Raw genomic sequence first — 57,671 nt, forward strand, 5'->3', positions numbered from 1 at the left:
AATGTTGAAAAATCAAATATTATACCATCTGTATTTGAGGATATCTTAAAAGTTAGTGTTATTGACAGGTATGGTCAAAATACTATTGCTAATGGTTTTATTAAAGGATTTGGTATTAAAAATGGTGCTATTGCAACATCTGTAAGTTGTGATTGTAATAATATTGTTGCTGTTGGTACAAATAGTGATTATATGGCTGATGCTGTAAATAAGCTTCATGAAAATAAGGGTGGATTTGTAGCTGTGTCAAATAAGGAAACTGTTGACTTCCCTCTTGCTATTGCAGGTCTTATGAGTATGGATCCAGCATCTAAAGTTGCTAAGAAATCAGAACATATTCATGATTTCATAAAATCTATGGGATGTAAACTTCAAAATGTTTTCACAACACTTTCAAATATTACAAATGTTGACTTTGCAGAGTATAAGATGACAAACATGGGATTGTTTGATGTTAAAGCAGGAAAACTTATTGATATTGTAAAATAAAAATCCTGCTTAAAATAAGTTATTGTGGAGGTTAGATTCTTTTTTATAATCTCTACATTGTATAATTTTTTTTAATCTTCATTCTTTTTTTTGATCTAATATATTTTTAACACTGTTTTCTATTAATTTTAAAGCATCTTGATGTAGATGGTTTCCACACTTTTTAATAAAATTACTACTTGATTGTATTTCATTATAAAAACTATTAATATTTTCATAATTCATAAAGTTAACTCGTGAATAATCAACCAGAAAATCAAGTATTTTATATGTTGCACGTGATAGAACAGGAAGATCATTACCACTATAAACAACACCCAATATTTTACAAACAATATTTGAAACATGAGTTTTTGAATATGAATCTGAAATATCAGCACCATCAACACTTACCACATCCACATCAAAAACAAAAGATGCACCACATAAAGTAGCAGAATTATTCATATAATCTGTATCATCAAGCATTCCAAGAAGTGCTCTTGTCATTGTATAAATATTTCCCATAAACTGAATTCTAACAAAGCCATTATCATAGATATTTAAAAGTGTTCTATTTTCAAAAAGTCTCATATGAACAAGTCCATCACTATCAAATGAAATGCCAAATGGCTTACTATTATATGACATATCACTATTTTTTGTTGTAACTATAACTTCATATAAAACATCACAATCAACATTAAAACTACCAATTTCTATAGACAAAAAAATCCTCCAGCCACTAATTTTTTAGATAATAATAATTAAAAATTTAAATTTTCTATATAAAATATGAAAATATTATGATAATTATTATATTTATCTAATTATCATATAATATATTATATAAATCAAAGTAGAAAATAATAGAATATTATTTTAACTTACTTTTTTTAAAAGATGATGTAAAACTAAAATACATCATAAAAAAGAATTTCATAGCAATGGAGTAACTTCTTAAATATTAGAAGATTTGCTATAAAAAAGGCGTCTTTCATTGAACTTACGCTGAGAAAATAAGTTCAAATTTTTATATGGAAATTTATGGGAATTTATCATGAGCATTGTTATTATTAATAATTTTGGACAATATAATCACAGAATATCAAGAACATTAACATATCTAGGTATTGAAAACAAACTTATATCAAATACAACATCAATCGATGAAATAAAAGATCTAAATCCAGAAGGAATCATCCTTGGAGGAGGACCATCTATTGAAAATATAGGTAATTGTAAGGAAATAATCCAACAAATGGATGTACCAATACTTGGTATCTGTCTTGGTCATCAGATTATTGCAGAAGTATTTAATGGAGAAACAAAATCAGCAGAAATTGAAAGTTATGCTCAAATAGAAATTAACATCATAGAAGAATCAGAACTATTCAAGGATATGGGAGATTCAGTTAAAGTATGGGCATCACACAAAGATGAAGTTGTAAAACTTCCAGAAAACTTCAAAATACTTGCTAACTCTGATAAATGTAGTATTGAAGCTATGAAACACAATGAAAAACCAATATATGGTATTCAATTCCACCCAGAAGTACAACATACACCACGTGGTGGAGAAATATTTGAAAACTTCTATAGAATATGTAAAGAATATAAAAACTAGAAAAGGGGTTTGTGTTAATTTATGTTAATAAATGAAGAAGAATTTATAAAAAATGCAGTAGAAAAAATAAAAGAAGAAGTAAAAGATGAAAAAGTAATAATTGCACTTTCAGGTGGAGTAGACAGTTCAGTTGCATCAGTACTTGCAGCAGAAGCAATAGGAGATCAACTTGAAGCAGTATTTGTAGATCATGGACTTCTAAGAAAAGATGAAGCACAACAAGTAGAAGACACCTTCAAAGACAGAATTAAAAACTTCAAAGTAATAGAAGCACAAGATGAATTCATAGAAGCACTCGCTGGTGTACGCGACCCTGAAAAGAAACGTGAAATCATAGGACATAAATTTATCGAAGTATTTGAACGTGAAGCTAAAAAATCAGGAGCAACATTCCTACTTCAAGGAACAATAGCACCAGACTGGATTGAAAGTGAAGGAAACATCAAATCACACCACAACCTAACACTACCAGATGGACTAGAACTTAAAATAATAGAACCACTACGTGAAATCTACAAAGATGAAGTACGTGCAATAGGAAGTGCACTAGGACTACCTGATGAAATAGTACACAGACAACCATTCCCAGGACCAGGACTAGCAGTACGTGTACTAGGAGATGTAACACACGAAAAACTAGAAATCTGCCGTGAAGCAAATGCAATACTAAACAAATACGTAGAAGAAGAAGGACTCGACAAAGACCTCTGGCAATACTTTGTAGTACTAACAGACAGCAAAGTAACAGGAGTAAAAGGAGACCAAAGAGACTTCGGATATCTAGTTGTAATACGTATGGTACAATCATTTGATGCAATGACAGCAAACGTACCAGACATACCATGGCCATTCCTACACAAAGTATCACAAGAAATCACAGCAAAAGTACCAGAAATCACACACGTATCACTCTCACTCAGTAACAAACCACCAAGCACAATCGAATTTGAATAGACACAATACTATTCAAAACCATATTTTATTTTTTTTAGAAAGAAAATACTCTCCACCAATAAGAAATTTACTAATTTTATAAAAATAATTAAAAAAAGAAAATAAATGAAGATTATACATAGTATAATACACTATTCTTATCACCATCTCCACCCCATTCAAGAGTGTTGAAATCTTCATCAATTTTAAGGTCAACCAGTGTTTTATTTAAGTCTGGATGTTTTTCAAGGAAGTTTATTGCATCAGTCTTCTTCTGATTTGATTGTTTTACAAGTTCATCAACCTGAATACTTGAAGAATTTTTCTGACTATTTAAATTAGACAGACTCATTTCACCTTTTTTATATTTTTGATATGCATGCATATATGGGATATATGCCTCTTCATATCTTTTTTCAACTGTTAATCTATCAATTTGAATTTCAAGATATTGTCGGTATGTTTCATTTCGTGTACTATTTTTAAATTCTTCAAGTACTTTTATTTCATCAGTTGTATTTTTTATCTCCTCTTCTGTTGATGTAATATCATCTTCTACTTTAATTGTTCCTTTATCCCATTTTTTAACATGAGCAATGTCTGATATATTTTCAATAGTACTTGCAAGTTGTATTGTCTGGTTAAATTGTTTACGATCCTGTTCATCAAGATAACTACTTGTAGCATAAATTATACCTGCAGCAAGTATTACAACTATTACTACTCCTATTGCTAGTTTCTTTTTGTTCATAGTGTTATTTCTATTTAAATATGTTAATAAATTAGTAACTAAGCTAAATAATTAAAAAATAATAAAAAAAAAGAAGTGGTAATTAAGGTATTAGTTGTATACTATGGTTTTTATCTCCTGTTCCGCCCCATTCTTGGGTATTGAAGTCTTCATCAACTTTTAGATCAACTAGTGTTTTATTTAAGTCTGGATGTTTTTCAAGGAAAGTTATTGCTTCAGTTTTCTTCTGATCTGTTTGTTTGCTTACTTCATCTTGTTGTGTTTTTGATGAATTTTGACAATGTCTATATACAGATAGGCTTATTTCATTGTTTCTATATCTTTTATATGCTTTTGTATCTTCTAAACTTAGTTCATGAAATCTTTTCTCAGATGTTAATCTATCTATTTGAATTTGAAGATATTGCCTGTATGTTTCATTTCGTGTTTTATTTTTAAATTCTTCCATTACATTAATTTCATTTGTCATATTTTTCAGATGATCTTCAGTTGTTGTAATATCATCATCTATTTTAATTATTCCTTTATCACACATTCTAACATAGTTGATGTCTGATATGTTTTCCATTGTACTTGCAAGTTGTATTGTCTGGTTGAATTGTTTTCTATCCTGTTCATCCAGGTAATTATTTGTTGCATATATTATACCAGCTGCAAGTATTACAACTATTACTACTGTTATTGCTAGTTTCTTTTTGTTCATGTTGTTATTTTTATTTGAGTATGTTAATAAATTATTAATTAGAAATGTATTAATTAAGTGATATATTATGTATAGATTGGTTTCAAGATTGATTTTATATAAAGATGAAGATAGTATTTTATTTAATTTAGCTAAGATTTTCAGAAAGTATGATTTAAGTAAGAAGGATTTTGATATTCGTTATGAAACTATTAGCCAGATTAATAGTGAAGTTGGACGTATTGTTGAACTTGCATCAAAGTATGGTTTTAGTGGGGATTTATGGCATGATTATCTTATTTATCTTCTTTTAAGTTCAGAGAACAGTCTTTGTGTTATGTTTGAAAGATGTGAATCTGGTGAGAATTTAACTATTGATGAGTTTATGAGAAATGATCTTGAAGTTATTGTTGAGCTTATGAATTATGATTTTTCAGCAATTGAAGATGAACTTGGTATTAATAGTTTTAGTATGATTCGTAACTTTACACAGAGTAGTAGTTTTGATTATTCAAATCATAATGCAAGTGGTCTTATCTGTGATGTTTGCAGTAAGGTTAAAGCTGGTTGTAGTGTTGATGAGTTATATAGTGTTATTCGTAATTTCTATCATAAGTATGGTGTTGGTATTTATGGTTTAAATAAGGCATTTAAGTTGTCACATAGTAATGGTGATGATTTTAGTATTGTTCCTATTACATCCTTTGATGATAGTATTTCTCTTGATGATCTTCTTGGATATGAATACCAAAAAGGTGCTTTAGTTGATAATACTGAGGCTTTTATTCGTGGTTGTAAGGCTAATAATGTTCTTTTATATGGTGATGCTGGTACTGGTAAATCTACTAGTATTAAGGCTATTTTAAATAAGTATTATGATGATGGTCTTAGGATTATTGAAGTTTATAAGCATGAAACTAAGTATCTTTCAAGGATTATTTCAGAGATTAAGGATCGTAATTATTTCTTTATTCTTTACATGGATGATTTATCATTTGAGGAATCTGAGAGTGATTATAAGTATCTTAAGGCTTTAATTGAAGGTGGTCTTGAAATTACTCCTGATAATATTCTTATTTATGCTACATCTAATAGGCGTCATCTAGTCAGAGAAACTTGGAATGAACGTAGTGATACATCTGCTGAGACTGATTTGTATCATTCAGATACTGTACGGGAGAAGCTTTCTCTTGTTGATAGGTTTGGTATTACTATTGGTTATTATAAGCCTACATTTAATGAGTATGTTGATATTGTAATTAGTTTAGCTCGCAGATATCCTGAAATTACTTTAACTGATGAGGAGTTAGAAAGTGAGGCTAAGATTTGGATTAGAACTCATGGTCATCCTTCTGGTCGTACTGCTGAGCAGCTAGTTTATTACTTGCTTGGTAAGTGTTAGTTGAATTATTTTTCAATTAAAAAGTGTTATTAAATTTATTTGAATTTTTATTTCAAATATTTTTTAGTAACTTTTTTGTGATTTTTGTTGAATTTAGCTAATTTTTAGAGAAATCCATATGATATTATCCTAATAATTAGTTAAATTTATTTTATTTTTTTTTAAATTATTTTTTATTTTTTGGTGATTTTTGGCTTAGTTTTGCAAAACCTTTATATACTCAGGGGTACATATTAATAATTGTGGGAAGTTTAGGCAAACCTAAATTTAACACAACCATACAATATTAATTTATTGTAGATATTTAGGACACTTAAAAAATTATATCCTATGTAATAGAAAAAAATATTTTTTTTATTATCCAACTTTTAGGTAAACCTAAATATTTATATACTACTAAAGTATAATATATAATTGTAAGAAGATTTAGGTAAAACTAAATTTTTCTTAAAATGAGTTAAAACAAGACTATAAAAAAACCCAAAAAAAGTTAAAAAATTGGAAATTTAACTATTACAATCCGCACATAAAAGAAATAGTTAAAGCATATTTAAAAAAATCACCTATTATTAAATAAATTTTTTTTAACTAACAACAAAAAAAAGCCTATTATAAAATTAACTCATCACTCCTAGTTAAAATAAAAAAAACATAGTATAAACTATAAAAACACAAAAAAGAAAATAAAACCTTATAAAACTCCTAGCATCCAGAGTTTTAAAAAATTCCCAAAAATATTTTCTTTCTTGTAATACATACTTTTTTTAATAATTTTTTTTAAAAATCACTTATTTTAAAAACATATTTTAAATAATTACTACACAAAATTATTTTTTTTAAATAAAAAAAAGAAAATATAAGAAAATTAATCCTTATTTTATTAAATTATTTACTTATTCTAATTTACTAAGCTCAATATTGCGATCTAATCCAGCATTAAGAGCATCAAAAAGTGACATACCACCATCAAGTGCCTCAATTATAGCCTCTGTAACTCCACCTTTTGTTGCAGTATTTTTAATAAATTCATCTCTACCTTCAGATGGTACTAAATCATTAGCTTTTTTTGCCACATCCATAAATAATGGGAAGTTTTCAGAAAATTTCTTAATATCATCAATATTTTCATCATAATCTACTTTTGCAAATACAGCAGGAAGACAGCCTGCAATAATCATATAATTAAGATCATCTTCACATTCTACATTAAATGTATCAAAGCCAAGTAAATCAAACATACAATCTGCTATATCACATGAATTATATACACCAGCAATTGCAGATGAATCTCTTATTGTATCAGGACCTGTTGGAATTACACGAACAACATTACTTGATCCTGTTTGTTTTTTAATGTCACTAGTTTTAACTCCTGCCATAAATGATATAACAGTTGTACTATCATCTAAGTTAAATTCTCCAAGTTTTTTAAACATCTGTGGTGGAACTGAAACAATTATAATATCTGATGTATCTACAATCTTTGAATTATCAGCAATATTATCAACAAGCTCATTATCATAAAGATCACTAAATGTAAATATAGAACCATTATATGAAAGTTTTAAATTATCAGTTGGAAATCCAATATCTCTTAACTTTAATGCTAAAGCCTGACCAATATGTCCTGCTCCAATAATACCAATATTATATTTAAAAAAGTCCTCACTAATCATAATAGATATTCTATAGTTGATAATATAAAAATTCTATAACTAAAACATACAAATATAATATAACCTAAAAAAGAAAAAAAGGAAAAGTTGAATGAATAAAAATTAAAAAGAGGAGGAATAAAATCTTATGGCAATGATGAAATCAAAATATGCATATCTTAAAGAAATAACAAAACAACTCTACAACATGAAAACAGCAGAAGTATCAACAGAACTTGAAGGAACAACACCACCATCAGTATTTATTGGAAGCTACAACTACCCCAAGGTATATGCAGGACCTCTTCTTACATCAGAGACTAACTCTGAAATTATGGATCAGCCAGAATCATGGATAAATAATCATTCAACACAAAAACAGATAATAGACTATCGTCTTAACCTTGTACGTGGAAAACAAACAATAGGAATCTATGACCTGGAAAATAACTACATTGAAAAACTACAAGAAGTATCAATGGCATCAAGATCAATACTAAGTGAGGCAGAATTTAATAAAAAACCACAAGGAATGATGATAGGACGTGAAGAATCACCACATGGACCAAGTGGAACACTAAAGAAATTTGATATTGAAAATGTAAAATGGGATCATCAACTAGAAAAAACATACTATGATACAGATCTTAAAGCAGCAGATGCAGTAGATATACTACATAAAAAAGACATACCATTTTCACAGATACAAAAAGCATTTTCTGTAGGATCAATGGGTGAAGCTAAAAATAGAAAACTTGTACCAACCAGGTGGTCAATAACAGCAGTAGATACTACAATTGCAAATAAACTACTTGAGGATGTAAAATACTATCCTACAATTGACACCTATCATGTCTATGAATATGAAAGTCTTGGAAACTACTATGCAATAGTTGAAATACCAACACCATGGCAGTTTGAGGCAATGGAAGCATTTATCAACTATAAAGGTCAAAAGTCAATGATCTTCACAGACTATGAAAATAACAAGGGAAAGAAGGGATATTCAAGACTTGGTGGAGGATACTATGCTGCTAAAATGGCAGTAACAGAACAACTCTACAATGATAAAAAACAGGCAGGAGTATTTGTTTTCAGAGAAGCTGATGAAACATACATACCACTTGGTGTATTTAATATGCGTGAAAATATACGATATGCATTACGTCAAAAACCACATGAATTTGAAACATTAACAAAGGCACTAGAATATGTAGATAGTCGTCTTAAACTTACAGTTGATGAATTCAGAGCAGCTGGTGATCTTCTTGATGATACAGTAAAACAAAGACAAACAACACTAGATCAATTCTTCTAGGAAAAATATTTGGAGGCTATTAAATTGTTAGAATTAAATTATAAGAAAATATCAGAAAATGCAAAAGATGCAATGGCAAATGCTGTAGGTGTTGATCATGACTACTACAATGATGCAACAGAAGTAATAGGCAAATACTATCCTGGTGATATACACATACTCAACAGTGCAAATAGCTGTATTATAACAACAGTTGAAGCAGTAGAAGATCCAATTTTAACTGTTGATATGGGTGGATGGAATGGTCTTGAAAGATCTGCTAAAGTTTTAAATAAAAAAGTTGAAAAAATAACAACAACTAATGGTATAATAAATATCAAAGATCTTGAAGATTATTTTAAAGAAAATACTATAAATACACTTTATATTACAGCACTTGCAGCATATATGAAAGCACAACCAATAAAAGAAATTAAACACTTATGTGATGTATATGATGTATTGTTAATTGTTGATATTTCAGGAGTTGTAGGTGACATAGAACTATGTAGTTGTAATGATGCAGACATTCTCATATCATCAACAGGAAAACCAAAAATAGTAAACATAGAAAATGGTGGATTTATAGTGAATATGAAACCAGATACAATAAAACTAAATAATCACATGCTAAAAACACTAAAAGCTGACAACATAACATGTGCAGGAATAAATGCTGAATTTAGTAAAGCAGGTGCTATACTTGAGGAAACTCGTAAATATAACAACTACCTAAAAGAACAATTAAATGAAAAACTAGAGTGTTCTGGTGAATTTAGTATTATAGAACCTGACGCTGTATATGGTATTAATACAATAATAAGTATGCCAAGTAAATCAATTGCAAAAAAAGTAGCATATAATATTAGACAACAAATAACAGTTGATAGAAATAAAGGTATAATAACACCAGGACCTAACTATAATCGTCTAAAAAAGCCATGTGTATGTATTGAAATAAAAAATCTTGATGTAGATTCAATAACAAATAAAAAACTAGATCAATTAGTAGATATTATAATAGATTCAATAAAAAAAGAGAAAGAGAATTAGTATTTAATTGCAAGCATTGCAATTTTTTCATTAAGCATGTCAACAATATTATCACAACTTTTAAGTTGATATGCATCAACTATTTTTTCTATGTCATATTCTTCAAGAAGCTCGTCACAACGTGGTGTGAGTAACTCTTCCATCATATCAACTTGTTCAGGTGTTGTGTTGATATAGACTACTGTGATATTTCCCTTATTTTTTATTCCAAGAAGTTTTAATGCTTCCTTGATTTGTTTTTGTGCAGATAATCTTACACAGATTTCAAGACCAGGATCATTTGCAAAGTTTTCATTATCATCAAATGCTCTGAAAGCATGACTTATTGCCTGACTTAGATGAGCCTTTCCACATATATAATCACTATCAAGTAATTGTATTATAGATCCATCATTTATATCTGTTATTTTATCTGTTTTTGTGATAAAATCTGGAATATTATCAATTATATTATCTTTATATGAGTGTATTTCTATACTGTAATCTTTTATAATCTCTTTTTGTAAATCTTGCATACTAATTTCTCTCTCTTTTTGTAATATTATCTTCTTTTTTTATCTGTTATTATCTTATTTGCACCTTTAAGATATGCATCTACACTTGCCATTATAATATCAGGCTGTGTACTACGTGATGTAATTATCTTATCATCACATTTAAGTTTTACAACTACATCAATTAATGCATCTGTACCACCTGTTATTGCATCTACATGATATTCTTCAAGTGAAATATCTGCAACATCAACTAGGCATTTACGTATTGCTTCAAGTGCTGCATCTACAGGACCTACACCTACTCCTGCTTCTATTTTTTCTTTATTGTTAATACTTAGTTTTACTGATGCTGTTGGTGTTAGTTTATTTCCTGATACTGATGTATATTCCTGTAGTTTTAATGAATTTTCAATATCAATTGCTAGTATATCATCTACTGTTGCCTGCAGGTCTACATCTGTTACTGTTTTTCCCATATCAGAGAGTGCTTTGATTCTTTTAAATATTTCATTAAGTTGTGCATCTGTAACTTCTGTATTTGTTTCCTTAATTTTTTCATGTATTACATGTTTTCCCACATGTTTTCCTAGTATGAAACGACGACGATGCCCTACCTTTTCAGGCTTCATTGGCTCATAAGTTTCTGATTTCTTAAGTACACCATCTGCATGTATTCCAGATTCATGTGCAAATGCATTTTTTCCAACAATTGCCTTATTTGACTGAAGAACCACACCTGATATGTTTTCAACAAGCTGTGATATTTCATAGAATAATTCTGTTTTAATGTTTGTCTTCTTGTGATATAATGTATCTATTGCCATTATAAGCTCTTCAGATGATGTGTTACCTGCTCTTTCACCTAGTCCATTTATTGTTACATGTGCCTGGTTTGCTCCTGCATTTAATGCTGCAAGTGTATTTGCAACTGCAAGTCCAAAGTCATTATGGCAGTGAACACTCATTGGAACATTGAGCTTTGCAAGCTCGCCATAAAATTCATATGAACGTTCTGGTGTAAGTATTCCAACTGTATCACATGGACAGATACGATCAGCACCAGCATCTATTGTTTTAATAAATAATGACTTGAGATCATCAATTGATGTTCTTGTTGAATCCTCGGCTGATAATTCAACTATAAGTCCATGATCTTTTGCATATTCAACAGCATCTACTGCCATCTTTTCAACTTCAGGGCGTGACTTTTGAAGTTTGAAGTCAATGTGAAGATCAGATGATGGAATTACAAGATTTACACTATCAACGCCACAGTCTATTGCTGTGTCAATGTCAACTTTTAGTGGTCTTGCAAAACTACAAATTTCTGCATTTAAGTTGTTTTCTGTTATTAATTTTATACTTTGCTGTTCATCTTTAGATGTAATTGCAGATCCTGCCTCAACTACATCAACTCCTAACTCGTCAAGTTTTAATGCAATTTTAAGTTTTTCATTTGATGTTATAAGTACACCAGGAGTCTGTTCTCCATCTCTTAGTGTTGTATCAAATATTTTTATATTATCATGCATAGAGTTTCACCTCTCTTAAGTTATTTATTTTATAACTATGTTAATATAATTTTACTTTTTCATTAAAACTGTAATAATACGTGTAAGACTTTTATGCATTCTTATTGAATGTTGTTCTAATATTTTAAGTGGTGTATTTTCAACAACCTCATAAAGGTCAATGTAGTGTGGTGATGCCATACAGATATATCCATCATCTTTAATGTATTGTGCTATTGAATTTAAAGCCTCTGTATAGAGTTGTTTTGTATCATCTCCACCAAGAGTTGTTGATATTCCATATGGTGGATCCATTGCAACAGCATCTACTGTTTCATCAAGGTCAAGTTTACGTACATCTTCCCAGTAGATTTTAAAGTCTTCAAATCCTTCATGTGCAATGTTAAGTTTACTTCCCTCATACATACATTTTTCAATGTCAGATCCTATTAATTTAACACCAAGATCTCCTGCCTCAATTAGTATACCACCAGTTCCACAAAATGGGTCAAGTACTGTATCTCCCTTATGGGTACGGGCAAGGTTTACCATACAAAGTGCAAGTTTTGGACTCATTGACCCTGGATGGAAGTATGGTCTTTTATGTGGCTTATTATCAAAGAAGTGTTTTTTATCTTGTTCAATAATTTGACGTGTAATTATTACTTCATTGTATCCTACAACTTTTGATTCTTTAAATTCATTAACTTCAAGTTTTGGATTTGTATATACCAATTTTATTGTACAATCAGCATTTGTTAAATCAACAGGCATCTGTGATTGTTGTTTAATATATCCTCCAATGTATCGTTCAATTGAATCTTTATCAACATCACCATTTCCCATTCTTTTAACACGTACCTTAAATGATGAGTTAACATATTCACTCCAGTCTACATCTTTAACTGCATTATTTAACTCCTCAGGTGTTGTTCTTTTAATTGTTTGGAGTATTTCATGAGTATATCCGAGGTGTGATCCAAGCTCAATTATATCATCCTCAGATGCAGGTGTTGTAAATGTTATAACACCAGGATATTCTGATGTAATTTCATATTCAATATCTAGAGTTTCAAGTCTTGCAAGTAACTCAGCTTTTGGTAATGTTTCATTTTCCTGTGATAATATTACTGTGATTTCCATATGTTTTTAAGTCTCCTTATACCTATTTTGGGTAGTAATTTAAATATTACTCCACTTTTTATTAATTCTTTAATAAGAATGCTTTGATCATCCATATCTCCATATTTTGAAATTATCTTATCTGCTTGACATTCTTTAAGTTGTCTGAACATGAAATTAACATCATCTTCTGATAGATCTTCAAGAATTTTCTGTACATTTATCTGTGTTTTAAATTCATTATCATAACGTTCATGGTACTGCTTTTCATACCTTAAAAGATAGTTATTGTCATGTTCTTTAAGCATTAAATCAGAGTTTTCAGCAGCAATTTGTGCTGAATTAAATCCTGCAATTAATCCTCCACCTGTTGTAGGTTTAACTTGACTTGCTGAATCTCCAAGAAGAATAGTATTATTTTTAACAATACACTTTTGTGGATTAAATCTTGGTATTATACCATGTGATTTATCAACTACCACATCTGTACTTTTTAGTGCTGAATTAAGAATCATCTCAGCTTGAGTATATGACCCATTTGTAAATAGTCCTACTCTTTTTTCCCTGTAGCTTACAGGAATACTCCATATAAATCCTGGAAGAATGTTCATATTAACATTTATGTCAAGAAAACTAGTATCCTCATTTAGTGTACTTACAATGTATTGCATTGCAAGAAATGATTCATCCTCAACTTCTGGATTCATCTTCTTTGCTGTTTGACTATTAGGACCACATGATACAGCAATAATATCAGATGAATATGTATCATCTTTTGTTTTTATTGTTGTATTTTCAATATCAACATCATACACTCGTGTTGAATAGAAAACATCAACTCCTGCATCTTCTGCACGATTTGCCAGGTATTTATCATAGTATATTCTATCTATTACATATGCTGCTGTGTCCTGTTTTGATACTGTTATTGATGTCATATCAGGTGATGTGAGATTTGCTCCTTGAATTTCATTATCTATAAATTCTCTTGGCAAGTTTTTTGTCTTATCTATGTTTGTTGAAACAAGACCTGCACATTGTAGTGGATGACCAATTCTATTTTTCATATCATATAATGCTACATCATAGCCCATCTTTGCCATTTTATATGCATATGTTGATCCTACTGGTCCTGCACCAACAACTATTATATCATAATCTTTCATGTTTTTCATTCCAACTTAAAATCCATAATTAAAAAATAATTTAAATTAGTCTGTACTTAATCCTGCTATAAAATCTTCACATTTTTCAAGAATATGTTTAAAAATTAGAAAAAGTTTTAATATAGCATTTATTTATGTTTTTTATTATAAAAAAAAATTTTCCCTTTTTTTTATATTAGTAAAATAAACAATTATCTTATCTCTTATTTTATATAAAAAGAAGATTAAAAAGGGGAAAGTAGAAAAAATTTCCCATCCATTACAATTTTCTACTTTTTATTATATTTTTTAAACATCTGTGAATGTTTTTCAAGTATTACTTCTTTTTCCTGTTTTGATTGTTTATTTTTTACTTTACGATCATTAAATCGTTTCTTTAATGAATTACTGTCGTCCTGGTAGTTGTTATCCTGGTAGTTGTAGTTTGGCTCATCATAGTATTGTTGTTGTCTTCTTGGTTTTGATTTAGGTCTAGGTTTTTGATATGATGAAGGTTTCTGGTAGTAGTCCTGTTGTTGTGGTGGATTGTAGTGTTGTTGATAGTTATCATATTGTGGTTGTCTATTGTCATATCTGGGCTGTTCATAGTTACCAAAATATTCAACATCTGAGTATTGTGAATTATCTACTGGAGGTTGGTTTCTATAGTTGTTATGATTGTTATCATAGTATCTGTCATTGTTTTCATATCTTGGATTATATCCATGATTTGGAGTTAAATATCCTCCCATATATGAATCATGTAGTTGCTGTTGTTGTGAAATTAACTCTTCAACTTCCCTTGGATTTGGTGTATCATCAAGTATTATCTGTGAATTGTCATGTCCACCATAAACTATTACATCACCAACATTAAGAAATCTTTCAAGTATATTTTGGGAAATTTCTATATCTTGTATTTTTGCATATGGCATTGAAAGTTTTTCACGTCTGAAAAGTCCACGATTTATTATGATGTGTGATTTTGTAAGTATATATTCTGTATTGTTACGATCAAGCACGTCAAGTCCTAGTTTTATTATAACAATTAGCATTGCAACTCCATCTGCAAGTTCGGCAATTGTTGTAAGTTGTGGTATTTCAAGGTTAAATGTTGTCATTAATACAAGCTGTATATGTGCTGCTAGTGCAATTAGTGGTACAAATAGAAATGCTAGTATAAATACTACAATTATCTTAGTTATAAAGTTATCAGGATATGTTAGTAAGTTTGGCTTTGTTTTAAATATTACATTTGCCTCATGAGGATCTTCTATTCTGTGTCCTTGATTGTTATTTTCAACTCTTTGTGATGGTTTAGGCATCATTTTGAAACATTTCCCTCCCTTTCTATTTTTTATTCATTATATGTATATTATATTAGTTTAATTAGATTATATATTTTAGTAAAATAAAATATAATTTAAATCAATAAAAAATTGAGGATGTGCTAATTTTAATGATATACAAAGAAGATATAAACATAGAAGATAGTCATATTCACTTTAGTTGTGATGTAAAAGTTGACATTAAGCCATACATTAAAAATTTGAGAAAAATAATAGAAGATGAAATAAAAGTAAATCCAGAATTTATAGGATATACACCATCAGATGTAATAGGTGATGCAAGAATTTTAAAACTAATGCAAAAAGCTAGTACTATTGCAGATACAGGACCTATGGCTGCTGTTGCAGGAAGTATAAGTCAGATGTGTATGGAGTATGTTAATTCAAGTTTTGATTCTAACTATGTAATTGTTGAAAATGGTGGAGATATATCACTTAAAACAAATAAGAAAACAATAGTAAGTGTTGATGCAGGAAGTAGTAATGTATATACAGATAGCTTGGCATTTAAAGTTAAAGAAAAAAGGAGTGGATATGGCATTTGCACATCAGCAGCACATGGATCATCTGAAAGTTTTGGAAATACAGATGCAACAATAGTATTTTCAAAACAATGCAGCATCTCAGATACACTGGCAACACAGATAGCAAACCATGGCATAGGTAGTAGTGGACGTGAAATACTTGAAAATGCACTAGTATGTGCTGATGAATATAATGAATTCTATGATGGTGTTGTTATAATAAAAGATGAATACATCACAAAAGTGGGACATATTCCAAAGTTTGTCATGATAGATGATGAATCTCCTAAAAATACATATGAAATCATATAATAATTCATCAAAAAAAGATAGATAATATTTAAAAATATAAAAAAATAGTAGTATATGAAAAAAAAGGAGAGTAGAATAATTATTTCATTTCTATAAGTTGTCAAGACATACATCACGAAGTACAACTGCATCAGCATTGTTTGGATAAAATACAAGTACTTTATTGAAGCATTCTATTGCATCATTAAATCTGTCAAGTTCCATGTATGCAACACCCTTATTATTAAGAATTATAGGATTGTTCTCATCAACTTTAAGAGCATTATCATAGCATTCAATAGCCTCCTCATAACGACGAAGATCAAGAAGAGTATTAGCCTTACTTGCCCATATATTTGAATCATCCCTATCATCAAGACATAACTCAAGTGATTTATCATATGATTTTAATGCTTCCTCACCCCGATCAAGCATGTTAAGAATTGTTGCACGTTCATTCCACACATCAGCATCAGATGCATCAAGCTGGATAATATAATCAAAGTATTTCAGGGATGTTTCAAGATCATTTAACATCTCATATATTATACCACGCCAATATAATATGGTTGTATTTTCACCATTAAGTTTTAGTGCTTGTGTATTAAACTTTAATGCCTTTTCAGGTTCACCCTTATTAAGATATGCTATTGCAATATTATTGTAGATATATTCATTGTCAGGGTCAAGCTTTATTGCACGCATGTAATGTTTTATTGCATCACCAAACTGTCCAAGACGTGAAAGATTATCACCTATACGATTTAGGAGGTTAACATCATCTGCATCGTATTCAAGTGCTGCCTTATAGCATATTGATGATTGTTGATATTTTCCCATATCAAAGAGTACATCTGCCTTTTTTATAATCATATTTTTCTGATTTATTGCAGAGCCTTCCCATTGACTTACATGTAGTTTGTGAAAGTCAAATACCTGGAATTTATCATCATCTGCTGTGTTATTAGGATACTGCTTTTTAAGGTCTCGTTCTAATTCACGACTATTTTTATATCCAAGCTTTTCTATTATCTTTGAATCCTTCTTTATCTCGGCAAATGTCTTTATTTCTACATGATTTACCTCGGCTTCAAATAGCTTTTCTCGCTCCTTTGAGAGAATATTCCAGTAACAATAGAGTCGATCACCTGGATATAGTGGATGTTTCCACAAGCGTCTAAGAGTTGTATTTCTCTTTCCACTTATAAGATCAATATCTTTGTTAGATAATAATAAAATTGGCATTTTAAATTGTTCCCATTATTTTGTATTTATTTTAATATAAAAAAAATTCATTTTTATTTTATTTTCTGATTTCCAAATTGTCCAGATTTAAGATGAAGTGATGGAATATGATTTGTATCAATACTCATTAGAATATCATGTAACTCCTCAGGATTAGGCTCATCAACAGAAAGCAAGCTTACATCGTATGTTGCCCTGTTTCTAAATTGCTGCAGTGTATACTGGTTACATCTAATCTGGCTTACTATTGTTTCAACATCTTCTGGTGTTAGAAGTCCTGGAACATATGTTGTTCTACATTCAAGGAAAACATCATGACTTAGTATTATATCTATTGATTTTTCAATCCTCTCTTTTACATCATTAGGGTAGATGTCTGTGATTTTATAGTACTTATCAAGTGGTGCTTTAATATCCATTGCAACATAGTCAATATCATCAATTACATCAATTAATTTATCAGGATGAAGACCATTTGTGTCAAGTTTAATGAGTAAGTCTGCATCTTTTGCCTGGGCTATAAATTGTTTTATTACATCAAGATGTAGTAGTGGCTCACCACCACTTAATACTATCGCATCAATAAAGTCAATATTTTCATCTACTTCATCTTTAATTAATTCAACTTCCATCTTATTTAATGTGTCATATTTTATAAGTTGTGGATTGTGACAAAACTTACATCTAATATCACATCCAGGCGTAAATAGTACAAGTGCCATCTTTTTTGGATAATCAAGGGATGAATAAACAGGTTCTATATTCATAAAATCACAAATAAGTATATTTTTACATATTTTATATTATTAAAGGTATTTTTTTAATATAAATGAATTTTTTAATCTAAGTTATTATTTATATTTTAATATATTTAAATAAAATTCTAACAAATAATTATATACTTCAAATAAATACCAACCACCTAGTTTTTAATTATACAAGATAATATAGTATTAACATAGATAAAGTATTTTAAAATTATAAAATAAACAATAAAATATCAAACAAACAATAAAATTTTTAGAATATTATATAAATTTAACTAAATATTAATAAAAATCTTGGAGGTAAAAACTTATGGCAAAAAATGAAGCAAGAATATATGATGGAGCAAAAATCATTGGAGATGTAACACTAAAAGATGATGTATCCATATGGTATAATGCTGTAATTCGTGCAGATCATGAACCTGTAGAAATTGATGAAAATTCTAATGTACAAGATAACTGTACAATACATGTAACAGAAGGATATCCTGTAAAAATTGGAAAAAATGTATCAATAGGACATGGAGCAATAATTCATGGATGTACAATAGATGACGATGTACTAATAGGAATGGGAGCAATCATACTCAACGGTGCACACATACCTAAAAATTGTCTTGTAGGTGCAGGAGCACTAGTTACAGAAAATAAGACATTTCCTGAAAACTCACTTATTATAGGCTCTCCTGCAAAAGCTGTACGTCAACTAAAAGATGAAGAAATAGAAGGTATTAAAGAAAATGCAATGGAATACTACAAACTTGCATTTGAAGATGAATAAAATAAAAAAAATTAGAAGAAAAGTATAAAATAGAATTTTAGTGATTATAATGGTAAAAACAAGAGCAGTAATAGATGAATACGACACATACGTACCTGGACGATCAAAAAAGGAAATTACAGATAAATATGGAATAGATGCAGATGATATTCTTAAACTTGGATCAAATGAAAATCCATGGGGAGCATCAAAAAAGGCACAAAAAGCAGTTGCAGAGTGTGCAATTGAGATGAACAGATATCCTGAATCAAACCATGAATATCTAAAAGAAAAAATAGCACAATATGCAGGAGTACGCCAGAACCAGGTAATTGTAACAGGTGATGGTGCTGATGAACTTCTTGATATTATAGCAAAAACATTAATATCAGAAGGTGATGAATTTATTGTTCACCCTCCAACATACACCTACTATGAATATACATTTAAATTATACAATGCAAAACCTGTATATGCACGCTGGGATGTAGAAACAAACACACTTGATGTAGACTCAGTTCTCGATGCAATTACAGATAAAACCAAGGTAATCTTCCTATGTACACCTAACAACCCTACAGGTGGACTTATAAGCCATGATGATATTGTACGTATAGTTGAGGCAACAGATGCTCTTGTAGTAGTAGATGAAGCATACTGGGAATTTGCAGAAGTTAACAATGTAGACTTACTTGATAAGTATGATAATGTACTTCTTCTTAGAACATTTTCAAAAGTAATGGGTCTTGCAGGTCTTCGTGTAGGATATGGTCTTGCAAGTCCTGAACTTCTCGAGAAAATTTCAAGAATAAAACCAGTTTTCAGTGTTACAGTACCATCACAAAAGGCTGTTCTTGCAACACTTGATGATAAAGAATATATTGAAGAATCAACAAGAAAATCAATTGAAGAACGTGAATACTTATATGAAAGTGTAAAAGCTATTGATGGACTTGACATCTATGCATCTAAGTCCAACTACCTTCTTGTAGATCTTCATGATAGTGGATATACTGCAGCTGAAATTACAGAAGCTCTCATGAAACGTGGAGTTATTGTACGTGACTGTACTAGTTTCCGTGATCTTGATGAATACTATATGAGAATTAGTATAGAAACACATCCTAAAAATGAGAGATTTATTGAAATTCTAAAAGAAGTAATTGATGAAAGAAGAAATTAAATAGGATTTTCTTTTAATCCTTATATTCTCCCCCATATTATATTTTTTTTTATTATGAAAAAAAAGGCTATTTTATTTTTATTATGTAATTATTTTTATTTTAAGATGATAGTAGTATTTCTAGTGTCTTTTTGGGTCATGATATACTAATGCTGCAACAACACTTGCTTTATCTACTACTGTGTGGGTTTGTGTGATACATTGATAGTCTATCATTTCAAGATTTCTTTTCTCAAGCATATATTCTGCCATAAATCTTGCCTCTTTTTTAAGTTCCTCAACTGGTCTGTTAATTCCCTTAGTTTCAACTACACATCCCATCTCAGATGTTGTTGCATATGCTATTACAGCAGTTATTTCATCTCCTGGATTGTCTGAGTATTGATGTGATAGTACACAGTTTGTCATTTCACCTGGTTGTAGATCTGGCATGTCAACTACTTCAACATCAGCTGGTAGCATGCTTGATACTGGTATTAGATTTACATTTCCAATATCAGCTTCTAGTAATGCATTGTCAAATGCATTTAGTTTTGTTGGTCCTTCTGATGCTCCTTTTGTTAGTGATATTTTCATTATTTCCTCATCCCCTTAAATTCTATTGTTTTATTTTTTTATATTCTATCATCTTTATTTTATAGTATTTTATTTTTATAATTTTTTTTATTGGGAAAGTCATATATTTATGAATAAAAATAAATAATATTTTAGTAACAAATGGTTATAAAAATAGAAAAAAGTATATGAATAATTCAAAAACTAATATAATATATATAATAAAAAAATCATGAAAAAATAGAAAAACCATCCACACCCCACTAAAAAATATATAATATATACAAATTTCATTCTAATACCCACAAAAAATATAGTATAAAAAAAATGGATAGGAGAACATAAAATACATGACAGATGAAAAACTATCATTTACACAAAAACTCAGAAAAGAAAATGAAATAATAACAGACATACAAGAACTTGACATACAAAAATCACAACAAATAAACACAACAACACAAGATGACATAGATGATGATGCAGAAAAACTACCAATCATACTAATACCAAACACAATACTACTTCCACACACAGATATGACACTAAACCTTGACAAAGCACATGCAGATAAAATACTATCAGTTGTAAATGACGACAAACAAGGAATAATACTCTCACCAAAAAGACTACCAAATGCAGATGCACAAGAAGTAGAATTCTACGACATAGGAGTAATACTAGAAATAAAAGATCTAAGCCAGATGCCAGAAGAATACCTAGTAGAGCTCAAAGTAAAAGATAAAGTAGAAGTAACAAAAATAACAGAACAACACGGAGTATTCTATGGAACATACCAAACAGTAGCAGAAGAAGACAACATAACACCAGAGGAAGCAGAAACAATCAATGAAAGCATCAATGCAACAGTACAAGTAATATCAGGACTCATACCAAATTCTGGTGAATATGCAAATAAAATAATAGAAAAACAAGACACACAAACCAAAGTTGCAGAAGTATTCCCATACCTTAAAACAACACTAGCAAAAAAACAAGAACTACTCGAGATGGAATCAACAAAACTACGAGCACTAAAAGTAACACAACTACTCGTTGAACAAAAAGATGCAATGCTACTACAAGTAGAAATAGCAAAAAAACTCAATGAAAACATGACAGAAGCTCATAAACAAAATCTTCTACGAGAACAAATGAAGATGATACAAGAAGAGCTAAACATGACACAAGACGAAGAAAGTGAAACAAAAACATACCGTGAACGTATCATGGAAGCAAAGCTCCCAGAAAAAGTAGAAAAAGCAGCACTAAAAGAGGTAGTGAAACTTGAAAGACAAGGACAAAACAACTCAGAAGAAAACATAATACGAAACTACCTTGACACAATACTAGAACTACCATGGCACAAAGAAGAAAAAACAGAAATAGACCTAATCAAGGCAAGAGAACAACTAGATAAAGATCATTATGGTCTTGATAAAATAAAAGATCGTATCATTGAACATCTAGCAGTACTTAAACTTAAAGGTGAAAAACAGGGAAGTATACTACTGTTTGTAGGACCTCCTGGAACTGGAAAAACAAGTCTTGGACGTAGTATTGCAGATGCACTTAACAGACCATACATACGTGCAAGTCTTGGTGGAATAAAAGATGAATCAGAAATACGTGGACATCGCAGAACATACCTTGGTGCAATGCCAGGACGTATAATACGTGGAATGCAAAATGCTGGAAAATCAAATCCAGTATTTGTACTTGATGAAGTAGATAAGATGACAGAATCAATAAATGGAAATCCAACAAGTGCACTTCTTGAAGTACTAGATCCTGAACAAAATGATTCATTCTCAGATCACTACCTAGAGGTAGGATACGACCTATCTGATGTATTCTTTGTTGCAACAGCAAATTCACTTGATGGAATACCAGGACCACTACGTGACAGACTTGAAATAATAAATCTTGACAGCTATACTGCAAATGAAAAACGTCATATTGCAGAAGAACACCTTATTGATGATGTACTTGATGAACATGGACTAACACGTGATGATATTACAATTACAACAGATGCTGTTGATATGATTATTGAAAAATATACACGTGAAGCAGGAGTACGTGGACTTAAACGTGAAATTGCAACAATAGCACGTAAAATTGCACAGAAAATCATAGAAGATGATGGTGATGAAAGTAAAAAGCCATACATTGTAGATAAAGATGACCTTCATGACTTATTAGGACATGAAAAAGCACACTATGACAAAGTTGATGATGAAAATCCAGCTGGTGTTGTAACAGGACTTGCATGGACACCAGTAGGTGGAGATGTACTTTTCATTGAATCTATAATGACACCAGGGGAAGGAAAATTAAAACTTACAGGACAACTTGGAGATGTAATGAAGGAATCTGCACAAATTGCACAAAGCCTTGTTAAATCAAGACTTGCAGATGTACTTAAAGATTCAAGTATTGATGAAAAAGACATACACATCCATGTTCCTGAAGGTGCAATTAAAAAAGATGGACCATCAGCTGGAGTAACACTACTAACTGCAATAACATCACTTATCACTGGAATTAGTGTAGATTCAAAAATTGCAATGACAGGTGAAATATCACTACAAGGAAAAGTACTCCCTGTTGGTGGAATAAAAGAAAAAGTAATAGCAGCTCATCGTGCTGGAATTAAAAAAGTACTACTACCATGTGAAAATGAAAAAGACCTAGAAGATGTTCCAGATGAAATTAAAGATGAACTTACATTTAAATTCATGCATAACATTGATGAGGTACTTCTTGAAGCATTAAATATTAAAATTCCAGAAAATAAAAAACTTGACATTAACCAAGATGCACTTGATGCTATGAAAATATAAACACCACTCCCCTTTTTTTCTATTTTTTTTTAATCCCATTTTTTTATAAATAATTGTAAATTTCTTCCTTTTCATGTTAATTTAATAAACTAAAAAATTTATACATATTATTATATTAGAATATCAAAAAGTGATGTGTAATAAATATGAATGATGAGCAAATAGAGTTTTGGTTAAATTTATCTGAGGAAATTTCATACAATGTTGAAGATGCAATAAACATGGCATCAAAGGATCCTGATGTTGCATCAATTACAAAGATAGGAGCAGATGGAACACCAACACATAAAATCGATGAATATGCAGAAAATGCGGCGATAAAGACAATAGAAGCGACAGGAAAATCATTAATACTAATAAGTGAGGAAATTGGAACAGTAAAGATAGGAGAAGATACTCCTGAAGTTGTTCTTATAATGGATCCACTAGATGGTACAACAAATGCTCTTAAACACATTCCATGTTATGGTATTTCAATTGCAATAGCAGAAAATAGCAGAGCATCAATTGATGATATTACAATGGGAGATATACAGATAGGATATGTTAAAAACTTTGCAAATGAAGATACCTACATTGCAATAAAAGGACGTGGAGCTAAAAAGAACAATGAAGAAATGAAACTATCAGGTATTTCAAAGCTTTCTGAGGCAACAGTATGTAACTATGTATATCGTGAAGATGCAAATGAAGTTGCAAAGATAATTTCATGCTCAAGACGTATGCGTCTTATGGGAGCTATAGCTGTTGAAATATGTTATGTTGCAGATGGAACATATGATGTATTTCTTGATACAAAATCAGTAAGACTTCTTGATATTGCAGCAGCACAACTAATACTAAAAGAAAATGGTGGAATTGTATCTGACACCGACACTAATGAACTTGCAAGTAGTCTTAAATTAATGGGTAAAACATCAGTAGTTGCAACTACAAATCAAAATATTCACAATGAAGTAATTGAACTAATTAACAACTAAAAAAATATAATAATAAAAAATCTTAATTTAAGGAGGGTTAATAGTAGTATGCAAATAGGAATTGTATCACGTACAGATCGTGAAGATGCAATTGAACTTGACTGTAGTATTATTAAATACTTAATAGAAAATGGTATAAACTTGGAAATTGATTCGTCACTTATTGAAAAACTTCCAGAATATAAACAATATGAAGTACCAATTGAGGAAATGAGTAGTGATATTGTTTTATGTGTTGGTGGAGATGGAACAGTACTTAATGCACAACATATTCTTTCACCAAAAAAGATTCCAATTCTAAGTATTAACAAGGGTACTGTTGGATTTCTAACAGAGGTAGATCCAGAAGATATATTTGAATGTCTTGAAAAACTTCTAAATTATGACTTCTTTATTGAAGAACGATTACAACTTGATGTCTTCTATGATGATAAGTGGAGTACTGTACTTAATGAACTTGTTATCATGACAAGTCAACCTGCAAAGATGCTTGATCTTCGCATACTTGTAGATGATGAAATTGTAGATGATGTACGAGCTGATGGTCTTATCATATCAACACCTAGTGGATCTACAGCATATGCAATGTCTGCTGGTGGTCCTATTGTTGATCCACGTGTTGATGCTGCAATTATCATACCAATATGTCCATTTAAACTTAATACAAGACCAAAAATTGTACCAGCTGATAGTCTTATAACAGTCAAATTCCTTAAAAAAGGAAAAGAAGGAGTTGGAGTACTTGATGGTGTATCAACTAGTAGATTTGAATTTCTTGAAGAAATTAAAGTTAAAAAATCAGAAACACCAGCATACTTTGTTAGATTCAAACAAAGCTTCTATAACAGCGTAAATAGTAAATTAAGCACGATATAATTAAGGGGAGAAGTATTTTTACAACTTCTTTTATTCTTTTTTTAATATTGAAAAATTATTTTCTATGAGGTATTAATGTAAAATGTCTAAAAATATCTTAATTAGTGATGCAAATCATGGGGGACTTGTTCTTCTTGATGAATATGCAAAAACTACAAAAAACAATCTTTTTTTCTATGATACATATAATAAACTTTCAAGTAATGAAAAAACCAAACTTGAAGATAAATATGATGTTAAATTTCTAGATCTTAAATATATAAAAGATCATATCAATGAATTTATCACTATAAATCCTGTTCATATGAAAGATCTCTTCAGGTGTGATTTTACTCATCATGAATTTTGTGGATATTTAATTGAAAAACATAAAAAGATGCATAATTGGAACTTTAAAATTATTGAAGTTACAGGTGTTAAAGGTAAAACAACAGTTGTTGATATTACATCAAAGCTTCTTGCATGTGATATGAATGTGTTGGTTTTAAATTCACAAGCACTCACATATAAAACACCAGATGGTGATACTATTCTTGATGAAACACTCAGCATTACACCTGCAAGCATCCTAACTGCACTAAATATAGCATGTGAAAATAACTTACTTGGATGTATTGATTGTTTTATAGCTGAAGTATCACTTGGAATTACTGGAATGTGTGATGTTGGAGTATTAACAAATATAGTTGAAAACTACCCAATTGGTGGTGGAAAATTAAATGCATGTGATGCTAAAAAAAGTGTTTTTAATGCAGAAACTGTTGTGTGTGATATTGACACATATGATAAATACTACAAAGATGTTAGTTGTGATAATTTAAAGCTTGTAGGCTTTAATAATTCATGTTGTGATATCTACACAGATTCTGTTAAATATGATTTTAACAATAGTATAATAAATTTCACATATGATGAGATGAAATATTCTATGGAATGCTTTGCACTTAGTGACTTTTATGTTATGAACATTCTTTTTGCAACACTTATATGTCAAATTATTGGAAAATCTATTAAATCAATAATTAATGATATAGTATCTATTAAAACATTAAAAGGTCGTGGATCATATCGCCAAGTTGATGATAAAATTGTACTTGAAGATATTAATGCAGGACTTAATATGACATCAATAAAACAGTGTGTTGACAACATAAAACGCTACAGTGACAATTTCTCACTTATTATTGGTGGAGATTATGGTATAACATGTGAAGAAATAGATGAAGAAAAGCTTCTAAAATATATTAAAAAATTAGACATAGATGAGATTGTTTTAACATCATCTGTTGGAAAATCACTGTATGAAAAACTTGAAAATCATGAAAAGTTCAAGTACTTTAAAAGTCTAAAAGAAGCATTTAATTACACTAAATTACAAGATAAGGATTTTATACAGATAATTTATAGAAGTAAGTATTCAGAGGATCCATATTATATGTAAATATAATTTTATTTAGAGCTGTTAATTTACATTATTAAAAACTTTATTAAATATAATGAATATATAATTATAAAGAGTTAAAAAATAATTTAACAACACCATATAAAGGTTCTAATAATCTTAATTAAGACATCAAGAATAATGATAAAATAAATTTAATTTAAGGAAAAAATAAAAGGGAGGGTTTATTTTATATGATTGTTGGTACACGTGGAAGTCAGCTTGCAACAACACAGACAGGAACAGTTGTAGCTGCACTTGAGGAGATCATTGGAGAAGAAATTGAAACTAAAATAATTAAAACAACAGGGGATAAAATTAAAGATACTCAACTTTATAATTTTGATGCAAAAGGTATCTTTACAAAAGAATTAGATATTGCATTAATAAATAATGATATTGACTTTGCAGTACATAGTTTCAAAGATCTTCCAAGTGAACTTAATGATCAACTTCAAATAACAGCAATACCACAAAGAGAAGCAGTAAATGAGGTGTTAATTTCAAATTATTCATGGGATGAACTACCAGATAATGCTACAATTGGAACAAGTAGTCTTAGACGTGAAGCTTTCTGTAAATATCATGGAAAAAATATTAAAACAGTACCATTAAGAGGAAATGTAGAAACACGTATTCGTAAAGTACTAGAAGATGAAGTATGTGATGCTACAATAATGGCAGCAGCTGGAATTAACAGACTTGGATTGCAGGAAAATATTAAGGAAATCTTTGATGAAACATACATAGTTCCACCAGCAGGACAAGGTGCACTTGCTATAATGACAAACAAGGATTCAGAATATAATGATGTTATAGCAAAACTTAACCATGAAAATACAAGAATTGAAGCATTATGTGAAAAAACAATTCTTGAAACATTAGGTGTTGGATGTCAATGGCCTATTGGAATTACATCAAAAGTTAAAGGTAACAATATTGATATACATGCAAAACTACTAACACCAGAAGGTGGACTTTTATCTGACATAGAACTTACAGATAAAAAAGATAATGCAATAGATGCTGCAAAAGAAATAGGAATGAAACTAAAAGAGGAGTCTTTATGAAACAGACAAATGTAGGTGTTATTGGAGTAGGATCAATGGGATATAACCACGTGAGAATCTACTCAGAACTTGAAAATGCAAACTTAATTGCAATATCAGATATGGTACGTGGAACACTTGATAAAGTATCAAAAGAATTTGATACAGTAGGATATGTTGACTATGACAATATTCTTCAAATTGATGATATAGAAGTTGTAAATATCTGTGTACCAACAGTATTCCACTACAACGTTGTTATGGATGCTATTGAAGCAGGAAAAAATGTACTTGTTGAAAAACCAATAGCTCTTAAATTACCAGAAGCTCAAAAAATGATTGAAGCAGCAGAAGATGCTGGTGTAACACTTGCAACAGGACATGTAGAACGTTTCAACCCTGCTGTACGTGTTACAAAAAAATTAATTGATGATGGAGAAATTGGTGAAGTTGTAACAGCAAGTTCTAAAAGACTCGGTCCATTCCCTCCAAGAATAAGAGATGTTGGAGTTGCAATAGATCTTGCAATACATGATGTTGACATATTCAACTACCTCTTTGAAAGTCAAGCAGAAACAGTATATGCTAATATGAGTAGTAAACTTGAAAACTGTGAATTTGAAGATCATGCAGAAATCATGACAAAATATGAAAATGGTGCACTTAGTATTCTTGAAACAAACTGGCTTACACCATATAAGAAAAGACAACTTAATATCACAGGTGTAGATGGTATTATAAGTGTTGACTATGGAAATCAGACAGTTAAATTATTTAAGGAAAACAATCAAGTTGAAGATATTAAGGTAAATAATAAAGAACCTCTAAAAGAAGAACTTAGATCTTTCATTAACTCTGTTCAAAATAAAACAGAACCTGAAGTATCAGGAAAAGATGGATTTAAAGCACTTAAAATTGTTAATGCTGCTATGCAATCTTCAAAAGAACAAAGATTAGTATATCTTAAATAGAAATATAAATAATATAGAAATAAAAAAAATATTAAAATGATTTGGGGAATAGATATTATGAACACCAAGTTAATTGAAAAAGCTACAGAACTTAGAAATAAAGGTCTTACTACTGGAGAAATAGCTGATGAATTAAACATATCAAAAGATACAACAAACTGGCTTGTTATGCAGATGACTCCTGTAAGTAAACAGAAACAAAAACAGAAACAAAAACCAGATGACTTTGCAATAAATTGGAAAAGTATTGGAGCAAGTTCAAGTCGTATGCGTGACATCTCATCAGCACTTGCAGATATGGCACTAGAAGAAGGTGTTCCTGATACTATTGTTGGAATAACAGTAAGTGGAGTTCCATTTGCAACAATAATGGCAGATATTCTAGATGCTGAATTATCAGTATTCCACCCAATTAAACATATGAAAAATGAATCTGCACAAGGATCAATAAGTAACAACTTTGCAAATCTTAAAGGTAAATCAGTATTTATTGTTGATGATGTAATTACAAGTGGATCAACAATTAAAGATACAATAGATGTATGTAAATCACTTGGTGCAACACCTCTTGCTGTAAGTGTACTTGTTGATAAAAAAGGTATAAAAGAAATCGATGATGTACCTGTTAAATCATTAATCAAAATCAATAAAGTAGGTTAAACCTCCTACAAATTCTTTTTTTTAAATTTATATTAAATTATATTTTACATTTCATACTTTTTCTATAAAATAATATATACATTAAATAACATACATTATATATAATAGAAATTTAAATGTGTGCAAATAATTAGAAGATTTTTCTTATTAAATTAATAACTAGGATCAACGATGATTAGATAAAAAAAAGTTATCACAAAAAAAATTTATTTATAAAAATGGAGGATACATAGTTTGAATAAAAATCATAAAAAAAACAATAACAACAACCAAAATCCTGGAGAAAACATCCGTGTAAGATCACCAAGAAAAGGAGAAATTCCTGGTGTTGTAGAACAGATTCTTGGACATGGAAAACTAAAAGTTAGATGTAACGATAAAAACATAAGATTATGCAGAATTCCAGGAAAAATGAAAAAAAGAATTTGGATCCGTGAAGGAGACGTTGTTCTTGTAAAACCATGGGATTTCCAAAGTGATGAAAAAGCAGATATCATCTGGAGATACACAAGAACAGAAGCAAATTACCTTGAAAGAAGAGGATTCTTAAAAATATAAACACCATTTTCCTTTATTTTTTTTAGATTCAAAAAAAGAAAAGAGAGAAAATACTATTTTATAAAATATCTAAAAAATTAATTTATATAAACTTACTTTTTTATTCATGGAGGAGATTTAATTGAATCGACATTTTCATGATGCTGACAATCAAATGAGAAAACTTGAGGAAACTAAAAGACTTAAAAGTAGTGAAGATAAACAGGTCTCAAGTGAAGTATTTGATGATAGAACACTAAAAGTTTTATATAAACTTGCAAAACAGGGATATATTAACACACTAAACGGTGTAATTAGTACAGGAAAGGAAGCTAATGTATTTTATGGATATGATGATGATGAACTTCCTGTTGCAGTTAAAATATATCGTGTTATGACACTTGATTTTAAAAAGATTAAAAAATATATTGCAGGTGATCCAAGATTTAAAACTCATGGAAATAAGACACGTCAGATCATAAATACCTGGACTCAGAAGGAATTTAAAAATCTTGGACGTCTATATAATCTTGGACTTAAAGTTCCACAGCCTTATACATCAAATGAAAACGTACTTATTATGCAGTATCTTGACTATTCAGATGATGATCATACAGCAGCACCACCTCTTAATAAAATTAAGCTTGAAAATCCAAGTGTTGTATTTGATGAAATTATAGATTTTATTGATGTATGCTATAATGAAGCAGACCTTGTACATGGAGATTTATCACGTTATAATATATTATATTCACACAATCATCCATATATTATTGACTTATCACAGGCTACTCTTACAAGTAATCCTTCAAGTCGGATGCTTCTTGAACGTGATGTTAAAAATATCTGTTATGATGCAAGTCGTTATAAAATTAAGTTAGACTTTGATGAAATTATGAATAGAATTCTTAAAAGATAGGATTTTAAAATCTTTAAAGAAGTTTTACTTCTACTATTTCACCTATAGTTTTTTATAATATCATATACATAATTATAAACAGTAATCTTAAAGACAGATATGTTATTGAAATTTTTTATTTAGTTGATAACATTGTATAAATATCCCAACTAATAAAATAAATGAAATATTTTTATTAATCTGACAAAATACATCTAATTTCTAGTTAATTGTCAGATTTATTATTAAATTTACACTAGTTACTAAAATTATTTAATTAAAATACATTTAATGCAGCATAAAAGAATAAACAATTTAAGAAGAATTATATATACTAAGGAGTTTTTTTATAATGGTTAATACAGAATATCTTAAAATACCAAAAGACAGAGTAGGAGTTACCATCGGTAAAAATGGTAAGATTAAACATCAACTTGAAATTATTACAAAAACAGAACTTAAAATTGACAGTGAAACAGGAAATATTGCAATTTCATCTACTGAAGAAACAGATGATCCTTTAGCTATCTGGAAAGCAAGATACATGATTAAAGCTATTGGTAGAGGATTTAACCCTGAAATTGCTTTAACTCTTGAAGATGATGATCTTATTCTTGAAATTATTAACTTACAAGACTATGTTGGTAAATCTAAAAAAGCATTAGTAAGACAAAAAGGTAGAATTATTGGTAAAGGTGGAAGAACCAGACAAATTATGCATGACATGCTTGGTGTTGAAATAAGTATTTATGGTAAAACTGTTTCATTAATTGGTAAAATGCAAAACATCCAGATGGCACGTGAGGCTATTGAAATGATTCTTGAAGGTTCAAGACAAAAAACTGTATATGCATACCTTGAAAAAATGCATGATAAACTTAAAAGACAAGAATTTGATGAAATGGTTAATGGTAAACCTGACATGAAAGAAATTCTTAGAGAAGATCTTGATACTGATGAAGATTTCACTGATGCTGAAAATGAATACAACCAGGAAGCTATTGATGCTGATGAATCAGAAGATGCAGAAGATGAATCTGATGATGTTGATGATTTAGATTCTATTCCTGAAACATTATAATTAAAAGGGTGAAGTTGTTTTTAATTAAATAATTTTTTTTCATCTTCTTTTATTTTTTATATTTTTTATTTTTTTTATTAACTTTGGACTATTTTTATTTTTAAAATTAAATTTCTATTTTAAGTATTTTTTAGATGTTTTATTATTACTTATCAAGACCCCTCTAGAGTTGTATTTTTTCTATAGTTAGGGGTATATACAATGGTTTTATATTATATGTTTTACATAAATATTAAATACACAAAAATTATGTTTTACAATAAAACATATACATAACAATATAACTTTTATATAATTTCTCATTATTTTTTAATTTATTTTATGAAATATCATGTAAAACAATGATTAGTTGTATTTTAAAAATAATACTTTTAATATAACTGAGTAATAATAAAAATATAGTTACCCAAACATAAAAATAAGTTAAATAAATATGAAAAAAAGTGGAGGTTTGATACATGTGGAAATGAATGCAGAAAGAAACAGTACCGAATTATTCGAAGAATTTAAGGAATTAACACCATCAGAATTTTTTAGACGTAACAAGCAAATGTTAGGATTTTCAGGAAAAATCAGATCACTAACAATTGTATTTCACGAACTTATAACAAACAGTCTAGATGCATGTGAAGAAGCAGGAATACTACCAGAAATCACAATAGAACTCAAAAGACTAGGTAAAGATCACTACCTACTAAAACATGCAGATAATGGACCTGGAATTCCAGAAGAATTCATAACAAAAGTATACTGTCAAATGTTTGCAGGAAGTAAATTTAGAAACGTACAATCACGTGGACAACAAGGGCTTGGATGTAGTGGATGTGTACTTCTCTCACAGATGACAACAGGACAACCTGTAAAAATCAGATCCAGATACAAAGATGGAGATCAACTAAAAGGAGTACAAATGACAGTAAAACTTGACGTTAAAAAGAATACTGGAATTATACTTGACAGAAAAGAATTTGAAACAGACAGAACAGGTTCAGGAATAGAAATAGAATTCAAAGATGTATCCTACTCAATGAGTGAACAAGGAGCATATGAATACATCAGACGTACAGTTATAGGAAACCCACACGCAAGAATTGTATTTAAAGATCCAACAGGAAGAAAATACACCTTTGAAAGAGCAACAGATAAAATACCACCACTACCAAAAGAAGTACTACCACACCCAAAAGGTGTAACAGCAGACGATATAATCTACCTCTGTAAAAGTACAAACAAAAAACGATTCAAAAACCTCCTAATGGACTCACTTTCCCGTGTATCACTTAAAAAAATCAAGGAAATTGAGGAAAATACTGGAATTGACATGAATAAACGTCCAAAAAGTATCACCTGGAAAGAAGCAGAACTTGTAATTGACCAGTTTGATAAGATGAAATTCATGGCTCCACCAACAAATGGACTTAAACCAATAGGTGATGAACAAATAGAAAAAGGTATAAATGAAATACTACTACCTGAATTTTCAACAGCACTCACACGTAAACCACAAGCATACCGTGGAGGAGTATCATTTATTGTAGAAGTAGGACTTGCATACGGTGGAAAAGCAGGACGTAAAGTAGGAAATCAGAGAAAAGCAGAAATAATGAGATTTGCAAACAGAGTACCACTAACATTTGACCAGGGAAGCTGTGCAATAACAGAAGCACTTAAAAGTATAGACTGGAGACGTTATGGTATTGGAGATCTAGATAATGCACCAATATCTGTATTTGTAAACATTATCTCAACAAATGTTCCATACCTATCAACTGGAAAACAAAGTGTTGCACCAGAAGAAGAAATTGTACGTGAAATAAGACAAGCTGCAATGAAAGTAGCAAGAAAACTTGAAAAATACATAAGAGCAAAAAGAGCAGCTAAAAATGAGGAAATGAGAGCTAAAGTATTTGAAGACCTTGTACCTGTTGTACTTAAACAATGTGCTCTACTTGCAGAAAAAGAAATTCCACAATATGATAAGGTAATGGATGAAGTAACACACAAAGCTAAAATAATGGACATGAAAAATCGTCTTAAACAACCAGAAGTTGAACCAAGAGAAGTAAAAACTGAAGAACCAAAACTAAGAATGACAACAGAAGATAGTGACGATTTCATGGGAGAAGACTTCTAAAAGGAGGTATGATTTAAATGATGAAACATAAAGAATTAGCATTAGAAAAACTACGTGGTATGGGAAATGAAGTACTTGACACTGTACTTAAAGAAGAAGTTCCAAGTATAAAAATACCATCAAGAGGAACAGGAAATATCATCTACAACCAAGATAAAAGATACTTTGAACTTGGAGATAGAACAGGAACAAGATCACTTGGTAATGTAAAACAGATCAAGAAAATGGCACAGATGATGTGTGTTGGAAACTTCTGTAAAGATCTTGTAAATATCCAGAAAACTGCAACCATGAGGGAGATGTACTATGTATCTGAAGGATGGGATGTAGGATTTGACAACCAGCAGGAATCAAACAATATTACAGAAGATATAGAAGTAACACTTGGAGTTTCACGTGAAAACCTCGGACTTCTCCCTGAAGAAGATGGAGCATCAGTATATGGTGATATTACACTACGTGATGATGATGTAGAATTTAATGCAAAAAAACTTGGAAAATCAGGTTACACTATACCTCCTACAATTGATGATGTAGAATTTGTAGATTCAAATGTAGATCGTATTATTGCAGTTGAAACTATGGGAATGTACCATCGTATGGTTCAAGAAAAAGCATATGATAGATTTAACACACTTATTGTAGGTCTTAAAGGACAAGCAGCACGTGCAACACGTAGATTTATTCGTCGTGCAAGTGATGAATTACAAGTTCCTGTATACATCTGTAACGACGGTGACCCATGGGGATTCCACATTGCTATGGTTATTATATCAGGTAGTGCAAAACTTGCACACGTAAATCATGACCTTGCAACACCTGATGCAAAATTCCTTGGTGTAACAGCATCAGATATTATTAACTATGATCTTCCAACAGATGATCTTAAACCTGTTGATGTAAGTCGTCTTAAAGAAATTGCAGCAGATCCAAGATATAAAAGCGATTTCTGGCAGACTGAAATTAAGAAAATGCTTAAATTAGGTAAAAAAGCAGAACAACAGTCATTTTCTAAGTATGGTCTTGAATACATTGTAGATACATACTTCCCAAATAAGATCAGTGCACTTGAAGGAGAATCAATAGAATAGATTTTAATTAATTCACCACCACTCTTTTTCATTTTTTTTTATTTTAGTAAATTACTAAAAAGATAAAATTTAAAACTAATATTTAAAATTATATAACAAATACTTTTGAGGGTGTTATAAATTAATATCTTAAAATCAAAGAAGAAATTACTAATAAGTGTTATATTAATTGTTATATTCTCATTTAGTTGTAATGAAACACTACTTTATCCATTTATTGTAGTGGCTGGTATTATCACAGCTTTAATGTGTGATATAAAACCTAAAGATGTTATAGTAAACATCATAATATCATCAATTTTAGGTGCAATAATTGTAGCAGTAATTAGTTTAATTTATTCCTATTATATTCTCGGACCAATATATGCAATAAGTGTTGTATCATACAGCCTATTTAACATCATTGCCTATATCATCTATGGTCTTCTTGGAGGATTAATTGGATATAATATTAATACAATAAAATTAGAAAAACAATAAAGTATAAACAAAAACAATATAATTAATGTAATAAAAATTAGGAGCTAGATAAATTGGATTTTAACAATATTACAAAAGGTAAATGTGTACCTTTAGGTATTATAATGATAGTCATATTCTATCTAGTGGGTGGAACAACATCAACAATATATCCATTCATACTTCTTACAACAATGATGGCAGGATATATTAAAGGTAACAATACTGTAAGTGAATCTGCAGTGACAGGTTTAATAATTTCAGTAATTGGTACACTTATCACTGTTATAATCAATGTTGCATTAATCTATGTATCCTATGGAGGACAATATGCATCATACATGATTGCACAAACACTACCATTTACACTACTAATAGGACTAATTGTAGGTGCAGTAGGTGGAGTTCTCGGATACTACATTAGAGGAGAAATGAAACTAGAATAGATACTAATAAATTACTAACCACCACACATTTTTCTTTTTTTTTATCATAATTTATCATGAATTTTTCAAATAGATTTAATATAGATCAATATCTTATATAATATTATAAGACTAAAAAAAAGCTTAATTATATGATAGCTTTTTTTAATTGGACGTATTACTATGAAAAATATTGGAATAAATGGATACGGAACTATTGGTAAAAGAGTAGCAGACGCTGTATCTGCTCAAGATGACATGAAAATTGTTGGAGTAACAAAAAGATCACCAGACTATGAAGCTAAAAGTGCTGTTGAAAAAGGATACGATCTATACATAAGTGTTCCTGAACGTGAAGCAGAATTTGAAGAAGCAGGAATAGAAGTTGCTGGAACAGCAGATGAATTATTTGAAAAACTTGACCTTGTTGTTGACTGTACACCAGGAGGTGTAGGTGCACAAAACAAAACAGACATCTATGAAAAAATTGGTCTTAAAGCTATCTTTGAAGGTGGAGAAGATCATGATGCAATAGGATGTTCATTCAATGCTGAATCAAACTACTCAGAAAGTATAGGACAAGACTATGTACGTGTAGTATCATGTAACACAACAGGTCTTTGTCGTACACTTAAACCTGTATATGACATGGCAGGAATTAACAAAGTACGTGCTGTAATGGTAAGACGTGGAGCAGACCCTAACGATGCAAAAAGAGGACCTATTAATGCTATTGTACCATCAACAGAAGTACCATCACACCATGGACCTGATGTACAAACAATTATTAAAGACTTAAATGTTATGACAATGGCTCTTATTGTGCCGACAACACTTATGCATACACACAACATAATGGTAGATCTTAAAGACAAATCAATAACAAAAGACGATGTACTTGATGCATTTGAAAGTGCATATCGTGTACTTCCTGTTAAAAAAAGTCTCAACATAGCATCTACTGCACAAATTATGGAATATGCTAAAGAACTTGGACGTTCAAGATCAGACATGTATGAAATACCAGTATGGGAAGAATCAATAAATGTTGTAGATGGAGAATTATTCTACATGCAAGCAGTACACCAAGAATCTGACGTTGTACCAGAAAATGTTGATGCAATCCGTGCAATGCTTGAATTAGAAGATGATGCTGAAAAATCTATACTAAAAACCAACAAAGCAATGGGAATATTATAAGAATATAATTCCTTTTTAATGCATCACCACCAATTTTCCACACCCCAATATATTTTTCCTTTTTTTATTATTTTTTAAAAAAAATATAACTAAAAGTATAATACAGCTTTTTTTTTATACATGTAAAAAAAAAATTAGTTTCATATATTAATTATAAACTAAAAAAATAGTATACATAAGAATATATTTAAAAAAAAATAATATTTATCAAAAATTTTTATTAAAAATAATCAAAAAATAACTAAAATTATGAGGATGATTAAATGTTTAAAGAGAAAATAATCCTTGAAGGTCACATTATCGACTCATTAACACTTTCTAAAACATTAAGTACAATAATGGAATGTGGTGGAGACCTTAACATTGAAGAAGTAAATGCTGGAAAACTTAAAACAGACACAAGTAGTGCAATAATAGAAGTAATATCTGATGATGAAGAATCATTTAACAGAATAATGGATCGTTTAACAGACTTTGGTGCTGAAGTTCTAAATAATAAAGATGCAGATCTTGTAGAATCACTAAAAGATAAAACAGTACCAGATAACTTCTATTCAACAACAAACTATGCAACAAAAGTAAAATATGAAGGTGAATGGCTTACAATTGACAACATAGAAATGGACTGTTTAATAGTTGTAGATACAGAAAATAAAACAGCAAAATGTAAAGCATTAAACACCATTAAAAAAGGAGATAAAGTTGTTGTAGGACGTAACGGTGTAAAAGTTGAACCTGTTGAAAGATCAAGAGAAAAAGGTTCATTTGAATTTATGAACTCTGAAGCATCATCTGAAAAACCTATTCAAAGTATTATCCACAATGTTGCAGAAGAAATGAAAAAAATAAAAGATCATGGTGGAAAAATTGTTGTTGTAGGTGGACCTGCAGTTATTCACACAGGATGTTCAACAATTCTTGCAAAACTTATACGTGATGGATATGTAGATAAAATCTTTGCAGGTAATGCTCTTGCAACACACGACATAGAACAAGCACTCTATGGAACATCACTAGGTGTAGATATTAACACAGGAAAACTTGTAGCTCATGGACATAAAAATCACATGGCAGCAATAAATCAGATAAATAAGGCTGGAAGTATACGTGATGCAGTAGAACAAGGTGTTCTTAAAAGTGGAGTAATGTATGAATGTATTAAAAACGATGCAACATACGTACTTGCTGGAAGTATTCGTGATGATGGACCACTTCCTGATGTAATAACAGATTCACAAGTTGCACAACAACGTATGCGTGAGGAAGTTCAAGATAAAGATGTTGAAATGGTAATAATGGTTGCTACCCTCCTTCACAGTGTAGCTACAGGTAACTTAATGCCAGCACGTATTAAAAGTGTATGTGTAGATATTAACAATGCATCTGTAACAAAACTTTCAGATCGTGGAAGTGCACAAGTTATAAGTATTGTAACAGATATTGGAACATTCTTCCCTACACTTGAATCTGAACTTAGAAAACTTGAAGAAGAATAAGTATTATTACTTACTCCTCCAAGTAACCTGTTTTTTTTATATATTAACTTTTTTAGGAAATGATTAAATGGATATTTTTACAATAATTCTATTAGTTGTTGGATTCATACTCTTAATTAAAGGTGCTGACTTCTTTGTTGAAGGAGCAAGTGAGCTTGCAGCAAAACTTAAAGTTCCAGCAATAATAATAGGTCTTACAATAGTTGCCTTTGGTACAAGTGCACCAGAAGCAGCCGTATCAATAACATCAGCACTATCACATAGTAATGCTATTGCAATAAGTAATGTAGTGGGAAGTAACATCTTCAACCTACTTGCCGTACTTGGTGTAACAGCACTAGTTTATAATCTTAAAATTGAAGATAAACTACTAAAAGAAGACTTTGTAGTATTAATAATTGGATCTGTACTATTTTTAGTATTTGCATTAACTGGAAATGTAATTGACAGAATTGAAGGTATAATATTTTTACTTATCATCATAGGATATGTTGCATTTCTTGTATATAAAACAAAAAAACAAAGTCGTGTACTTACAGTTGATGAAGTTAAACTTTCAAATGCTAAAATCATACTCTACATAATAGGTGGAATGTTATGTATTATGATTGGAAGTGACGTGGTTGTTGCATCAGCAAAAGATATTGCACTTAGCCTTGGAATGTCTGAAACACTTGTTGGTCTTACAATAGTATCTCTTGGTACATCACTACCAGAACTTGTAACAAGTGTAACAGCAGCATACCGTAAAAATACAGATCTTGCAGTGGGAAATGTTGTTGGAAGCTGTATTTTTAATGTATTATTCATTATTGGTATAACAACAGCAATTACACCAATTGCAACAACAGCTATAATGATAACAGATATTACAATATCACTTGTTGCAATTGCACTTACATACATCTTTGCATATCACAGACGTGATTTCAATAGTAAAGATGGAATACTTATGATTATAATCTTTATAATCTACATGGCATACATCATACTAAGAAATTAAATCTAACCACCCTTTATCTTTTATTTCTTTTTTTTAAAATAATTTATATGAAAATCTGAAAAATTTTTTTATTTTATTAATTTAATTCACATCATATAAAACTGTTTGAATATAATGAGATAATCTTTATATTATAAAACTGTTTAAATATTATAAAACTAATAAAGAACTACTAGAAAAAATATTTTTTTTATAAACGAGGTGATTTTTTATTAATAAAAATAATATTTTAAAAATATTTCCAATCATCCTCATATTAATTACACTACTTGTATGTATATCATCAGTATCAGCAGATGATAGTCCAAATGGAATTTATCCAGAAAATAGGACAAACATAGCAATAAGTGTTCAAGTAGATAATGAGGATATTGTAAATCCAACACTACCACCCACACCAGATACAAAATCAGACATTAAAAATACAACACCAAGCAGTGGTAGTTCTATAGAATCTAAAGATGTAGTGAAAAATACATCACAATCAATTACATCAAATAAAACCACAACAACAGCAGCAGACAACTCACAAAGTACAATCTATGTAAGTAATAAGGGTAATGATAAAAATACGGGAAGTAAAACATCTCCAAAAGCAACAATCAAAAATGCCCTTAAAACAGTGACAAATGGTGGAACAATACATCTTAACAGTGGAACATATTATGAAAATGGAATTTTTATAAATAAAAACGTGAAAATAGAATCAGATAATACAAAAACAACAATAATTGATGCACAGAAAAAACATGTATTTACAATAGATTTCAATACAAAAGTAACATTTAAATCATTTACAATAACAAATGCAAAAGATACAAATGGTGCAGCAATATATAATAAGGGAACATTAAAACTTGAAGCAATGAAGATATCAGCATGTAACTCATCAATTAGTGGTGCTGTATATAACAAGGGAAGTGTTGAATGTATAAAAACATCCTTTTCTGGTAACTATGCAAAAAAAGGAGCAGCAATATACAATATCAACTACCTTAAAAGTAAGTATTCTACATTTAATAAAAATAATGTAGAAACACAAGGATCTGCTATCTTCACATCAGGCAGTGGAAAAAGTGTACTAATTTCAAATAACTTTACAAGCAATCGAAATTCAGCTGTGTATTTTGCATCAAAAAAAGATAATGAAATTAGAGATTCAAAATTTATATCAAATATCGCAATAAATGGTGGAGCAATATATAATGATGGAGTTCTACGTATTAATAAAACATACTTCAACTTAAATAATGCAACACAACATGGAGGAGCAATATATAATAAGAATTCCCTAAATATTCAGAATTCAACATTTAAAGTAAATAGTGCTAAAGAAAATGGTGGAGCAATCTATTCAACAAGCACACTTAACATACTAGATTCTACACTTGAAAATAACAAAGCACAAAAAGGTGCTGCAGTTTCAAATATGAAAACATTAACTGTTAAAAATACTCAATTTAGCCTAAATAAAGCAACAGTTCATGGTGGAGCAATATATAACAACTTAAATAATACATCTAAAGTTACAATTAAAAATTCAAACTTTACAAATAACACGGCAAATCTGGGAGCTGGAATATACTCCTATGGTGATGTTGTAGTTACAATTAATGCTTCAAACTTCAATGCAAATAATAACAATGCAGCATACTTTAAAACAACATCAGATACAAACACAATCACAGATTCAAATTTCAGTAAAAATGATCGTGCCGTATATATTGATGGATCAACTGTTAATATTTTCAAATCAGTCTTTTCGGCAAATACAGATACTGGTGCTGCAGTAAATAACTATAAAGGTAAAGTATTTATCAGAGATTCTGTTCTTAAAAACAATGCTAAAGTTGACATATTCAACAATAAAGGTAAAATAATTGCAGATTATAACTGGTGGGGAAGTAATAATAATCCAAATACAAGAGTAAATGGTACTACAATAAATTACTGGATTTATCTTACATTTAAAACAACAGCAAATGTTGAAAATAAAACTACAACATCAGTTATATCACTAAATAATGTATATGATGGTAAAACTGTCATATCACATACATCAGATCTTCCAAAGATTGCAGCAAAATATTCTGCATCAGGTTGTGGAGTTACAACAACACAGATGATAACACTTAATAATGCACCTGTAAGTATTAAAACCCAATTTAAAAACAATGGTAATGCTACAGTAGGTATTGATGTTGATGCACAAGTAATTAAAAATAGTGTTAATTTAGAGGTTCCATCTAAAATCACATCATTATTTGTACAAATTGGTGCAAGTGTATCAAAATCAACTGTTGACACATGGAAAAAAGCAGGAATTACAGATGTTTATGTACAGGCAAGAGCATCAACTGATAACTATGCAAAACTTAAAGAAGTAGTATCACTTACACGTGGAAGTAATATTCGTGTTCATGCATGGGTGATTTGTTTTAGTACAAGTCATGGATTTGACATTAGTGATAAACAGCAGACAATGATTAAAAACTTCATATCTAAAGTTATTAAAATAGATGGAGTTCGTGGTGTATGTCTTGACTATGTACGTTATAGTGGAAGTAATCCATCAAGTGTAGTTCCAAGTAAGATTACAAACTTTGTTAAAGCTGTAAATTCAATTGTAAAATCTAATGATCCTACAAAAACAGTTTCTGCATGTGTATTTGCAGAGAAAGCTGGAACTAAAGTTTATTATGGTCAGGATTATGCTGCTATGAGTCCTTATGTTGATGTAATGCTACCTATGGCATATAAGTATGACTATCATGCTGGACGAAATTGGCTTAAAGATGTTACAGCATATGTTGTCAAAGAAGCTAAATATTCAAAGGTTGTAACTGTACTTCAAACATATAAGGAAGGTAGTAAAATTACAATGCTTCCAAAATCAGAACTTACAGATGATGCAAAGGCTGTTATGAGCGTTGGATCATGTGGATATTCACTATTTAGATATGGTCTTATAAGTGGTTATCCTGGAAGTGCAGAACTTCTAGCATAAATTTAACCCCCTTACTTTTTTTATTTTTTTTATATTTAACTCAGAATTTCTAAAAAAAAGATAAATTGGAGGAGAATATATTTTTCATATTTTTATCATATTATATTGTGTTGAATGATGATATATTGATGTTTCTGATGTCTGGATTAGCATTTCATAGTATCTTTTATTGAAGTTTGAAATATCATATTCATAGAGCATGTATGATGTGTTTATTTGTTGTGTTGTTATTGTTTTTGATGCTATTTTTATGTTAACTTTTATTTTATCAATATTTAATGGATTCATATCTAAATTTACTAGTTGTGCTTTTATTTTAAGTTTCTGACCATCTATTGTGTAGTTCATCTTAATTTTCACATACTCTTTTTCTATGATAAGATTTGATGTTACCATACTTTTATTGTGAAGTGCATCATCTCCTGCTACTATTGTAATGTTATGGATATTTGCTGGATATTTTCCCATTAAATCATATGTGTAGTTTATTATTCCATTTTTTATTTGTTGTGTTGTTATTGTTTTATTATTTATCTTAATTGTAACATTTACTGTTGTATTTACTAATTTGTTACCTTTTAGAATTCTTGCATAGATGTTTATCTTATTATTTGGTGTGGTTTTTATGTTTGTTGTTTGTATCATGAGTTGTGATCTTTGATATTGTAGTTTTCCATTCCATGTTGACATTTTATAGATGCTGTTTTCTCCACTTATTAGTGTTATGTTGTATGTGTTTTCATGGTTATTTTTGTATTGATAGAGTATGTGTGCTTTTTGTGTGGTATTTTTATGGTGTGTTTTATTGTTGATTTTTATTGCTACATTTACTATTTTCTCTATTGGCTTGTTTGTTATCTGATCATATACTGTTGCATTTATTATTACTGCTTCTCCACACTTTGAGTTGATATTTTCAGAAATTATGTATGTTGCTCTTTTATTTAATGTTAGGTTGATGTTACATACTGCTTGTTTGTGGTGTGGTGTTTGTCGTGTTTTTATTGTTATTTTATAGTTATCTCCTATTAGATTTGTTAGTGGTATTATTATATTACATTTACCATCTGTGTAGTTTGTATGTAGTATTGTTTTGTCATTTATCTTAACTACTGCTGGTATTATTGCTTCTAGTTTTTCTTTATTTGAATTTAGTGTTGTATTTAGTATAATTTGTGTTAGTTTTAGGGCTGTTATTTGTCTTGGTGCTGTGATGTATGTTGTATTTCTTTGTATTTTTAGTGTTATGTTACGTGTTGCCTGTGTGTAGTATGGTGTTTGATTTGTTGTTATTGTTATTGTGATGTTTTGATCATCCATATCTCCTATAGTTAATGTGTAGTTTAGTTTTCCATCACTAAATTGTGTATCATATGTTGTATCTGCTATTTTTATTGTTGCAGGTATTGTTAGGTTTATTTTTTCATTGTAGTTTGTTAGTGTTGCATCAAGTGTTATGTTTTTATTTGGTGTGGTTGTTATTGTGTTGTTTAGTTTTATTGTTAGTTGTGTTTGTCGTGGTATGTATTGGAATGTTGTTATATTCTCTGATGGTGCATATTTTTCATTTCCTGTGTATTTTACTTTGATTGTATAGTTTCCAATTTCCTGGTTTGTCATATCATATTCTAGTGTTTTTGGTAAATTATTTACATCCGATACACATATGATGGTTTCATTTAGTGAAATTTCAAGACTTCCACTTGTTATATTCATGTAATCTTTTGAATAAATATAGGTTATTATGTTAAGTATATTTTTATTTGTTAGGTATTTTGATATTTTTAGGGTTGTGTTAACCTTGGATATGTTGATTTTTTCATTTAAAACAAAATCACTAAATACTGATGAATTATAATATTCAACTTGAACATTAAAACACTCACCTGCAACAAAACTACCAGGCAGTACTACATTTGTCCTATTTGAAACTACATCTAAATCCATCACATAACTTTCATTAACATAAACTTTAATATTTCCATCTGTAATATTTTGATTATAACTTGAAAATATGATATCAAATGAAATATTACCACTATCTGTAAGTGACATATTTGTAATATAGCCATGCAGCTGATGTTTTATAACATCCAATACAACTGATACATTAGTTGATTCATATCGTTGTGTTCCATGATAGATTATCATAACATCATGCACACCATAGCTTATATCATCAGGAATATAGTATTTTAGTTCTACTTTTGAATTGTTAATATTTAATGTTGAAATACTTTCATTATCAAGTATGAATTCTACCATTCCATCGTTTGTTGTATCTATAAAGTTGTAGATTGTTGCTGTAATATTAACATCTTCATTTCTATAACTTGAAATATTACGACTATAGATTGTTGTATTGATCTTATTTACAGTTAATGTTGTATTATAGCTTGTTTTATTATAAATTAAGCTTCCATCATATATGGCTGTTATATTGTAGTTTGATTTTACATATTCTGATAAATTAAAACTTAAATCCACCTCATTACTTTTTACATCTTCTGTTTTAATTAGCATACCATCAACATAGATATTTAAATATCCATCATCAATACGTCTGTTTGTATTAAATGTGGCTGTTATATTAATCATATCTCCATGATATCCACGTATATGTGGCATATATAATGATGTTCTATATTTTGGAATATTGATTAGTTGTGATGAATTTAAAGCTGCAACAGTCTTATTTCCAGGATGTCTAAATTCTATAATTTCTGTGTTATAAATTGCAGGTATTGTCACATAAATATCTGAATTTGTAATGTTTACTCTTTTTATCTCAATATCCTCACATTGTAGTATAACTTCTCCTGATTCTATGTAGGTATTATTTGCCATAATATTAAATTGTAAATCTATTTCATTTTCATCATTAAATGTCATGTTAAGATTTTCAACAGATGAGGGATACTTTTTTATTTCAAGTGTTGATGTTGCTTTTGTATCTTTATATTTTGATCCTTTTACATATTCAACTTCAATTGTATGATTTACTGCACTAAAACCTCTGGTATCAAGAGTTAATATGTTATCTTTTGTTTGTTTTAAATCTTTAACATCACATATTAATCCATTAATATATGCAAAAACAAGACCATCATCCACATCATCTTGCAGGATATAGTATCGAATAGTTATTACTTCTCCAATATAACATGTTGCATTATCACATGTAAGATTTAATTGCTCAGTACTACTATTTGATTTTAAAATCTTGTATGCCATCTTATCTTCATTTTTAACTTCTACTGATTTAGTTTTACTTTCATCTAGTTTTTCATCAACTGCATCATTATTAGTTACTGTAGTAGTAGTTTGTGTGGTTTCTGGAGTTGTTGGTGTTATATCACTAGATACTATATCATCATCTATTTGTGTCTGATTTTGAGCATATACAGATGTCATGAAAAATAAAACAACTAAAATAAATATGAAAACATGTCTCATCTTCATAATATGCAATCCTCCCTTTAATTTTTTTATTAATTTAAATAATAAGAAAACACAAAAAACATGAAAAAAAATAATAAAAAATTTTCTTATCAACTATTAGATATAGAGGATGTTTAAAAGTTTAAATAAAATTATAATTTTTTACAAAAAAAAGGGAGGTAAGATGAAAATAAGGGGTGGATAATTTAGCTGTGTGTTGTAAGAAACTTATATACTGGTTTTCCAATAACTTCAACAAATTTCATTAAATACTTAAATCCTGGCATTTCCATTTCCTTTGTGACTGTTTTTAGTTCATTTGGAATATCAATATGTTGTGGACATTTACTTATACACACACCACATTCTACACATTTACTTGCATATGATCCACTTCCACCTGAAAGTCCTGACAATTGAACCATATATGTTCCACTTCCACGATTAAATATCATCTTATCATTATAGCATTTAAAACATTCTGGTATATCAACACCATGAGGACATGCCATACAATAACGACATGAAGTACATGGAATCTTTATAAGATCATCATAGATGGATTTAATTTTATCATATACTTCTAATTCAGTATCACTTATTGAGTTAATCTGTGTATCTGTTGCTGTTTTAATATTATCTGTGATTTGATCAATTGTATTCATACCAGAGAGTATACATGTTATTTCTTTTTGATTAAATAACCATTTTAATGCCCATCTTGCAGGTGAATCTGTGATATTTTCATCATCCATTACACTTGCAACCTTACCTGGCACATTATCAGATAGAAGTCCACCTTTTAATGGTTCCATAACAAATACATTAATACCTTTTTCATATGCATATCTTATTCCACGAATTCCTGCTTGTGTATCAATATCAATGAAGTTATATTGCAAAAGACACATATCCCATTTGTAGCTATCTGCTATAGTTTTAAATGAATTGAAATTATCATGGAATGAAAATCCTACATTTTTAACTTTTCCCTCAGCTTTTATTTCATCAAGAAATTCAAAGATACCATACTCTTTAAGTTTATTAAACTGGTCAAGATTTAGTGAATGAAGATAATAAAAGTCAATACATTCAACACCTAGTTTTTGAAGTTGTTTTTCAAGAAAATCTCTTAAATCCTCCTTACTTTTAACAAACATTACAGGAAGTTTTGTTGAAATATAAATATCACTTCGTCTTTTATTTAAGATATCCTTTAGAAAGCTTTCACACTCACCATTATGATAGATATATGCTGTGTCAATGTAGTTTATTCCATTATCTATTGCATAATTTAGCAGTTCATTTGCCCGTATTTTATCTATTCGCCCATTTTTTGTTGGAAGTCTCATTGCCCCAAATCCTAGATGTGAAACTTCATATTCTGGATTGTTATTTATTGGAATTTGCATCATATTTAATCAAGCCCATAAAAAAAAATTAATTAATTTAATGATTATATTTATTATATTTTTAGTAATTAAATGCATAATGAAATTTTAAATTGTCTAATTAATATTACTTCAATTTATATTAATAATAAAAAAAATATATCATAATTGTAGAATTTATAATACAATGAAAATAAAATAAATTAAAAAATATTTTACAATATAATATTTTTCACAAAAAAAAAATAAAATTAATGGAGTTATTGAATATTATGGCTGATATTGAAGTAGTAGTAAAAAAAATACCAGATCAAAAAGTAGCATATGTACCACACACTGATAGTTTTTCTAAGTTACCAGAATTTATACGTGAAGTTGGAGAACTTATTGCTGAAAATAATATGGAAGCTGTAGGATTCCCATATGGATCTTATGAAAATGATATGGAAGAACGTGCTGAAACTACACAGATGTTTGAAATAGGAATGCCTGTTAAGTATGATATGGGTGGAAAACCTGCACTTCGTCTTGGAAAACTTGGTCTTAAAGAAGTTGCAGAACATACAGTTATCTCTGCATACCATGTAGGTTCACATAAAAACTTTGATAAAACAATTAAGGCAATGGTAGAATTTTCAATTGAAAATCAGTATGATATTGTAGGTCCTATTACTGAAATTTACATACCAGCAGATGAAGATACACCAGTTGAAGAAACAAGAACTGAAGTTCAACTTCCAGTTATTTATATGGGACCACGTGATGAATAGATTCTATTTTCACACCCTTCACCACCAAATTCTTTTTATTAATATGAAATTCTTATTTTAAAACAAGTTATTATTTTTTAAAAATTTAATAAAAATAGTAAATAAAAAAGGTAAAAAAAAGTTATGTAGTATAATAGAAATCATATATTTCTATCTTATTTTTTTTATAACTAGCTACTAATGACATAATCCATGTAAGCTCAGGTATTATTGTGTGTAGAATTACCCCTTTATAGATTATATTACATCAGAAATGAGTATTTGGAAGTATTTAATACTTTATAAAATACTTATTTAATCTTTTCAAAAAATTTAACACCTTTTAAGAATTATGTTATCTTAAAAAAAAATTTTGAAAGATATACTATATATTCATTTAACTTTGAATTTTTCTTATAAAATTTTAAATACAATATTCATTCCTAGTTATAGCTAATTAACTAAATTATATTTCTATAATTCATAATATATAAAATAATGTTTTATAAGCAATAAATTATAATAAAAAATTATGATAAATTAAAATCTAATCAAAAATAATTAAACATCAACATGTCTTATAGACTAATTGAGGCTAATAAAAAATTCTATTTCTAAAATAAGTAAAATTTAACAATTTATATCTAAATTTAGTGGAGATTAAAAAGAAAAAAAATAAAAGAAAAGAAACTTACTTAGTTTCCTCCTTTTGTTCTCATGATTTTCATGTTTCCGAGAGCTTCGATGTATTCTACTTCTCTACCTTCTGTAATTTCATCTTTGAGTTCTTCAGGTATAGGTAAGTCGATTGTTTCGTATGTTTCTAAGTCCATGAGTTGAACTTCTTGACCCATAATTGCTAAAACTTGTCCTACTCTTTTATCAATGATAGGTATGTCGATTTTAGCGTTTACTGGTTTTACAAGACTTCTTTTTTGGTTATCAAAGATACCTACAGCTTCAATACGTGCTTTAGCTGCTCCGTGTTTACCAGGTGATGATGTTGAAATACTTGTGATTTTGGAAGCTTCTCCATCTAATACTAAGTATTTTCCTTGTTTTAATGTTTTAATTTCTGCTACTTTTGTTGCCATTAAATTTCCCTCTAAAAAATTAATATCTATTATTTATTTAGTATTTAATAAAAATTTATTATTCATCCTGTCATCTAACACAATTATAAGTGTTTATATGACTAGGTTTTAAAAAAATTCAATATTGTATAAAAAAATAAATTGTTATACAAATAGTATATGGTATTATTTCTATTTAGCTTAGTTAATATAATTTACCTTTTTTATATATCAAATATAAAACAATAAACTTAATTTAATTATATCATCAACTATACATTATTTTTAAATATTAGATAAATCAAATAAATATAATGCAATTTTATATAAAAATTACAACATAAATATTAATATATTATAAACTCAAAGGAGGATAACAATGTTTATCAATGTAAATAAACTTCATGAAGTACAAAATTCATGGTATGATTGGAGAAACAATGCTAGTACAGCAACAATGGTTGCACTATCATTTGTATTTGCATGTTTTACAGGAATAATGGCACAAGTAGCTATAACTGTACCTTGGAGTCCAGTATTAATTACATTCCAAACATTTGCTGCATTAATGGCAGGTACAATGCTTGGTAAAAAATACGGTGTATTTAGTATGCTTTTATACCTAGTATTAGGTGTAGCTGGAGTACCATGGTTTACAAACATGCACGGTGGAATAGAAGGAATATTAACTGCTAGTGGAGGATACATCTTTGGATTTATATTCGCAGCAGCATTCACAGGATATGTATTTGATACATATTCAAGTGCAAGAAAACCTATGCAAACAGTTCTTGTAATGTTAATTGCTAACTGGGTATTTATATACATCCCAGGACTTATAGGATTATACATGTTCATGAGTCAAAAAATGGCAGTTGTATCATTAGGACAACTATTACTTGCAGGAGTAGTTCCATTTGTATTTGGAGATACACTTAAAGTACTTCTTGCATCAGGAATTTCAACTTCAATTTTACCAAAAGAAGAATAAGAAACATTTTTATTCTCTTAACCTTTTTTTTATTTTTTTAATTTAGAAAAATATCCTTAAATCAATTTAATCTCCAAAAAAAAGAATTTAAATACTTATTTTAAAATAAAAATTTAATATAAAAATAGAAAAAAAATAGAGGATAATAAAATTAGTTTTAATACATCAAATCCATTTTATTCTGAATTTATTTCTTGTAATTTCTTAATTTTAATATCTTTATTTAGCCATGCATCATCGTATGCATCTTTAAGTGTGTTCATATCAACACTTGTATAGATCTGTGTTGTATTAAGATTACTATGTCCTAGTAGTTGTTGTATTGCACGTATATCTACACCATTTTTAAGAAGGTGTGTTGCAAATGAATGTCTTAGAATGTGAGGTGTAACTTTCTTTGTAATACCTGCCTTTTTTGCATAATCTTTAATCATAAACTGCACATAACGTGGTGTAAGCATATGATCTTTCTGATTTATAAATAATAACTCATTATCAGAGCCTCTTTTATCAAGATATTCATGAATTAAATCAAGAGTATCATTGTCAAATATTACAATTCTATCTTTTTCACCTTTACCACGGATACGTATTGTACGATCAGTTTCATCAATATCTGCAATTTTAAGTTTTATAAGTTCAGATATCCTAAGACCAGTTGAATATAGTAATGTTAATATTAACTTATTTCTTAGCTTTGTTATGTTTCGTGGATTTGATTTTGTAGGGTCATATTCATCATCTTTTGCATGTATAAGTCTATATACTTGCTCTTCAGATAGTGATTTTGGTAGTGATTTTGTTCTTTTTGGAATCTTAATTTCATCTGCTATATCAATTTCACAGTAATTTAAAAACTTCTTAATTATCACTGTTATAAGATATAAGTAGTTTTGTGATACTTCATTGTCACGTTTAAGGTGTTGAATATACTTTTTAAAAGTTCTTAAAATGTCTTTTTCTGACTTGATTTGTTTTTGTGATTCCATGTATCTATTGAAATTTATAAGTATTGAGGAGTATGTTTTAAGAGTATTTGATGAATAGTTCTGTATATCTAAATCTACTATATAATCATCCATAAGATCTTCAAAATCCAGATCTTGAACTTCTTCATTATTCATTTTTCTCATTACTCATCTAATTTATTTTATAAAAAAAAATTTTCTATTTTATCAATTATCTTAAATTCTAATAAAAATAAAAAAAATGGGAAAGAATCTAATCTTCCCAAATTCTTATTAAATTTAAAGATTATTATTTTTTGTTATAATCTTAATGGTTTCAGGTTTTTTTACAACTTCACTCATTTTAACTGCTGCTAGTTGTTCTATATTTTTTTCTTTTGCAAGATCAACTAATCTTTGACTTATAATTCCATCAAAGATAACAGTTTTTATATTATCTGTATCTTTTATTTCATTGTAGATTTTTTCAACTGGAATTTCTTTGATAACATTAAAGTTTTCATCAAATAATTTTCCCATATTTGTTTTTGCCAATTGTTGTAACTGTTTTTGATACTTGTTTAGTTTTTTAGGTTTCTTTTCAGGTTTTGCTTCTTCTTTTTGTGGTTGTTGTTCCTGTTTTTGCTGATTTTTATTATGTTGTTTTTCTTGTTGTTTTTGTTGCTGTTTTTGTGGTTTTTGTGTTGTTATGTTTTTTGTTGATTTTTTTGGCTGTTTTGGTTGATAGTCATCTTCAATTGTTGTTTCAAATTTAACATATGTCTTTGGACTTTTTGGTTTAAATGGTTGTTTGTCATCTGATCTGTAATCATTTGATGGATGATGTTTTACTTCATTAACTTTTGCTTCTTTTGGAACTTGTTTTGTGTATCTGTAATGACCATTATGGTTTGGATTGTAATTTAGTTGATTTTTTAGTTTATCAACTGAGGTCTTATTTTTAAGAGCATGTATTACTTGATCTTTATCAAGATATTCAACTTCCTGACCTCTTGGTGCTCGTGTTACATAGTCAATATTTCCAACTTGTAGAAGCTCTTTAAGTATTAAATCTCCACCACGATCTCCATCAAGGAATGCTGTTACTGTTTTGTCTTTTGTAAGTTCAACAACAGTTTTTGGAATATTAACTCCCTCTACTGCTATTGTATTTTTTATACCATATTTTAGAAGATTAAGTACATCTGATCTTCCTTCAACAATAAGTATTGCATCAGAATCAGGAGTATTTGGTCCTGCTGGAAGTTTATCTTCACCAAATTCTATAATTTCAGGTATTCTTATTGATTCTTTTACCTCTTCAATCATTCTAGAACTTTCTGGTGTAAAGTCTTCCATCATATTTTGATATAATTCCTTTGCACGTTCTACTATTGTTCGTCTTTTAACAGCACGTACATCTTCTATTTTTGTAACTCTGAGATTTGCTTCACATGGTCCAACTCTGTTGATTGTTTCAAGTGATGCTGCAAGAATTGTTGTTTCAATTCTGTCAAGACTTGATGGTATAACAACTTCACCTTTTGTTCGTCCATCCTTATTTGTCATATCTACTTTAATTCTTCCAATTCTACCTGTTTTTTGTAGTTCTCGTAGATCTAGGCTGTCTGAGAGTAAACCTTCTGTTTGTCCAAATATTGCTCCAACAACATCTGGTTTTTCTACAAATCCTTTTGCATTGATTTGTGAGTGAATTAAGTATTTTGTTGTTGTAATTTCATCTTTAACCATATAATAATAATCTTCATCACTGAAATATTTGGCATTTTTATGTGTCATTGAATCGCCTTTTGTTATATTTTTTTTATTAGTTTTAAAGATAAAAATTTCTGATTTATTATTATATAATTTCATATTTTAATCAAGCAATTGTATTCTAAATTAATAAAAAAATGTTATTTACTAAATTAAGATGTTTTGATGATTAAAATTTATATTTAATGAAACATTATTAGATATTAAATATTATAAAAATTTCTTAATTTCTTATTTGAAATTTAAGAATTTTATTTTAAGTATTATTTTTAATTTAAGTTAGTATTTTTAAATTTTATTTAATACATTTTCTAAGTTTGTATTTTAATATATATTATTTTAACTTTTATAAAAATTAGAAAATTTTATGGACAAAATAAAAAGTAGTATAAATATAAGTTATATGAGATATAAAACAATATAATATAAATTGATGATATAAATCGGAGGAATTTATTCAAAATGAAAAATTCATTAATAAGGGTTGTTTTAGATATACTTAAACCCCACCTACCTGCAATACCATCATTTGCTATGTATCTTAGTGATCTTGATGGTGTAGATGGTGTAAATATAACTTTAATAGAAATTGACAAAGATACAGAAAATGTTAAAGTAACAATGGAAGGAAGCGATCTTAACTATGAAAAGATCAAAGAAGCTGTAGAAAAATATGGTGCTTCAATCCACAGTGTTGATGAAGTTGTTGCAGGACGTAGACTTGTTGAAGAAGTTACAACTCACCAAGACTAGAACTTTAAATTGTTAATCAACCCAAAGGAATTTAACTTCCAAAAAAAAATTATTTAACTTAATTTTTTTTATTATTTTTTTTTATTTTTTTTTAAAACTGAATTAATTTTAATTTATATTGATATTATTTTTTTTTAGTATATAGAGATGAAATAAAATGGCAAAAATAACACCAAAAAATCTTTTAAAACATAATCTTAATGGTAAAGAAGAAAAGAAAATTACTCTTGATAATCTTGCTGAAATGTCATCAACAGATAATGTTTCAGATGCAATGAAAAATCTTTATAAAACAAATGGAGTAGTTGAAGGTATTAAACCTATCAGCTCATCTTATAAAATTGTTGGAAGAATTAGAACTGCAATTACAGATTCTGGTGATTGGGGTACATTAATTAAGGCAATTTATGCATGTAATGAAGATGAAATTCTTTTTGTTAAATGTTCAGATGATACCAAAGCTGTATGGGGTGAAATGGCATCTACTGCTGCAAAACTTCATGGTCTTAAAGGTACCATTATTTGTGGTGCATCACGTGATACAAATGAAATTATAGAACTTGATTATCCTGTATTTTCAAAAATTACACGTTCTAATGCTGGTTTTGCTCTTAATGAGGGAGCTATTGGATCTGATTTATTTATTAATGATAAGATCATTAAAACTGGTGATGTTGTATTTGCAGATTGTGATGGTGTAGTTGTTATACCTCAAGATAAAGTTGATGAGGTTCTTGCTGAAGTTAACAATATTAAGAAATTTGAAGATGATTGTTTTGCTAAAATTAAGAAAGGTCAGCAACTTGATGAAATTCTTAATTTATAGAAATCCTCTTCATTTTTCTTTTTTTATCTTTTTTTAAGATGTCTTATTTTTTTATTGCTTTTTTTAAGATTTTTAAATATAAATTAATATTATTTTATCATTATTTATTTAATGATACTATATAAAGGTACCTAAAAGTATAAATATAACAACAAATATAGTATTAATTAGCATTATAATTAAGTATAAATAAAACATTATACAATAACAAAAAAAACTATTTGAAATAATAACTATAGTTAAAAAAAATAATCAATTAAAATAAAAATAAATAGCCACCAATATACATTAAATCAAAAAACATGAAAGAGTTGAAAATTACCTCCAAATTACAATAAATACTAATTTTACAAACAAAAGTTACAATTAACATCAAACTTAAACTATGAATACTAAATTTAGAAATTATTTATTTTATTAATAAAAAGATTATAAAAAAAATCCAACTATAGAAATACTAAAAACTAGGATTAGGATTAAAATGTCCAATAAAAAATCCAATAAAAAACAGAAAATGAAACAACTAGGTACAATATCACATAAAACTAGTACAAACAAGTTGATTGTACCATCAAAAATAACTCCAAAAATTGGTTCAATAATAGTAAATAAACAGAAAAAACCCATTGGAAAAATCAATGATATCATAGGATCAACAAAAAAGCCTTATATCTCAATAAAAACAAGTCCAAAATTCAGAAAAGCCAAAGTTGGAGAAGAAGTATACTTAAGTACAAATAAAAAACGAAGGAGGATGAGACAACGGCAGGCATACTAAAGAGGAAAAAAAGATATGGAAGACCTCATAAAACACTAAAATCAGAAAAAGCAGCAAAAAAAGCAGAGGAAGTCGAAGAAACAACAACAAAAACTACTACTACTAAAAAAGAATCAATTCCTAAAAAAGAGTCAAAAATACCTAAAAAACGAGGTCCGGGAAGACCTAGAAAAGTCAAAAAAGATGATGAACCAGCAAAACCAAAAAGGGGACCTGGAAGACCAAGAAAGGTTAAAAAAGAAGAACCTGAAAAAGATGAAGTAGAACATCATCACACCACTATCATTGAAAAACAAGAACCTCCTAAAAAACGAGGACCAGGAAGACCTCCAAAAAGTAAAAACAAAAAAACCAAAGATGCAACAAAACCTAAACGTGGACCAGGAAGACCAAGAAAAGTTAAAAAAGAAGACGATGAACCAGCAAAACCAAAAAGAGGACCAGGAAGACCAAGAAAAACTAAGAAAACCGAAGATAAAAAAGAGAAAAAAGAAACAAAATCTAAAGCTAAAGCTAAAAAAGCAAAACCAAAAGCACCAAACCCACTTCTTGAAATCTTCCAAGATACAGATACTGATAACAAAAATGATACAGACAGCACTGTAGATTCAGAACTTTCAGATATGATCATAGCAGATCCAATGAGTGATGCTGATGTAATAATACCTGAAGATTCAGATGTTGAACTTATGAGTAACAGTGATCTTGATGTAGAAGAGATCATTAAAATCGACACATCCGACTCTGAAGAACTTGAACGTGAACTTGACAATACAACTGGTCTTACAGAAAAAGAACAGATGAAAGAAGACGTTGCAGAGATGGAGAAAAAGGAAACAAAATGTCCTGAATGTGGTTCAACAAAACTTATCAACGACCATGAACGTGGAGAAGTTGTATGTGGAGTATGTGGTCTTGTAATTGATGATAATATCGTTGATATGGGACCTGAATGGAGAGCATTTGACCACGAACAAAGAGATAAAAGAACAAGGGTTGGAGCTCCTATCACATACACAATACACGATAAAGGTCTATCTACCATGATTGACTGGAGAAACAAAGATATCTATGGTAGAGATATTCCAGCACGTAACCGTGCACAGTGGTATCGTCTAAGAAAATGGCAACGTAAAATAAGAATTAGTGGAGCTACAGAACGTAACCTTGCATTTGCACTCAGTGAACTTGACCGTGACTCTTCAAGACTTGGACTTCCAAGATCAGTACGTGAATCAGCATCTGTTGTATACAGAAATGCTGTGGAAAACAAACTTATCCGTGGACGTAGTATTGAAGGTGTAGTTGCAGCATCACTATATGCAGCATGTAGACGTTGTAAAGTTCCAAGAACTCTTGATGAAATTGCAGATGTATCACGTGTAAGTAAAAAAGAAGTTGGACGTACATACCGTTTCCTAACTCGTGAACTTAACATAAGACTTCCACCTACATCACCAATTGATTATGTTCCACGTTTTGCAAGTGAACTTAACTTATCTGGTGTTGTACAATCTAAAGCTATTGAAATCATTAACCAGGCAATGGAACAAGGTTTAACTAGTGGTAGAGGTCCTACTGGTGTTGCAGCAGCAGCACTATACATTGCAAGTGTAATTCTTGGTGAAAGAAAAACACAACGTGATGTTGCAGATATTGCAGGTGTAACTGAAGTAACAATCAGAAACAGATATAAAGAACTAACAGAACAACTAGATATGGGTGTTAACTTATAGATTAATACCTTTTAATCTAGCTCATTATTTTTTTTAATTTTATACTTATTTTAACAACTATTTCTAAATAAATTACCTAATTTAATTAATTCTATTTTTAATAATTTAGCTACATACAACTAATGTATAATATTAATAGTCTATTTTCCAAAAAAAAGTAATAAAAAAAAGTGTATAATATGGGGGTTAAGTAGTAAGTAAGTCTATTTTACTTTGTATCTTAGAATACCTGCAATTCC

The 57,671-nt window shown here is 29.3% G+C and carries 52 protein-coding genes and 1 pseudogene (2 of these 53 cut by a window edge); 33 read left to right on the forward strand and 20 right to left on the reverse strand.

All coding sequences use genetic code 11. The annotated features are described in order from the left end of the window. Window positions 1-489 carry the final stretch of an adenine deaminase C-terminal domain-containing protein gene (locus MRZ80_RS04950; RefSeq protein WP_292536763.1) on the forward strand. Its footprint begins 1,131 nt before the window's first position, so 489 of the gene's 1,620 nt are visible here — the last part of the coding sequence; its start codon lies beyond the left edge, outside the window; its stop codon occupies window positions 487-489. Between the two features lie 78 nt (window positions 490-567). Here the strand turns inward: MRZ80_RS04950 and MRZ80_RS04955 are convergent, their stop codons facing one another. Next, window positions 568-1,197 carry a DUF447 domain-containing protein gene (locus tag MRZ80_RS04955; protein WP_292536765.1) on the reverse strand — a complete coding sequence of 210 codons (630 nt, stop codon included), beginning with the start codon at window positions 1,195-1,197 and terminating at the stop codon, window positions 568-570. Between the two features lie 331 nt (window positions 1,198-1,528). Between MRZ80_RS04955 and MRZ80_RS04960 the strand changes: the two genes are divergently transcribed. Both MRZ80_RS04960 and guaA read left to right on the forward strand, forming a co-directional pair. Continuing rightward, window positions 1,529-2,095, forward strand: coding sequence for a GMP synthase subunit A (locus MRZ80_RS04960; RefSeq protein ID WP_292536768.1), 567 nt, complete (start codon window positions 1,529-1,531; stop codon window positions 2,093-2,095). Between the two features lie 21 nt (window positions 2,096-2,116). Then, window positions 2,117-3,049: a glutamine-hydrolyzing GMP synthase gene (guaA, locus tag MRZ80_RS04965; protein WP_292536770.1), complete on the forward strand. Its 933-nt coding sequence runs from the start codon at window positions 2,117-2,119 to the stop codon at window positions 3,047-3,049. Window positions 3,050-3,161: 112 nt separating this feature from the next. On the opposite strand, the gene MRZ80_RS04970 is transcribed toward guaA, so the two are convergent. Then, complete coding sequence (locus MRZ80_RS04970) at window positions 3,162-3,779, reverse strand: hypothetical protein (RefSeq protein WP_292536772.1); 618 nt, start codon at window positions 3,777-3,779, stop codon at window positions 3,162-3,164. Between the two features lie 82 nt (window positions 3,780-3,861). After that, window positions 3,862-4,482 (reverse strand): hypothetical protein, encoded by a 621-nt coding sequence (locus MRZ80_RS04975; protein ID WP_292536773.1) that lies wholly within the window; start codon window positions 4,480-4,482, stop codon window positions 3,862-3,864. Between the two features lie 67 nt (window positions 4,483-4,549). Here MRZ80_RS04975 and MRZ80_RS04980 point away from each other — a divergent pair, with 67 nt between their 5' ends. Next, the gene (locus MRZ80_RS04980) at window positions 4,550-5,863 is read left to right on the forward strand and encodes an ATP-binding protein (protein ID WP_292536777.1); all 1,314 of its coding nucleotides are present in this window, start codon (window positions 4,550-4,552) and stop codon (window positions 5,861-5,863) included. A gap of 893 nt (window positions 5,864-6,756) precedes the next feature. Here the strand turns inward: MRZ80_RS04980 and MRZ80_RS04985 are convergent. Continuing rightward, a complete protein-coding gene (locus MRZ80_RS04985; protein ID WP_292536778.1) occupies window positions 6,757-7,539 on the reverse strand; it encodes an NAD(P)-binding domain-containing protein in 783 nt (260 codons plus the stop codon). A gap of 127 nt (window positions 7,540-7,666) precedes the next feature. Between MRZ80_RS04985 and MRZ80_RS04990 the strand changes: the two genes are divergently transcribed. Then, the gene (locus tag MRZ80_RS04990; RefSeq protein ID WP_292536779.1) at window positions 7,667-8,836 is read left to right on the forward strand and encodes a hypothetical protein; all 1,170 of its coding nucleotides are present in this window, start codon (window positions 7,667-7,669) and stop codon (window positions 8,834-8,836) included. Window positions 8,837-8,860: 24 nt separating this feature from the next. Beyond that, window positions 8,861-9,868, forward strand: coding sequence for a hypothetical protein (locus tag MRZ80_RS04995; protein ID WP_292536782.1), 1,008 nt, complete (start codon window positions 8,861-8,863; stop codon window positions 9,866-9,868). Here the strand turns inward: MRZ80_RS04995 and cgi121 are convergent. The 5 genes from cgi121 to MRZ80_RS05020 form a co-directional block, all read right to left on the reverse strand. After that, window positions 9,865-10,383, reverse strand: a complete 519-nt coding sequence (gene cgi121, locus MRZ80_RS05000) for a KEOPS complex subunit Cgi121 (protein ID WP_292536784.1) — start codon at window positions 10,381-10,383, stop codon at window positions 9,865-9,867. The two genes, MRZ80_RS04995 and cgi121, sit on opposite strands and share 4 nt — an antisense overlap. Before the next feature lie 26 nt (window positions 10,384-10,409). Further along, window positions 10,410-11,897, reverse strand: a complete 1,488-nt coding sequence (locus tag MRZ80_RS05005; RefSeq protein WP_292536786.1) for a (R)-citramalate synthase — start codon at window positions 11,895-11,897, stop codon at window positions 10,410-10,412. Between the two features lie 51 nt (window positions 11,898-11,948). After that, entirely contained in the window at window positions 11,949-13,019 is a 1,071-nt protein-coding gene (locus tag MRZ80_RS05010; RefSeq protein ID WP_292536788.1) for a TIGR01177 family methyltransferase, read from the reverse strand. Then, on the reverse strand, window positions 13,004-14,173 hold the full coding sequence (locus tag MRZ80_RS05015) for an NAD(P)/FAD-dependent oxidoreductase (RefSeq protein WP_292536789.1): 1,170 nt from the start codon (window positions 14,171-14,173) through the stop codon (window positions 13,004-13,006). Before MRZ80_RS05015 ends, MRZ80_RS05010 begins: the two co-directional genes overlap by 16 nt. 260 nt (window positions 14,174-14,433) lie before the next feature. Then, window positions 14,434-15,471, reverse strand: coding sequence for a PH domain-containing protein (locus MRZ80_RS05020; RefSeq protein WP_292536792.1), 1,038 nt, complete (start codon window positions 15,469-15,471; stop codon window positions 14,434-14,436). 131 nt (window positions 15,472-15,602) lie between these two features. Here MRZ80_RS05020 and MRZ80_RS05025 point away from each other — a divergent pair, with 131 nt between their 5' ends. Next, the gene (locus MRZ80_RS05025) at window positions 15,603-16,328 is read left to right on the forward strand and encodes a UPF0280 family protein (protein ID WP_292536794.1); all 726 of its coding nucleotides are present in this window, start codon (window positions 15,603-15,605) and stop codon (window positions 16,326-16,328) included. 90 nt (window positions 16,329-16,418) lie between these two features. Here the strand turns inward: MRZ80_RS05025 and MRZ80_RS05030 are convergent, their stop codons facing one another. Further along, window positions 16,419-17,552, reverse strand: a complete 1,134-nt coding sequence (locus MRZ80_RS05030) for a tetratricopeptide repeat protein (protein ID WP_292536796.1) — start codon at window positions 17,550-17,552, stop codon at window positions 16,419-16,421. A 53-nt stretch (window positions 17,553-17,605) separates the two neighbouring features. Further along, window positions 17,606-18,319, reverse strand: coding sequence for an anaerobic ribonucleoside-triphosphate reductase activating protein (locus tag MRZ80_RS05035; protein ID WP_292536797.1), 714 nt, complete (start codon window positions 18,317-18,319; stop codon window positions 17,606-17,608). A 310-nt stretch (window positions 18,320-18,629) separates the two neighbouring features. On the opposite strand from MRZ80_RS05035, the gene MRZ80_RS05040 reads away from it, so the two are divergent. Beyond that, complete coding sequence (locus MRZ80_RS05040; RefSeq protein WP_292536798.1) at window positions 18,630-19,100, forward strand: gamma carbonic anhydrase family protein; 471 nt, start codon at window positions 18,630-18,632, stop codon at window positions 19,098-19,100. A 49-nt stretch (window positions 19,101-19,149) separates the two neighbouring features. After that, a complete protein-coding gene (hisC, locus tag MRZ80_RS05045; RefSeq protein WP_292536800.1) occupies window positions 19,150-20,262 on the forward strand; it encodes a histidinol-phosphate transaminase in 1,113 nt (370 codons plus the stop codon). 120 nt (window positions 20,263-20,382) lie between these two features. On the opposite strand, the gene MRZ80_RS05050 is transcribed toward hisC, so the two are convergent. Next, the gene (locus tag MRZ80_RS05050; protein ID WP_292536801.1) at window positions 20,383-20,838 is read right to left on the reverse strand and encodes an arginine decarboxylase, pyruvoyl-dependent; all 456 of its coding nucleotides are present in this window, start codon (window positions 20,836-20,838) and stop codon (window positions 20,383-20,385) included. Between the two features lie 329 nt (window positions 20,839-21,167). On the opposite strand from MRZ80_RS05050, the gene lon reads away from it, so the two are divergent. The 17 genes and pseudogenes from lon to MRZ80_RS05135 all read left to right on the forward strand — a co-directional run bounded on the left by lon (window position 21,168) and on the right by MRZ80_RS05135 (window position 39,964). Next, window positions 21,168-23,663, forward strand: a complete 2,496-nt coding sequence (gene lon, locus MRZ80_RS05055; protein WP_292536803.1) for an endopeptidase La — start codon at window positions 21,168-21,170, stop codon at window positions 23,661-23,663. Window positions 23,664-23,809: 146 nt separating this feature from the next. Beyond that, complete coding sequence (locus MRZ80_RS05060) at window positions 23,810-24,643, forward strand: bifunctional fructose-bisphosphatase/inositol-phosphate phosphatase (RefSeq protein WP_292536806.1); 834 nt, start codon at window positions 23,810-23,812, stop codon at window positions 24,641-24,643. A 48-nt stretch (window positions 24,644-24,691) separates the two neighbouring features. Further along, on the forward strand, window positions 24,692-25,519 hold the full coding sequence (locus tag MRZ80_RS05065; protein ID WP_292536808.1) for an NAD(+) kinase: 828 nt from the start codon (window positions 24,692-24,694) through the stop codon (window positions 25,517-25,519). A gap of 82 nt (window positions 25,520-25,601) precedes the next feature. Continuing rightward, window positions 25,602-26,960 carry a coenzyme F430 synthase gene (cfbE, locus tag MRZ80_RS05070; RefSeq protein WP_292536811.1) on the forward strand — a complete coding sequence of 453 codons (1,359 nt, stop codon included), beginning with the start codon at window positions 25,602-25,604 and terminating at the stop codon, window positions 26,958-26,960. A gap of 194 nt (window positions 26,961-27,154) precedes the next feature. Next, a complete protein-coding gene (hemC, locus tag MRZ80_RS05075; protein ID WP_292536813.1) occupies window positions 27,155-28,030 on the forward strand; it encodes a hydroxymethylbilane synthase in 876 nt (291 codons plus the stop codon). After that, a complete protein-coding gene (locus MRZ80_RS05080) occupies window positions 28,027-28,980 on the forward strand; it encodes a Gfo/Idh/MocA family oxidoreductase (protein WP_292536816.1) in 954 nt (317 codons plus the stop codon). The genes hemC and MRZ80_RS05080 overlap by 4 nt, the downstream gene beginning before the upstream one ends. Before the next feature lie 57 nt (window positions 28,981-29,037). After that, a complete protein-coding gene (locus tag MRZ80_RS05085; RefSeq protein ID WP_292536818.1) occupies window positions 29,038-29,640 on the forward strand; it encodes an orotate phosphoribosyltransferase-like protein in 603 nt (200 codons plus the stop codon). A gap of 234 nt (window positions 29,641-29,874) precedes the next feature. Beyond that, a complete protein-coding gene (gene eif1A / locus MRZ80_RS05090; RefSeq protein ID WP_292536821.1) occupies window positions 29,875-30,198 on the forward strand; it encodes a translation initiation factor eIF-1A in 324 nt (107 codons plus the stop codon). A 121-nt stretch (window positions 30,199-30,319) separates the two neighbouring features. Next, window positions 30,320-31,096, forward strand: a complete 777-nt coding sequence (locus MRZ80_RS05095; protein ID WP_292536823.1) for a serine protein kinase RIO — start codon at window positions 30,320-30,322, stop codon at window positions 31,094-31,096. A 331-nt stretch (window positions 31,097-31,427) separates the two neighbouring features. Continuing rightward, window positions 31,428-32,039 (forward strand): annotated as a pseudogene (locus MRZ80_RS05100) (KH domain-containing protein); the annotation flags it as partial. A gap of 583 nt (window positions 32,040-32,622) precedes the next feature. Beyond that, complete coding sequence (gene top6B, locus MRZ80_RS05105; RefSeq protein WP_292536953.1) at window positions 32,623-34,290, forward strand: DNA topoisomerase VI subunit B; 1,668 nt, start codon at window positions 32,623-32,625, stop codon at window positions 34,288-34,290. A 20-nt stretch (window positions 34,291-34,310) separates the two neighbouring features. Then, window positions 34,311-35,381, forward strand: coding sequence for a DNA topoisomerase IV subunit A (locus tag MRZ80_RS05110; protein WP_292536955.1), 1,071 nt, complete (start codon window positions 34,311-34,313; stop codon window positions 35,379-35,381). 246 nt (window positions 35,382-35,627) lie between these two features. Then, on the forward strand, window positions 35,628-35,861 hold the full coding sequence (locus MRZ80_RS05115; RefSeq protein ID WP_292536825.1) for a hypothetical protein: 234 nt from the start codon (window positions 35,628-35,630) through the stop codon (window positions 35,859-35,861). Window positions 35,862-35,914: 53 nt separating this feature from the next. Next, window positions 35,915-36,286: a DUF5518 domain-containing protein gene (locus tag MRZ80_RS05120; RefSeq protein ID WP_292536826.1), complete on the forward strand. Its 372-nt coding sequence runs from the start codon at window positions 35,915-35,917 to the stop codon at window positions 36,284-36,286. 162 nt (window positions 36,287-36,448) lie between these two features. Further along, complete coding sequence (locus MRZ80_RS05125) at window positions 36,449-37,465, forward strand: phosphorylating glyceraldehyde-3-phosphate dehydrogenase (protein WP_292536829.1); 1,017 nt, start codon at window positions 36,449-36,451, stop codon at window positions 37,463-37,465. Between the two features lie 263 nt (window positions 37,466-37,728). After that, window positions 37,729-38,961: a TIGR00300 family protein gene (locus MRZ80_RS05130; protein ID WP_292536831.1), complete on the forward strand. Its 1,233-nt coding sequence runs from the start codon at window positions 37,729-37,731 to the stop codon at window positions 38,959-38,961. 67 nt (window positions 38,962-39,028) lie between these two features. Further along, entirely contained in the window at window positions 39,029-39,964 is a 936-nt protein-coding gene (locus tag MRZ80_RS05135; protein WP_292536833.1) for a calcium/sodium antiporter, read from the forward strand. A gap of 351 nt (window positions 39,965-40,315) precedes the next feature. Here the strand turns inward: MRZ80_RS05135 and MRZ80_RS05140 are convergent, their stop codons facing one another. Beyond that, on the reverse strand, window positions 40,316-40,471 hold the full coding sequence (locus MRZ80_RS05140) for a hypothetical protein (RefSeq protein ID WP_292536835.1): 156 nt from the start codon (window positions 40,469-40,471) through the stop codon (window positions 40,316-40,318). On the opposite strand from MRZ80_RS05140, the gene MRZ80_RS05145 reads away from it, so the two are divergent. After that, on the forward strand, window positions 40,431-42,971 hold the full coding sequence (locus tag MRZ80_RS05145; RefSeq protein ID WP_292536837.1) for a hypothetical protein: 2,541 nt from the start codon (window positions 40,431-40,433) through the stop codon (window positions 42,969-42,971). The two genes, MRZ80_RS05140 and MRZ80_RS05145, sit on opposite strands and share 41 nt — an antisense overlap. A gap of 84 nt (window positions 42,972-43,055) precedes the next feature. On the opposite strand, the gene MRZ80_RS05150 is transcribed toward MRZ80_RS05145, so the two are convergent. Both MRZ80_RS05150 and MRZ80_RS05155 read right to left on the reverse strand, forming a co-directional pair. Beyond that, window positions 43,056-46,433, reverse strand: coding sequence for a hypothetical protein (locus MRZ80_RS05150; protein ID WP_292536839.1), 3,378 nt, complete (start codon window positions 46,431-46,433; stop codon window positions 43,056-43,058). A gap of 185 nt (window positions 46,434-46,618) precedes the next feature. Continuing rightward, window positions 46,619-47,827 carry an aldo/keto reductase gene (locus tag MRZ80_RS05155; protein WP_292536841.1) on the reverse strand — a complete coding sequence of 403 codons (1,209 nt, stop codon included), beginning with the start codon at window positions 47,825-47,827 and terminating at the stop codon, window positions 46,619-46,621. Window positions 47,828-48,075: 248 nt separating this feature from the next. Here MRZ80_RS05155 and MRZ80_RS05160 point away from each other — a divergent pair, with 248 nt between their 5' ends. After that, window positions 48,076-48,573 carry a GyrI-like domain-containing protein gene (locus MRZ80_RS05160; RefSeq protein WP_292536844.1) on the forward strand — a complete coding sequence of 166 codons (498 nt, stop codon included), beginning with the start codon at window positions 48,076-48,078 and terminating at the stop codon, window positions 48,571-48,573. A 674-nt stretch (window positions 48,574-49,247) separates the two neighbouring features. Here the strand turns inward: MRZ80_RS05160 and MRZ80_RS05165 are convergent. Continuing rightward, entirely contained in the window at window positions 49,248-49,646 is a 399-nt protein-coding gene (locus tag MRZ80_RS05165; protein ID WP_292536846.1) for a translation initiation factor IF-5A, read from the reverse strand. A 358-nt stretch (window positions 49,647-50,004) separates the two neighbouring features. On the opposite strand from MRZ80_RS05165, the gene MRZ80_RS05170 reads away from it, so the two are divergent. After that, window positions 50,005-50,616, forward strand: a complete 612-nt coding sequence (locus tag MRZ80_RS05170) for a biotin transporter BioY (protein ID WP_292536849.1) — start codon at window positions 50,005-50,007, stop codon at window positions 50,614-50,616. A gap of 176 nt (window positions 50,617-50,792) precedes the next feature. Here the strand turns inward: MRZ80_RS05170 and xerA are convergent, their stop codons facing one another. Both xerA and dnaG read right to left on the reverse strand, forming a co-directional pair. Next, window positions 50,793-51,740, reverse strand: coding sequence for a site-specific tyrosine recombinase/integron integrase (gene xerA / locus MRZ80_RS05175; RefSeq protein WP_292536852.1), 948 nt, complete (start codon window positions 51,738-51,740; stop codon window positions 50,793-50,795). Window positions 51,741-51,863: 123 nt separating this feature from the next. Next, window positions 51,864-53,315, reverse strand: a complete 1,452-nt coding sequence (gene dnaG / locus MRZ80_RS05180; RefSeq protein WP_292536957.1) for a DNA primase DnaG — start codon at window positions 53,313-53,315, stop codon at window positions 51,864-51,866. Between the two features lie 486 nt (window positions 53,316-53,801). Between dnaG and MRZ80_RS05185 the strand changes: the two genes are divergently transcribed. The 3 genes from MRZ80_RS05185 to MRZ80_RS05195 all read left to right on the forward strand — a co-directional run bounded on the left by MRZ80_RS05185 (window position 53,802) and on the right by MRZ80_RS05195 (window position 55,696). Continuing rightward, on the forward strand, window positions 53,802-54,092 hold the full coding sequence (locus MRZ80_RS05185; RefSeq protein WP_292536855.1) for a DUF211 domain-containing protein: 291 nt from the start codon (window positions 53,802-53,804) through the stop codon (window positions 54,090-54,092). A gap of 157 nt (window positions 54,093-54,249) precedes the next feature. Continuing rightward, window positions 54,250-54,918, forward strand: a complete 669-nt coding sequence (locus tag MRZ80_RS05190; protein WP_292536859.1) for an RraA family protein — start codon at window positions 54,250-54,252, stop codon at window positions 54,916-54,918. Window positions 54,919-55,399: 481 nt separating this feature from the next. Continuing rightward, on the forward strand, window positions 55,400-55,696 hold the full coding sequence (locus tag MRZ80_RS05195; RefSeq protein WP_292536862.1) for a Gar1/Naf1 family protein: 297 nt from the start codon (window positions 55,400-55,402) through the stop codon (window positions 55,694-55,696). Between the two features lie 271 nt (window positions 55,697-55,967). Here MRZ80_RS05195 and MRZ80_RS05200 read toward each other — a convergent pair whose 3' ends face one another. Beyond that, window positions 55,968-56,327 carry a hypothetical protein gene (locus MRZ80_RS05200; protein WP_292536865.1) on the reverse strand — a complete coding sequence of 120 codons (360 nt, stop codon included), beginning with the start codon at window positions 56,325-56,327 and terminating at the stop codon, window positions 55,968-55,970. Window positions 56,328-56,496: 169 nt separating this feature from the next. Here MRZ80_RS05200 and MRZ80_RS05205 point away from each other — a divergent pair, with 169 nt between their 5' ends. After that, complete coding sequence (locus tag MRZ80_RS05205; RefSeq protein ID WP_292536959.1) at window positions 56,497-57,432, forward strand: transcription initiation factor IIB; 936 nt, start codon at window positions 56,497-56,499, stop codon at window positions 57,430-57,432. 203 nt (window positions 57,433-57,635) lie between these two features. Here MRZ80_RS05205 and prf1 read toward each other — a convergent pair whose 3' ends face one another. Then, window positions 57,636-57,671: the final stretch of a peptide chain release factor aRF-1 gene (gene prf1 / locus MRZ80_RS05210; RefSeq protein WP_292536867.1), read on the reverse strand. 1,200 nt of this gene lie beyond the right edge of the window; only the last 36 of its 1,236 coding nucleotides appear in the window; the start codon falls outside the window, past its right edge; the stop codon is at window positions 57,636-57,638.

The sequence above is a fragment of the Methanosphaera sp. genome (genome assembly GCF_022768985.1).
In the GTDB taxonomy this organism is placed as follows: Archaea; Methanobacteriota; Methanobacteria; order Methanobacteriales; family Methanobacteriaceae; genus Methanosphaera.

What these genes read in the sequence shown, in the direction of transcription:
- MRZ80_RS05150 (WP_292536839.1), bottom strand. Translation starts at nt 46,433, where the DNA reads ATGAAGATGAGACATGTTTTCATATTTATTTTAGTTGTTTTATTTTTC.
- MRZ80_RS04985 (WP_292536778.1), bottom strand. Translation starts at nt 7,539, where the DNA reads ATGATTAGTGAGGACTTTTTTAAATATAATATTGGTATTATTGGAGCA.
- MRZ80_RS05185 (WP_292536855.1), top strand. Translation starts at nt 53,802, where the DNA reads ATGAAAAATTCATTAATAAGGGTTGTTTTAGATATACTTAAACCCCAC.
- MRZ80_RS04990 (WP_292536779.1), top strand. Translation starts at nt 7,667, where the DNA reads ATGGCAATGATGAAATCAAAATATGCATATCTTAAAGAAATAACAAAA.
- MRZ80_RS05080 (WP_292536816.1), top strand. Translation starts at nt 28,027, where the DNA reads ATGAAACAGACAAATGTAGGTGTTATTGGAGTAGGATCAATGGGATAT.
- cgi121 (WP_292536784.1), bottom strand. Translation starts at nt 10,383, where the DNA reads ATGCAAGATTTACAAAAAGAGATTATAAAAGATTACAGTATAGAAATA.
- MRZ80_RS04975 (WP_292536773.1), bottom strand. Translation starts at nt 4,482, where the DNA reads ATGAACAAAAAGAAACTAGCAATAACAGTAGTAATAGTTGTAATACTT.
- MRZ80_RS05030 (WP_292536796.1), bottom strand. Translation starts at nt 17,552, where the DNA reads ATGCCAATTTTATTATTATCTAACAAAGATATTGATCTTATAAGTGGA.
- MRZ80_RS05135 (WP_292536833.1), top strand. Translation starts at nt 39,029, where the DNA reads ATGGATATTTTTACAATAATTCTATTAGTTGTTGGATTCATACTCTTA.
- MRZ80_RS05060 (WP_292536806.1), top strand. Translation starts at nt 23,810, where the DNA reads ATGAATGATGAGCAAATAGAGTTTTGGTTAAATTTATCTGAGGAAATT.
- MRZ80_RS05125 (WP_292536829.1), top strand. Translation starts at nt 36,449, where the DNA reads ATGAAAAATATTGGAATAAATGGATACGGAACTATTGGTAAAAGAGTA.
- MRZ80_RS05130 (WP_292536831.1), top strand. Translation starts at nt 37,729, where the DNA reads ATGTTTAAAGAGAAAATAATCCTTGAAGGTCACATTATCGACTCATTA.
- MRZ80_RS05035 (WP_292536797.1), bottom strand. Translation starts at nt 18,319, where the DNA reads ATGAATATAGAACCTGTTTATTCATCCCTTGATTATCCAAAAAAGATG.
- MRZ80_RS05015 (WP_292536789.1), bottom strand. Translation starts at nt 14,173, where the DNA reads ATGAAAAACATGAAAGATTATGATATAATAGTTGTTGGTGCAGGACCA.
- MRZ80_RS05205 (WP_292536959.1), top strand. Translation starts at nt 56,497, where the DNA reads ATGAAAGAAGACGTTGCAGAGATGGAGAAAAAGGAAACAAAATGTCCT.
- MRZ80_RS05160 (WP_292536844.1), top strand. Translation starts at nt 48,076, where the DNA reads ATGGCTGATATTGAAGTAGTAGTAAAAAAAATACCAGATCAAAAAGTA.
- MRZ80_RS04980 (WP_292536777.1), top strand. Translation starts at nt 4,550, where the DNA reads ATGTATAGATTGGTTTCAAGATTGATTTTATATAAAGATGAAGATAGT.
- dnaG (WP_292536957.1), bottom strand. Translation starts at nt 53,315, where the DNA reads ATGGTTAAAGATGAAATTACAACAACAAAATACTTAATTCACTCACAA.
- MRZ80_RS05040 (WP_292536798.1), top strand. Translation starts at nt 18,630, where the DNA reads ATGGCAAAAAATGAAGCAAGAATATATGATGGAGCAAAAATCATTGGA.
- MRZ80_RS05050 (WP_292536801.1), bottom strand. Translation starts at nt 20,838, where the DNA reads ATGAAAATATCACTAACAAAAGGAGCATCAGAAGGACCAACAAAACTA.
- MRZ80_RS05155 (WP_292536841.1), bottom strand. Translation starts at nt 47,827, where the DNA reads ATGATGCAAATTCCAATAAATAACAATCCAGAATATGAAGTTTCACAT.
- MRZ80_RS04970 (WP_292536772.1), bottom strand. Translation starts at nt 3,779, where the DNA reads ATGAACAAAAAGAAACTAGCAATAGGAGTAGTAATAGTTGTAATACTT.
- lon (WP_292536803.1), top strand. Translation starts at nt 21,168, where the DNA reads ATGACAGATGAAAAACTATCATTTACACAAAAACTCAGAAAAGAAAAT.
- MRZ80_RS05200 (WP_292536865.1), bottom strand. Translation starts at nt 56,327, where the DNA reads ATGATCATATCTGAAAGTTCTGAATCTACAGTGCTGTCTGTATCATTT.
- MRZ80_RS05110 (WP_292536955.1), top strand. Translation starts at nt 34,311, where the DNA reads ATGAAACATAAAGAATTAGCATTAGAAAAACTACGTGGTATGGGAAAT.
- top6B (WP_292536953.1), top strand. Translation starts at nt 32,623, where the DNA reads ATGAATGCAGAAAGAAACAGTACCGAATTATTCGAAGAATTTAAGGAA.
- MRZ80_RS05065 (WP_292536808.1), top strand. Translation starts at nt 24,692, where the DNA reads ATGCAAATAGGAATTGTATCACGTACAGATCGTGAAGATGCAATTGAA.
- hisC (WP_292536800.1), top strand. Translation starts at nt 19,150, where the DNA reads ATGGTAAAAACAAGAGCAGTAATAGATGAATACGACACATACGTACCT.
- hemC (WP_292536813.1), top strand. Translation starts at nt 27,155, where the DNA reads ATGATTGTTGGTACACGTGGAAGTCAGCTTGCAACAACACAGACAGGA.
- MRZ80_RS05195 (WP_292536862.1), top strand. Translation starts at nt 55,400, where the DNA reads ATGTCCAATAAAAAATCCAATAAAAAACAGAAAATGAAACAACTAGGT.
- guaA (WP_292536770.1), top strand. Translation starts at nt 2,117, where the DNA reads ATGTTAATAAATGAAGAAGAATTTATAAAAAATGCAGTAGAAAAAATA.
- MRZ80_RS05005 (WP_292536786.1), bottom strand. Translation starts at nt 11,897, where the DNA reads ATGCATGATAATATAAAAATATTTGATACAACACTAAGAGATGGAGAA.
- MRZ80_RS05085 (WP_292536818.1), top strand. Translation starts at nt 29,038, where the DNA reads ATGAACACCAAGTTAATTGAAAAAGCTACAGAACTTAGAAATAAAGGT.
- xerA (WP_292536852.1), bottom strand. Translation starts at nt 51,740, where the DNA reads ATGAATAATGAAGAAGTTCAAGATCTGGATTTTGAAGATCTTATGGAT.
- MRZ80_RS05010 (WP_292536788.1), bottom strand. Translation starts at nt 13,019, where the DNA reads ATGGAAATCACAGTAATATTATCACAGGAAAATGAAACATTACCAAAA.
- MRZ80_RS05170 (WP_292536849.1), top strand. Translation starts at nt 50,005, where the DNA reads ATGTTTATCAATGTAAATAAACTTCATGAAGTACAAAATTCATGGTAT.
- MRZ80_RS05020 (WP_292536792.1), bottom strand. Translation starts at nt 15,471, where the DNA reads ATGATGCCTAAACCATCACAAAGAGTTGAAAATAACAATCAAGGACAC.
- cfbE (WP_292536811.1), top strand. Translation starts at nt 25,602, where the DNA reads ATGTCTAAAAATATCTTAATTAGTGATGCAAATCATGGGGGACTTGTT.
- MRZ80_RS05115 (WP_292536825.1), top strand. Translation starts at nt 35,628, where the DNA reads ATGTGTGATATAAAACCTAAAGATGTTATAGTAAACATCATAATATCA.
- MRZ80_RS05190 (WP_292536859.1), top strand. Translation starts at nt 54,250, where the DNA reads ATGGCAAAAATAACACCAAAAAATCTTTTAAAACATAATCTTAATGGT.
- MRZ80_RS05165 (WP_292536846.1), bottom strand. Translation starts at nt 49,646, where the DNA reads ATGGCAACAAAAGTAGCAGAAATTAAAACATTAAAACAAGGAAAATAC.
- MRZ80_RS05025 (WP_292536794.1), top strand. Translation starts at nt 15,603, where the DNA reads ATGATATACAAAGAAGATATAAACATAGAAGATAGTCATATTCACTTT.
- MRZ80_RS04960 (WP_292536768.1), top strand. Translation starts at nt 1,529, where the DNA reads ATGAGCATTGTTATTATTAATAATTTTGGACAATATAATCACAGAATA.